Source organism: Peptostreptococcus anaerobius VPI 4330 = DSM 2949, from assembly GCF_000381525.1.
Classification (GTDB): domain Bacteria; phylum Bacillota; class Clostridia; order Peptostreptococcales; family Peptostreptococcaceae; genus Peptostreptococcus; species Peptostreptococcus anaerobius.
Map to the genome: position 1 here is coordinate 1 of NZ_KB906616.1, position 49,761 is coordinate 49,761.

At 34.2% G+C, this 49,761-nt stretch carries 43 protein-coding genes and 2 pseudogenes; 41 read left to right on the plus strand and 4 right to left on the minus strand.

Annotated elements, in window-relative coordinates; all coding sequences use genetic code 11:
* Positions 1-108 precede the first annotated feature (108 nt).
* A pseudogene (locus F823_RS11310) lies at positions 109-244 on the minus strand (relaxase/mobilization nuclease domain-containing protein); the annotation flags it as partial.
* Positions 245-573: 329 nt separating this feature from the next.
* Between F823_RS11310 and F823_RS0104855 the strand changes: the two are divergent.
* The 14 genes from F823_RS0104855 to F823_RS0104920 all read left to right on the plus strand — a co-directional run bounded on the left by F823_RS0104855 (position 574) and on the right by F823_RS0104920 (position 14,948).
* Positions 574-1,731 carry a TlpA family protein disulfide reductase gene (locus tag F823_RS0104855; RefSeq protein ID WP_002843505.1) on the plus strand — a complete coding sequence of 386 codons (1,158 nt, stop codon included), beginning with the start codon at positions 574-576 and terminating at the stop codon, positions 1,729-1,731.
* An 84-nt stretch (positions 1,732-1,815) separates the two neighbouring features.
* The gene (locus tag F823_RS11590; protein ID WP_330360452.1) at positions 1,816-1,905 is read left to right on the plus strand and encodes a CD1871A family CXXC motif-containing protein; all 90 of its coding nucleotides are present in this window, start codon (positions 1,816-1,818) and stop codon (positions 1,903-1,905) included.
* Positions 1,898-2,788, plus strand: coding sequence for a 4Fe-4S binding protein (locus F823_RS0104865; protein ID WP_002846706.1), 891 nt, complete (start codon positions 1,898-1,900; stop codon positions 2,786-2,788). Before F823_RS11590 ends, F823_RS0104865 begins: the two co-directional genes overlap by 8 nt.
* An 18-nt stretch (positions 2,789-2,806) precedes the next feature.
* Positions 2,807-4,084: an ABC transporter permease gene (locus tag F823_RS0104870; RefSeq protein ID WP_019595441.1), complete on the plus strand. Its 1,278-nt coding sequence runs from the start codon at positions 2,807-2,809 to the stop codon at positions 4,082-4,084.
* 9 nt (positions 4,085-4,093) lie between these two features.
* Positions 4,094-4,750, plus strand: a complete 657-nt coding sequence (locus F823_RS0104875; protein WP_002843501.1) for an ABC transporter ATP-binding protein — start codon at positions 4,094-4,096, stop codon at positions 4,748-4,750.
* Positions 4,750-6,126 carry an ABC transporter permease gene (locus F823_RS0104880; RefSeq protein WP_002843495.1) on the plus strand — a complete coding sequence of 459 codons (1,377 nt, stop codon included), beginning with the start codon at positions 4,750-4,752 and terminating at the stop codon, positions 6,124-6,126. The genes F823_RS0104875 and F823_RS0104880 overlap by 1 nt, the downstream gene beginning before the upstream one ends.
* A gap of 105 nt (positions 6,127-6,231) precedes the next feature.
* On the plus strand, positions 6,232-6,885 hold the full coding sequence (locus F823_RS0104885) for a response regulator transcription factor (protein ID WP_002846709.1): 654 nt from the start codon (positions 6,232-6,234) through the stop codon (positions 6,883-6,885).
* Complete coding sequence (locus F823_RS0104890; RefSeq protein WP_002846710.1) at positions 6,882-8,201, plus strand: sensor histidine kinase; 1,320 nt, start codon at positions 6,882-6,884, stop codon at positions 8,199-8,201. The genes F823_RS0104885 and F823_RS0104890 overlap by 4 nt, the downstream gene beginning before the upstream one ends.
* A gap of 241 nt (positions 8,202-8,442) precedes the next feature.
* A complete protein-coding gene (locus F823_RS11315; protein ID WP_002846711.1) occupies positions 8,443-8,826 on the plus strand; it encodes a phospholipase D-like domain-containing protein in 384 nt (127 codons plus the stop codon).
* 36 nt (positions 8,827-8,862) lie between these two features.
* A complete protein-coding gene (locus tag F823_RS11505) occupies positions 8,863-11,499 on the plus strand; it encodes a DUF3427 domain-containing protein (protein ID WP_002846712.1) in 2,637 nt (878 codons plus the stop codon).
* 144 nt (positions 11,500-11,643) lie between these two features.
* Positions 11,644-12,027 carry a (deoxy)nucleoside triphosphate pyrophosphohydrolase gene (locus F823_RS0104905; protein WP_002846713.1) on the plus strand — a complete coding sequence of 128 codons (384 nt, stop codon included), beginning with the start codon at positions 11,644-11,646 and terminating at the stop codon, positions 12,025-12,027.
* Positions 12,028-12,171: 144 nt separating this feature from the next.
* Positions 12,172-13,524 (plus strand): hypothetical protein, encoded by a 1,353-nt coding sequence (locus F823_RS0104910; protein ID WP_002846714.1) that lies wholly within the window; start codon positions 12,172-12,174, stop codon positions 13,522-13,524.
* Positions 13,525-13,766: 242 nt separating this feature from the next.
* On the plus strand, positions 13,767-14,384 hold the full coding sequence (locus F823_RS0104915) for a class I SAM-dependent methyltransferase (RefSeq protein ID WP_019595443.1): 618 nt from the start codon (positions 13,767-13,769) through the stop codon (positions 14,382-14,384).
* A gap of 57 nt (positions 14,385-14,441) precedes the next feature.
* Positions 14,442-14,948, plus strand: a complete 507-nt coding sequence (locus F823_RS0104920) for a hypothetical protein (RefSeq protein WP_019595444.1) — start codon at positions 14,442-14,444, stop codon at positions 14,946-14,948.
* 231 nt (positions 14,949-15,179) lie between these two features.
* Here the strand turns inward: F823_RS0104920 and F823_RS0104925 are convergent, their stop codons facing one another.
* Positions 15,180-15,686 carry a ferritin family protein gene (locus tag F823_RS0104925; protein ID WP_002844255.1) on the minus strand — a complete coding sequence of 169 codons (507 nt, stop codon included), beginning with the start codon at positions 15,684-15,686 and terminating at the stop codon, positions 15,180-15,182.
* Positions 15,687-16,098: 412 nt separating this feature from the next.
* On the opposite strand from F823_RS0104925, the gene F823_RS0104930 reads away from it, so the two are divergent.
* The 8 genes and pseudogenes from F823_RS0104930 (at position 16,099) to F823_RS0104970 (ending at position 25,821) form a co-directional block, all read left to right on the plus strand.
* Positions 16,099-17,286: an ABC transporter ATP-binding protein gene (locus F823_RS0104930; RefSeq protein ID WP_002844258.1), complete on the plus strand. Its 1,188-nt coding sequence runs from the start codon at positions 16,099-16,101 to the stop codon at positions 17,284-17,286.
* Between the two features lie 8 nt (positions 17,287-17,294).
* A complete protein-coding gene (locus F823_RS11410; protein WP_002844265.1) occupies positions 17,295-19,019 on the plus strand; it encodes a glycine betaine ABC transporter substrate-binding protein in 1,725 nt (574 codons plus the stop codon).
* 26 nt (positions 19,020-19,045) lie between these two features.
* The gene (locus F823_RS0104940) at positions 19,046-19,681 is read left to right on the plus strand and encodes an ABC transporter permease (RefSeq protein WP_002844259.1); all 636 of its coding nucleotides are present in this window, start codon (positions 19,046-19,048) and stop codon (positions 19,679-19,681) included.
* 302 nt (positions 19,682-19,983) lie between these two features.
* Positions 19,984-21,459, plus strand: a pseudogene (locus F823_RS0104950) (aldehyde dehydrogenase family protein).
* 289 nt (positions 21,460-21,748) lie between these two features.
* The gene (locus F823_RS0104955; RefSeq protein WP_002844257.1) at positions 21,749-23,131 is read left to right on the plus strand and encodes an NAD(P)/FAD-dependent oxidoreductase; all 1,383 of its coding nucleotides are present in this window, start codon (positions 21,749-21,751) and stop codon (positions 23,129-23,131) included.
* 116 nt (positions 23,132-23,247) lie between these two features.
* Positions 23,248-24,438 carry a coenzyme F420-0:L-glutamate ligase gene (locus F823_RS0104960; RefSeq protein WP_002844254.1) on the plus strand — a complete coding sequence of 397 codons (1,191 nt, stop codon included), beginning with the start codon at positions 23,248-23,250 and terminating at the stop codon, positions 24,436-24,438.
* Positions 24,439-24,521: 83 nt separating this feature from the next.
* The gene (locus F823_RS0104965; protein WP_002844251.1) at positions 24,522-25,622 is read left to right on the plus strand and encodes a glycerol dehydrogenase; all 1,101 of its coding nucleotides are present in this window, start codon (positions 24,522-24,524) and stop codon (positions 25,620-25,622) included.
* Between the two features lie 22 nt (positions 25,623-25,644).
* Positions 25,645-25,821, plus strand: a complete 177-nt coding sequence (locus tag F823_RS0104970) for a rubredoxin (RefSeq protein WP_002844260.1) — start codon at positions 25,645-25,647, stop codon at positions 25,819-25,821.
* A gap of 106 nt (positions 25,822-25,927) precedes the next feature.
* Here the strand turns inward: F823_RS0104970 and nagB are convergent, their stop codons facing one another.
* Complete coding sequence (gene nagB / locus F823_RS0104975; protein ID WP_002842558.1) at positions 25,928-26,659, minus strand: glucosamine-6-phosphate deaminase; 732 nt, start codon at positions 26,657-26,659, stop codon at positions 25,928-25,930.
* Positions 26,660-27,034: 375 nt separating this feature from the next.
* Between nagB and F823_RS0104980 the strand changes: the two genes are divergently transcribed.
* The 7 genes from F823_RS0104980 to nagA all read left to right on the plus strand — a co-directional run bounded on the left by F823_RS0104980 (position 27,035) and on the right by nagA (position 33,846).
* Positions 27,035-27,733 carry an N-acetylmannosamine-6-phosphate 2-epimerase gene (locus tag F823_RS0104980; protein ID WP_002842525.1) on the plus strand — a complete coding sequence of 233 codons (699 nt, stop codon included), beginning with the start codon at positions 27,035-27,037 and terminating at the stop codon, positions 27,731-27,733.
* Positions 27,734-27,839: 106 nt separating this feature from the next.
* Positions 27,840-28,760 carry a dihydrodipicolinate synthase family protein gene (locus tag F823_RS0104985; protein ID WP_002842580.1) on the plus strand — a complete coding sequence of 307 codons (921 nt, stop codon included), beginning with the start codon at positions 27,840-27,842 and terminating at the stop codon, positions 28,758-28,760.
* A 13-nt stretch (positions 28,761-28,773) separates the two neighbouring features.
* Entirely contained in the window at positions 28,774-30,285 is a 1,512-nt protein-coding gene (locus F823_RS0104990) for a sodium:solute symporter family protein (RefSeq protein ID WP_002846721.1), read from the plus strand.
* Positions 30,286-30,298: 13 nt separating this feature from the next.
* On the plus strand, positions 30,299-30,748 hold the full coding sequence (locus F823_RS0104995; RefSeq protein WP_002846722.1) for a NanQ anomerase/TabA/YiaL family protein: 450 nt from the start codon (positions 30,299-30,301) through the stop codon (positions 30,746-30,748).
* Positions 30,749-30,873: 125 nt separating this feature from the next.
* Positions 30,874-31,785, plus strand: a complete 912-nt coding sequence (locus tag F823_RS0105000) for an ROK family protein (RefSeq protein ID WP_002846723.1) — start codon at positions 30,874-30,876, stop codon at positions 31,783-31,785.
* A 10-nt stretch (positions 31,786-31,795) separates the two neighbouring features.
* Positions 31,796-32,632, plus strand: coding sequence for a MurR/RpiR family transcriptional regulator (locus F823_RS0105005; protein WP_002846724.1), 837 nt, complete (start codon positions 31,796-31,798; stop codon positions 32,630-32,632).
* Between the two features lie 65 nt (positions 32,633-32,697).
* The gene (gene nagA / locus F823_RS0105010; RefSeq protein ID WP_002846725.1) at positions 32,698-33,846 is read left to right on the plus strand and encodes an N-acetylglucosamine-6-phosphate deacetylase; all 1,149 of its coding nucleotides are present in this window, start codon (positions 32,698-32,700) and stop codon (positions 33,844-33,846) included.
* 357 nt (positions 33,847-34,203) lie between these two features.
* On the opposite strand, the gene yaaA is transcribed toward nagA, so the two are convergent.
* Entirely contained in the window at positions 34,204-34,974 is a 771-nt protein-coding gene (yaaA, locus tag F823_RS0105015) for a peroxide stress protein YaaA (protein WP_002846726.1), read from the minus strand.
* Between the two features lie 440 nt (positions 34,975-35,414).
* On the opposite strand from yaaA, the gene purE reads away from it, so the two are divergent.
* The 12 genes from purE to F823_RS10840 form a co-directional block, all read left to right on the plus strand.
* Positions 35,415-35,891, plus strand: coding sequence for a 5-(carboxyamino)imidazole ribonucleotide mutase (gene purE, locus F823_RS0105020; protein WP_002846727.1), 477 nt, complete (start codon positions 35,415-35,417; stop codon positions 35,889-35,891).
* 111 nt (positions 35,892-36,002) lie between these two features.
* A complete protein-coding gene (purM, locus tag F823_RS0105025; protein ID WP_002846728.1) occupies positions 36,003-37,079 on the plus strand; it encodes a phosphoribosylformylglycinamidine cyclo-ligase in 1,077 nt (358 codons plus the stop codon).
* Between the two features lie 26 nt (positions 37,080-37,105).
* Entirely contained in the window at positions 37,106-37,699 is a 594-nt protein-coding gene (gene purN, locus F823_RS0105030; protein WP_002846730.1) for a phosphoribosylglycinamide formyltransferase, read from the plus strand.
* A gap of 15 nt (positions 37,700-37,714) precedes the next feature.
* A complete protein-coding gene (purH, locus tag F823_RS0105035; protein WP_002846731.1) occupies positions 37,715-39,244 on the plus strand; it encodes a bifunctional phosphoribosylaminoimidazolecarboxamide formyltransferase/IMP cyclohydrolase in 1,530 nt (509 codons plus the stop codon).
* 68 nt (positions 39,245-39,312) lie between these two features.
* Positions 39,313-40,581, plus strand: coding sequence for a phosphoribosylamine--glycine ligase (gene purD, locus F823_RS0105040; RefSeq protein WP_002842528.1), 1,269 nt, complete (start codon positions 39,313-39,315; stop codon positions 40,579-40,581).
* On the plus strand, positions 40,565-44,347 hold the full coding sequence (locus F823_RS0105045) for a phosphoribosylformylglycinamidine synthase (protein WP_019595446.1): 3,783 nt from the start codon (positions 40,565-40,567) through the stop codon (positions 44,345-44,347). The genes purD and F823_RS0105045 overlap by 17 nt, the downstream gene beginning before the upstream one ends.
* A gap of 255 nt (positions 44,348-44,602) precedes the next feature.
* Positions 44,603-44,887: an ArsR/SmtB family transcription factor gene (locus F823_RS0105050; protein WP_002842538.1), complete on the plus strand. Its 285-nt coding sequence runs from the start codon at positions 44,603-44,605 to the stop codon at positions 44,885-44,887.
* A gap of 36 nt (positions 44,888-44,923) precedes the next feature.
* Positions 44,924-46,672 carry a CoA-disulfide reductase gene (locus F823_RS0105055; protein WP_002846735.1) on the plus strand — a complete coding sequence of 583 codons (1,749 nt, stop codon included), beginning with the start codon at positions 44,924-44,926 and terminating at the stop codon, positions 46,670-46,672.
* Between the two features lie 275 nt (positions 46,673-46,947).
* Complete coding sequence (locus F823_RS0105060) at positions 46,948-48,360, plus strand: sulfurtransferase (protein ID WP_002842503.1); 1,413 nt, start codon at positions 46,948-46,950, stop codon at positions 48,358-48,360.
* A gap of 64 nt (positions 48,361-48,424) precedes the next feature.
* The gene (locus tag F823_RS0105065; protein ID WP_002842543.1) at positions 48,425-48,886 is read left to right on the plus strand and encodes a hypothetical protein; all 462 of its coding nucleotides are present in this window, start codon (positions 48,425-48,427) and stop codon (positions 48,884-48,886) included.
* Between the two features lie 64 nt (positions 48,887-48,950).
* Positions 48,951-49,319 (plus strand): Spx/MgsR family RNA polymerase-binding regulatory protein, encoded by a 369-nt coding sequence (locus tag F823_RS0105070; protein WP_002842563.1) that lies wholly within the window; start codon positions 48,951-48,953, stop codon positions 49,317-49,319.
* Between the two features lie 267 nt (positions 49,320-49,586).
* On the plus strand, positions 49,587-49,761 hold a 175-nt coding region (locus F823_RS10840; protein ID WP_019595447.1), incomplete at its 3' end, for an IS200/IS605 family transposase.

The window sequence follows — 49,761 nt, forward strand, 5'->3', positions numbered from 1 at the left end:
AGAACATTTTTTATTAGTTCCATTTTTTCTTGTACCAATTATAGCTACAATTCAAGCTTTGTTTGTTGGCTTTTTAGGAAGATAAATTTAGAGTTGCTTTATAAATTATTCCCAATACTTAGACTGTTTTATAAGACGATCAATGTCAAATTGAAGTCTGCTTTTCCAAGAAGTAGCTCTCTTAGATTGCTCATTTTCATACCATGACTTGCCATTTGTTTTTGTACTTTCTCTTATAGCTTTCGTTTCTCTTCAAAAAGAGCCTTTTCTTCTTCAGTTAGTTTAATTTCCAGTCTCAAACACTCAAGTGAACTTTCGTGTGCTTAGGTGCGTAAAAAAAGAAGCATATCCCAGAGGGCTGCTTCATCAATTTTTTCGTAAGTGTCCGTACACTTACTGTGCTTGCTCATATACTAGTCGTGTAAGAACAACTTTAAGCATAATATTTATATTATTATACCAGTTTGTAAAAATAAAAAATTATATTTCATCAACGTTTCATAAAAGGTATGTACAATATTATTAAAAGTAGTTATAAACTGCTATTGTGTAAAAATTAAGGAGGAAAAAATTATGAAAAGAACAATATCAAAAGGAGCATTACTATTACTTACCTTATGTTTGGGCTTAAGTGCAGTTGGGTGTAAAAAAAGTAATGAAAGCAATAAAGTTAAACAAGGACAATCTGTAAGTTCTGAAGAGGCAGGTATGTCAACTAATGAGAAGGATAAAAATGAAACCTTTAAGCCATCAGATTATACTTTACAAACAAAAAAAGAATATGTTTATGAATTTTTAGGTCTTAAATTTAAACTTTCAGACAAATTTAAAAAGTATATGGATGATAAAAAGATAGCGATGTTAGATGATCAAAGTCCTATAGATAAGGAACTAAAGTATGCTTTTTTAACTTTCAATAAAATGACTGAAGAGCAAAAAAATGCTGTTATTAATAAAAAGGGTGATGGTTATGAAAAATGGAAGAATGGGCTTGAAAGAGTCGGAACTATTGGTATATTCGAAAAAAATACATCAAAAGAAAAAATATCTAAAATTACAAAATGCGATACTCATACTAAAATAGGAGTTTCAAGTGATGGAAAATACGATTGCTATTTAAGCACAAATAGCGGATCTGAAAGTAATCTTCTGGATGAATTAAAAAGAACTGAGATTCAAATTATAGATAAAAAAGAACGCCCTGAAAATGGTTTTGTTCTATCAGAAAAAACTGATTTAGAAAATACAGAAGCATTTAACAAAGAATCAGTTAAAGATTTACGTAAACTATCAACAAAGGACATAAATGGCAAGGATTTTACAAGTAAAGATTTTGAGAAGTATGATCTTACTATGGTAAATGTATTTGCAACTTGGTGTACAGCTTGTGTAAAGGAAATTCCTGATTTGGTTGAGGTTCAGAAGGAAATGAAAAGCAAGGGTGTAAATATGGTTGGTGTTGTTACAGATACTGTTGATGATAAGGGTGAAAACAAGGAAGCAATTGAAAAGTCAAAGTTAATACAGAAAAAAACAAAGGCTTCATATCCTTTCTTAATGCCAGATAAGACAAACTTTAATGGTAGATTGAATGGTATACAGGCTATGCCAGAGACTTTCTTTGTTGATAAGAATGGAAACATTGTAGGCGATACTTATTCTGGAGCAAAGAGTGCAAAGGAATGGAAGCAGGTAATTGAAAAAGAATTAGCAAAAATAAAAAATAAGTAAATGTAAAGCGGTGAATGGTATATGGTTAAAAAGTTTTTAAAAAGCCGTACCTTATCTTTAGTAATTGTCTTTATTAGTATGGCCATGATTTACTATGGTCATACTAATGGAGAAACTAAAGTTGTCTTGGATAAGGCGATAAGAATTTGTATGGAGTGTATTGGAATTGGATAGAATTAAAAATATTATAAATGGTAGTACAAAAAAAGATAAATATAAAATAAGAGATCGTTTTAGGCATCTATTTCAATCCTTTTGGTTTTTAATTACCAATTCTTACTTTGAAGGGTTTAAGACTGGTAAAATCTACGGTGGGAACTTAAAGAAAGTTTGTGTTCCGGGCATGAATTGTTATTCGTGCCCAGGGGCAAAAGGTTCTTGTCCTATAGGATCGCTACAGGCAGTGATTGGAAACTCGAATTATAAGTTTAGCTATTATATAGTTGGCTTTATGTTCTTTATAGGTGCGCTTATAGGAAGATTTGTATGTGGTTGGCTGTGTCCGTTTGGATTGGTTCAAGATTTGCTACACAAGATTCCCTTTTTTAAAAAAGTTGAAACATTTAAGTTTGATAAACATTTGAGAAAATTGAAATACATAATATTACTTGTATTTGTAATAATACTTCCTCTATTTTTAGTTGATATTTTAGGGCAAGGGTCTCCATATTTTTGTAAGCTTATTTGTCCAGTTGGTATGCTTGAAGGAGGATTACCACTTGTTTTGTTAAATAAAAGTATGAGAAGTGCGATAGGTTTCTTGTATTATTGGAAGGGAGTAATTTTAATACTTACTTTGTTACTTTCTATAATTATATATAGACCTTTTTGTAAATATATATGTCCACTTGGAGCTATTTACTCAATTTTTAACCCTATTTCAATATTTAGATATAGATTGGATAAGGATAAGTGTATTAATTGTGGAAGATGTAAAAAAGTTTGCCAAATGAACATAAATCCGGTTGAGAATTGTAATCATCTGGAGTGTATCAGATGTGGACGATGTAAAAATGCTTGTCCAGTGGATGCAATTAGCTGCGGAGTAAGAAAATAGAGAGGAGTAGTTAGGAAAGTGATAAAAAATGCTATAGCATATATTACAAGAAAGAGAAATAGAACTTTAATAATTTTTATCATATTAACTATAGTTCTTTCTTGCTTATATTCTTGTTTAACAATAATGAAATCAAGCAATAAAATAGAAAAGACTTTATATGAAAGTTCTAATTCTTCAATATCAATAACAAAAAAAGATGGTAAATATTTTAATGTTAATCAATTTAAAGATATTGAAAAATTAAAAGAAATTGAAGAAAAAATATTTCAATATGATGGATTAGCAAAACTAAAAGGCGCTAAAGTAGTTAGCGGAGAACAAAGAATAAATAGAGAAGATTTATCTGACGAATTTAAGAATGTTGTCTCACTCGAAGCTACAAATAATACTAAAAGAAATGTTTTATTTAGTAGTGGAGTATTTACAATTAAAAAAGGCAAAAATATAGGAGGAAATGATAAGAATTCAATTATTGTTCATGAAGAATTTGCTAAACAAAACAATCTAAAATTAGGTGATGAACTTGATCTTGAATTACTAGATACTGAAAAAAGCGGAAAAATAAAAAGTCATAAATTTAAAATTATAGGGATCTTTTCTGGTAAAAAACAGGAAACATATACAGGATTATCTTCTGATTTCAGTGAAAATATGGTGTTTGTAGACTATCCAACAAGCCAAGAGGTATTAAATAAATCAGAAAATAATAAAATCGCAAATAAAATTTTAATGTATTCTGCTAGTGCAGAATCTACAGACTTAGCCTTAAAGAAATTGAAAGAGCTTAAAATTGATGAGTCAAAGTATTCTGTTGAAAAAGATTCTAATGCGTTTGAAGAGTCTTTAGAGTCAGTGAGTGGAATAAAACATATAATAAAAATAATGACTTATTCTATTATGTTAGGTGGGATGGTTGTTCTTTCATTAATCTTGATTCTATGGTTAAGAGAAAGAATATATGAAATAGGTATATTTTTATCTATTGGAAGATCTAAGATACAAATTATAATGCAATTTATATTCGAGTTAATATTCATATCGATACCAAGTATAGTATCCTCCTTATTTTTAGGAAATGTATTACTAAAAGTAATTGTAGATGGATTTATTAACTCAGAGGACTCAATGATTTCCGGTGGAAGTTTAATAAATAATAGTAGTTTTATGTCAAATATAACAACACTAGGACAAACTTATTTAATATTAATAAGTATTATTGTTTTATCAGTTGTATTTGCTTCTTCATTAATATTAATCAAGAAGCCTAAAGAAATATTATCAAAAATAAGTTAGGAGAAAAAAATGGATATATTAGAAATAAAGAATGTAGCATATAGTTATGCAAATTCTAAAGAAAAAGTTTTGTCAGGGGTAAATCAAAAATTTGAACTTGGGAAGTTTTATGCGATAGTAGGAAAGTCAGGAACAGGAAAATCTACACTTCTTTCCTTACTTGCTGGACTTGATAAACCTAAAACAGGAAAAATATTGTTTAAGAATGAAGATATAGAAAAGAAAGGATATAGTAATCATAGAAAAAATAATATATCTTTAGTATTTCAAAACTATAATTTAATAGACTATTTATCACCAATTGAAAATATTAGATTGGTGAATAAATCAGCAGATGAAAGTATCTTGTTTGAACTAGGTTTAGATAAAAAACAAATAAAAAGAAATGTTATGAAATTATCTGGTGGACAGCAACAAAGAGTAGCTATTGCCAGAGCATTGGTATCAGATGCTCCAATAATACTAGCTGATGAGCCTACTGGTAATCTAGACAGTGTTACTGCTGGAGAAATAATTAATATATTAAAGACATTAGCTAAAGATAGAAATAAATGCGTAATAGTTGTAACACATAGTAAGGAAGTAGCAGATTCTGCGGATATCATTTTAGAACTAAGTGGTAAAAAGTTGAAAGAAGTAAATAAAATGAATTTGGAGGTTGAATAATGATAAAAAATGCATTTGCTTATGTAACTAGAAAAAGCTTAAAATCATTAATTATTATATTAGTTATTTTATCTATGTCAACTTTAAGTCTCATTAGTTTATCTATTAAAGATGCTACGGACAGAGCTTCAAAAGAAACATTTGCTAATATAACAAATAGTTTTTCTATGGAGATAAATAGACAAGTAAATCCGGGAACACCTAGAGGTGGGGGAAATGTAAAAGGTGAAGATATTAAAAAGATATCCCAAACAGATAGTATAGAATCCTATGTAAAAAGAATAAACAGTGTTGCAGATTTAGTTGATCATGATATTATCGAAACTCAAGAGACTCTTGCAAATCAATCACCTGAAAGAGCGAAGAATTTTAAAAGAACAGTTATGTTAACTGGAGTTAACGACTCATCAAAAGAAACAAAATTTGTATCAGAAGCATATAAATTAGTAGAAGGAAAGCATTTAGAAAATGGAGATAAAAATAAAATCTTAATGCATAAAGATTTAGCTAAAAAAAATAATCTTAAAGTTGGAGATAAGATAAAAATAAAATCTAATTTATTTGACGCTGATAATGAGAAAGCTGCAAATGAAACAGTAGATGTAGAAATTAAAGGTCTATTCGATGGGCATAATAGCGGTGGAGTAAGTGCTGCACAAGAACTATACGAAAACACATTAATCACTGATCTTAATACAGCTGCTAAAGTTTATGGTAATACAGAAGATACAGCTGTATACCAAGATGCAACATTCTTTGTAAAAGGTGATAAGAATCTTGATAGTGTAATAAAAGATCTTGGGAAATTAGATATAAATTGGAATGAATATAATTTGATTAAAAGTTCATCAAATTTCCCTGCATTACAACAATCTATATCAGGTATCTACTCAATTTCAAATAAATTATTTGTTGGCTCATTAATATTTGCAGGAGTTGTAGTTTCATTATTATTATTATTATGGATGAATGCTAGAAAGAAAGAAATAGCAGTATTACTATCATTAGGTAAATCAAAATTAGAAATTTTTGGTCAATTCCTAATTGAGATGGTATTTATATCAATCCCCGCATTCGTTGGTTCTTATTTCTTAGCTCAATATACAGCTGATAAGCTTGGGAATAATATATTGAATAAGGTTACTGGTGATATAGCTAAACAAATAGCTAGACAATCTGTATCTAGCCAATTAGGTGGTGGGGCAGAAGCTGAAGGATTTAACAAGACATTATCTAGTTTAGATATAAATGTATTACCTAAATTCATAATTTATGTAGTTATATTTATGAGTTTAGTACTTCTTGTATCATTGATTATTTCTTCATTCAATATATTAAGAAGGAATCCAAAAGAATTATTAATCGACAATAATTAAATAATTAAAATTTTTGGTGCTTTTTAGCACCAAAAATTTTTTGGCTTTTAAATATCAAATAATATGCTGTATAATATAAGTGTATAGGCTTAAGTGGAGGTATATATGAAAATATTAACTGTTGAAGATAATAATATGATAAGAGAGGGAATAAGTGAATATCTTTCAGAATTTGGATATACTGTTATTCAAGCTAAAGATGGAAGAGAAGCCTTGTCAAAATTTAATAGCGATATAAATTTGGTTATCTTAGACATTCAGATACCTTTTATAAATGGTTTAGAAGTGTTGAAAGAAATTAGAAAGAAAAGCAATTTACCAATTCTAATCTTGACTGCATTTAGTGATGAAGAATATAAAATTGATGCATTTACTAATTTAGTAGATGGATATGTAGAAAAGCCATTTTCATTGCCGGTCTTAAAGGCTAGAATAGATTCTTTAATTAAGAAGAATTATGGACATTTAGATAAGTTTGAATATAAGGATCTATCGGTTAATTTTAATAGTTATACAGCTAAAATAAATGGTGAAGAAATAGATGTAAATGCAAAAGAACTTGAAGTATTAAAATGTTTATTGGATAATAGTGGACAAGTGTTGACAAGAATGCAAATTATTGATTATGTATGGAAAGATAGCGAAGAAATTCCTTATGATCGAGTAATAGATGTATATATAAAAGAACTTAGAAAAAAATTACAATTAGACTGTATAACTACTATAAGAAATGTAGGATATAGATTGGAGAAAAAATGAAAAAATTAAAGATATTTCCAAAAATGTTCATACAAATATTTTCTGTTCTTGGAATAATAATTATATTAGTTCATTCATTAGTTTTTTTTATCTTTCCTAAAACATATTTGGAGACGAGAAAAGAAAAGATTCATAATATAGCAAATGAAATTTCTAGTAATATGAATGGAAAAGAAATAAAATATATAGAACAAACTTTGAAGCTTTATTCTAAGAATAGTGAAATAAAAGCATTTATAAAAGAAAAAAATAATAAGAATGAAATACAAATCAAAGATAATATAAATATTAATTTAGAAAGTGATAGTAATTCTTTGATAATTGAAGAAAGAGAAATAAAGCTTAATGATGGTAAAAAAACAAATCTACAATTTGTTTCTACAGCTGATATGCAAAAAGATGCGAAAGATCTAAGCCTTAAATTTTTACCATATTCCTTATTAATATCAATTTTATTTTCTGTTATTATTTCTTTAATTTATGCAAAATCAATAAAAAATAATATACAAGAAATAAAAATTGTTACTGATAAAATGATGAAACTTGATAAAAAAACGCATTTAAAAGTTAGCTCTAATGATGAAGTTGGAGAATTAAAACAACAAATTAATGATTTGTATTCTACTTTATTAAGAACAATTGACGATTTGGAATTTAAAAATAAAGAAATTTTAAAATTAGAAAAGTTAAAATATGACTTTTTTAAAGGTGCATCCCATGAACTTAAAACTCCTCTTGCTAGTCTTAAAATAATACTGGAAAACATGAAATACAATATTGGCAAATATAAAGAAAGAGATATTTATATTAATGAATGTATTGAAATCGTTGATAGTCTAACAAAAAATTTTTCTCAAATATTATCAGTTCATTCTATAGAAAATTTGAATAATGATGAAGAATATTTGAAAATAAATGATATATTAGAAGACATATTAAAGAAGTATGAAATATTAGCAAATCAAAAGAAAATAACTGTCAATAATTATATATTAGATGAGAATATTTATATAGGAAAAACAGCTTTAAAGATTGTTCTATCTAATTTGATTAGTAATGCGGTAAAATATACTGATGTAAATGGGGTAATTAATATTGGGACAGTTAATGATTGGTTATATATAGAGAATTCATACGGTAACAATAAAATTTCGAATATGGATAAAATATTTGATGTTAAATTTGATTTAAATAAGGAAAATAGTAATGGATTAGGTTTATATATTGTGAGTAATATTCTGAACAATTACAATATAGAATATAAAGCATTGCAGGATGAAGAATTTTTTATCTTTAAAATTAAAATATTTTCTTAAACAAGATATAATACAGGTATACAAATGAAAAGTGTTCGATATCAATATATCAAGGACAGTAAAGGGAAGAGTGACATATCTTCCCTTTAAAATTTATATCTTTTTACATTACTTATTCAATCAACTCGTTGGGGTTGCTTTTTAATCAATAAAAATTTATTCAATTCATACATATAGATCTTACTAACACTTAAATGCTATAATATACTTATAACAAACATATTCCAAGCGGAGGATACAAATGAACACTGATAAATTACAATCTCTAAAAGCAAGCATGGAAGTATCCTTTGTAGACTCTCATGCTATATGCAGTGAAAAATACAACTCACAGTACAAATCAGACCTTATATACAATGATTATAAAACAGGGAGCAAGGTACTGTGCTCTATAATAGATGAACTTAATGAATGTGACGAATTTTTATTTAGCGTTGCATTTATTACTATGAGCGGAATCACACCCCTACTACAGGTTTTAAAAGACCTAGAAAATAGAGGTGTAAAAGGAAAGATAATAACTACCGATTATTTGGACTTTAGTGAGCCTAGGGCCTTGGAAAAGTTGTCCGAGTTTAAAAATATTGAGCTTAAAATATATTGTTCTCACGATTCAAATATATGATTTCATACCAAGGGATATATATTTAAAAATGATCAGATGTACAGGATAATTGTTGGTAGCGCAAACATGACACAGAACGCTATGACGAAAAATAAAGAGTGGAATTCTAGCATAAAGTCTAATATAGATGGTCAATATACCCAAACAGTTCTGAGCGAGTTTTATTCATTATGGAATGATGAAAATTCTTTTGCATGTGATCAAGTAATCGAAAAATATAGGTTAAAGTATAACCTTATAAAGAAGCAAAAAAAGATTGCTAGAGAAAAAGAGATTCCTAGCCTGTCTGACTATAAATTATATCCAAACTCGATGCAGTTGGATTTTATAAATAATATTAAGGAATTGGTCCTACAAAATGAAAAGCGTGCTCTATTAATATCTGCTACAGGCACTGGTAAGACATATGCATCAGCATTTGCTCTTAGGGAGTTAAATCCTAAAAGAATACTATTCATTGTGCATAGGGAGCAGATAGCCAAGCAAGCTATGGAAACCTACAAAAGAGTATTTAGCCATACAAAGACTATGGGGATTTTATCGGGTAATGAAAAGTGTATGGGTGAAGATTTTATATTTTCAACTATGCAGACTATGTCTAAAGAATATATACATAGCCAATTTTCTAAAGATGAATTCGATATTATAGTAATTGACGAAGTTCATAGGGCGGGTGCCGCCAGCTATGAGAAGATTATGGAATATTTTACTCCAAATACTTTATGGCTAGGGATGACAGCTAGTCCAGACAGAGGTGATGGGTATGATATATATAAATTATTTGACAATAACATTGCTCATGAAATTAGGCTACAAGAAGCCTTAGAAGAAGATTTATTATGTCCATTTCATTACTTTGGTATAACAGATATTGAAGTAGAAGATGGCATCACTTCAAGTGTTCAAGAAACTAGATCAAATATAATAGATAGTGATTTTAAGAGTGGACTTGTTTTAGCTGCAGAAGGCAGGTCGATATACTCAACTAAGGAAAATGACAAAAGTGACTTGAAAAAATTTGCTAACCTTGTTTATGACAAAAAACTGGAATATATTGTAGAAAAAATCGAATTCTTTGGCTATAGTGGAGACAGGGTCAAGGGGCTAGTTTTTTGCAGTAGTAAAGAAGAGGCAAGGTTATTATCTGATGGATTTAATAAGAGGGGTTATAAGACTGTAGCCCTGACTGGTGAAGATATCATTGACTACAGGCTTGAATGTATAGATAGATTAGTTGGAAATAATAGCTATGACTATCTTGATTATATATTTACAGTTGATATATTCAATGAAGGGGTTGATATACCTGAAGTTAACCAGGTTGTTATGCTAAGGCCTACTGAGTCCTCTATCATATTTATTCAGCAGCTGGGCAGGGGCTTGAGAAAATCTGAGGGCAAGGAATATGTTGTAATTATAGATTTTATAGGTAACTACACTACAAACTTTTTAATACCTATAGCCTTGTTTGGAGATAGGACCTTTAACAAGGACAATATAAGAAAGTATATGAGGCAGGGTAACAAGTTGCTACCAGGCTGTTCAACTATAAGTTTTGATGAAATTTCCAAAGAGAGAATATATAGGTCTATTGATAATGCTAATTTCAGTGAAATAAAAAAGATAAAAGAATCATATATACAATTGAAAAATAAACTAGGGAAAATACCTGCAATGATGGATTTTGAAAAGTATGGTTCGATGGATATACAGTGCATAATTGATAATAAGAGTTTGGGATCATACTATGGATTTTTAAAGAAGTATGAAAAAGAGTATATGTATAGATTTAATAAAGATAAGGAGCTTATGATTAAGTTTATTTCTGATAAATTTGTCAATGGAAAGAGAATTCATGAGTTGCTTATAATAAAAGATATATTAAATGGAGAAGATAGCCTATTGGAAAGACTAAAAATTACTTTATCAGAGCGAGGGATTGGATTTGACTCAAATACCAAACTTAATATTTATAATATATTGACAGATAATTTTGCGACTGGATCTAACAAAAAGACATATCAAGGTTGTAAAATACTAGCTTCTAAAGACTACAAATATGAAGACTATGATTATGAAGTATCAGAAAGCTTTGAAAAAATGTTAGAAGATAATGAGTTCAGACGCATAATTACTGAGCTTGTAGATTATGGTATTTATAAAAATGAAAACTACTATAGGCCTAAATATGAGGATACAAACTTTAAATTGTACAGTAAATACACATACTCAGATGTGTGTAGATTGTTGGAGTGGGATAAAGACGAGGTTGCCCTAAATATAGGTGGCTATAAGTATGATAAAAAGACTAAAACCTATCCTGTATTTATAAATTATAATAAGTCTGACGATATTTCTGATACGATAAACTATGAAGATAGGTTTGAAAGCAATATCAGATTAATAGCTATATCTAAATCTGGTAGAACTAAGGATTCTGAAGATGTGCAGAATGCCCTAAAATCTGATGAAAGAGGAATAAAAATGCACCTTTTTGTAAGAAAGAATAAGGATGATAAGACCTCAAAGGAATTTTATTATTTGGGTAAAATAAGGGCACTTGGAATTGAAAAAGAATTTGTAATGCCTAATACAAACAAGACGGCGGTTGAAATTATCTATAAATTAAATACACCTGTTAGAAATGACATATATGACTATATAACAAAATAAAAATTGTATTTGCTTAGATAAGTAGGTAGAGATTTATACTATTAAATAAAAATATGTAAGAATATGTAAAATGACAAATAGTAGCCTAGTAAAAAGGTTTTGTAATAATGCGATTAAAATTAAAACTATAGGGAGGAGATAATAATGAAGAGAATAGAGGTTGTTGCTGCAATTATCAAAAAGAATGGAAAGTACCTAGCAACTCAAAGGGGATATGGAGACCTAAAAGGTGGATGGGAATTTCCAGGTGGAAAAATGGAAGAGGGTGAAGATCGAGAAGAAGCTCTTATAAGGGAGATAAAAGAAGAGTTGGATGCTCAAATAAATATAGAAAAGTATTTTACAACAGTGGAGTATGACTATAAGAGTTTTTATCTTATAATGCATTGTTTTATATGCAACTTAATAGATGAGAATATAAGTCTTCTAGAGCATTCTAACGCAGTATGGCTAGATAAAAATGAACTAGGAAAACTGGATTGGTTGCCTGCTGATATAGAAGTTGTAGAGAGTTTGATCATGGACTAGACAAAGTCTTATATTAGATTTTCCATAAATAACAAAACTTAGTACCAATATTCATAAGATGGTATTTTCAAATTATTTAAAGTATGTTAAAATTAATTAAAAGACTGTATAAATATTCTCATAATAAAAATTATTGGAGGTACCATGAAAAACAAAATTATAGCTTTGATTGTGGCTACATTAGTAGGTATATGTCTTGCTGCCTACTTTGCTATGAAGCCAATGGATACGAAATTAGCAAACGATAACAAGAATGAAGCAAAAAGTCAAATAACAAGTCAAAGGGCTGAAGAAATAATCAATGAGACCGGAGATATAGTCGGTGATGTGGCTAGTCCCCAGGTCATAATAATGAGTGACTCACCAGCTCCGAAAGGTCTAGTATCTTATGCCAAGATACCAAAAGATGATACAAAGGTCATAATATCAAGGCTAGATTCAATCTCTAAGGATAGGTATGAACCAGAGGATATGACACCTCAGATTGAGGCTTTTGAGACAATTGTATATGATTACCAAGGGGACAAAAAGCTAGAAGTTGGCAAGCTTAGACCAAAATACTTAGACGGAATGCCTCTTATTAAAGGCCAGGGCTTTGATTATTATATATACGCCTTTGAGAAAAATGGCAAAAAATACATAATAGAATATGAATTATATAATGACCCTAAAGGTGGAGAAAACGGAAGAGAGACTGTATATGAAGTTTCAGATAAGAAATTAAACAAGGTATTAGTTGTTGAAAAGGCAACAGATAGCACTTACAGAGGCAAAGAAGAACTATACTATATAGATAAAAATGAATCTGACAAAGAATCTGTTGATGCAGCTCTTAAGAAGCTAGGACTTGAAGGAACATTTGATATTGATTGGGTAGAGGGCAAGAACAAGCCTAAGATAGATGCCAGTCAAATATCTGCCTTAAACTGCCATATGGGTAAGTTAACTATAGGCAGGAATATAGATGACCAAGTCAAAGATATGGTTAAGAAAGGTCAGCTGAGTGGAGAAAGTAAGTCTAAAAACAAGGACAAAGTTGATAGCAAAAATAAATCTGATGACAAAAATAAATCATCTCAAACTAAAGCTTCAAATACTGGAGATATAATCAAGTTAGACGATAATATCAGTGTTAAAATACCACCTGATGCTAAAAAGTACTCTAGAGTGGAGATGTTTGAAGACAATAATGGTAAGAGTGTCAGATTTTATTCTAAGGAGCATGATGCCAAGATACCAAGAGATGGCAATATATGTTCGATATGGATGTCAGATGAAGACTATACTGGACATGACGCCATTATAGTACTGGGCAGCGTAAAGACTTCTAAGGGAACTAAGTATATCACAGCAAGTTTTCCTCAGGATTTACCTGTTCAGGACCAATCTGCAGAGTCAGGAGAGATATTCTTTAAGAATTATACAGCTATAAAGAATATTATAAAAAATAATGATATGATAGTACCTGCTAAGGGTGTTGAATATAAAAAGAAATAGTGTAGTTCCTCAGAAAGGGGCGTCAATATGATTTACAGTCATGTAAAAAGATGAAGATATAGAGTAATATGTGTAAATGTGCGTAGCAATTTTTTGCTACGCTGTTTTTTAATAATGATCTAGTGTAAAATATTTGTAGGGAAATTTAGAATAACTTGCAATTAGCTTTCGTCTTTAAGGAATAATGTGAAATGCTAAAAGCGGATAGAGTTTAAAATTTGTTGTTGGAAGGAGTTTTGCTGGTGAGTGATAAGAGTAATAAAAAATTTTGGGATAAATTCGCCAAGCTGTATGCTTCTTTTATGAAGAAGGATAAAGATGTTTATGATAAAGTTTGCGGATACATAAACCCACATCTGAGTAAGGATATGAATGTACTTGAACTTGCTTGTGGTTCAGGTCAATTATCCTTTAACCTTTCAAAATATACGAAAAGTTGGATTGCAACTGATTTTTCTAAACAAATGATTTTTGAAGCAAGAAAACATGGAGAATACGAGAACCTTGTCTTTGAAATAGCTGATGCTACTTCATTGATTTATGCAGATGATAAATTTGATTGCGTAGTAATAGCGAATGCACTTCATATTATGCCCGAACCTGAAAAGGCAATGAAAGAAATATATAGGGTATTAAAACCTAATGGTACTTTGTTTGCTCCCACTTTTTTATGGAAAGAGGGAAAACAAAGTAAAATTATAAAAAGCTTGATGTCTATTGTAGGGTTCAAGATGTATAAAGAATGGGATAAAAAGCAATTTCAAGATTTTACCCATGAATATGGATTTTCAGTAGCTGAAATGAAATTGGTAAATGGAGGTCTTGCACCAGTCGGTGTAATGATTGCATATAAAAAGTAATATTGAATTATTATTTGCAAAGTAATATGAATTTAAAAGCAAAAGGGAGATGATTTTATGGATTTAATACAGGCAATACTTGTCGGAATTGCTATAGCAGCTATTTTTAATGGTACAGTGGCTTCTTTAGTACTTATTAATCCAAGATTCTTTTTTGATTCTTATCCAAAGGCTATCCAGAAAACAGCTCCGAAACAAATGACAAAGCAAGAGAAAAAGATAAATATGACACTTACTATCATTATTGTGGGAGTTTGTTTTATTTATTCAACAATAAGTATTTTACATTCAGGAGTTGTTGGCTTTTGGAATATATTTTGGATGGGATACATTCAGTGGAGTATATTAAATATAGGAGATTTTTTGTTATTGGATTGTCTCTTATTTCAAGGAAAATATAAAGAAAAGATAGTTATTCCGGGAACAGAGGGACACAAAGATTATGAGTTTAATAATTGGATGAAACATTTGGCAATACTAGAACATTTTTTATTAGTTCCATTTTTGTTCATACCAATTATAGCTACAATTCAAGCTTTGTTTGTTGGATTTTTAGGAAGATAAATTTAGAGTTGCATAAACAATTTAATAAATTTAATCATATTAGGAAAATAAGTTCTAAAAGCGTATTTATTACTGGGAAGGTTAGATGGTATGGCAATAACTCTTACAGATATTGATCAATTTGTGTCTATGTATGTTCAAAAAGAGGCTGGTGAAAATCCAACTTCCCTTTAATTTATAATATTACTTAATTTTTTACATAGACTCACACAAAATATTTATTTGATATTTTTAGAATGGGGCAAAGCTGTTAGTAAACCATGAGTTTTCTGTAGCTAGCTTGATTTCCTGATCAAAGGAATCTCTATGCTGGATTTCCCATTTAGCCAATACTTCCAATAATTTTTTTGCATTTGGGTCTTCAACGTTTTCCGCTGCTTTTTCATAAAATGTAGCAAAATCATTCTCCATAGCATATGCCATTCTTAGGATAGGCAAGTCCTCAACTGTAGAATCAAAGTTCATGTCCTTGATATCTCTTTCGTTGATCTTAAATATGTCTTCTCCACCCTTAAGGTCTAAACTTTCAAAGTCGTCAAATTCTTTACCATCCTGTATTTTCTTTAGTTCTTTTTCTAGGATTTCATAGTGATCATCTTCCATCTCTGCTAATTGAGTAAATATTTCCTTGTTTGATTCTGCCTTCACCTTAGACATATATGTCTTATAAAATTCTTCAGCAGTTTTTTCCATGTTCATTGCGTACTTTAGTATTTCTTCGTATTTTGTAGCCTGCATAGTTAATTACCTCCTATATATAAATTATTACTATATTAGTCTTATACCCTATGAATACGTTTTTAACAAGTATTTTAGACAGGTAGAATTATCATGAGAATACTATATTGGTATTATAAGGTAAAGTGATGAAGTATATTCAAACATTGTACCTTTTATATTGATATGCTTATAAAAACACTGAAAATTTAAGAAAAAACCTTATTTTATAATTTTACAGTTTAAAATCAACTATATATGGGTATTATATTAATATTATTTATTTCAATTTAAAAGTTTTAATTTGTTTTAGTGGTGTTTACCAACATAGCGTTTAAAGTGAGATTTACCAATGTAGTTTTTAGTTTAAGAATTTTAAATCAAGATTTAAATATCATTGTGGAATATAAAATAATTTTTTAGGAGGCCAAAGATGATAGAATATAAGAATATTTCAAAAAAGTATCCAAACGGGAAGATGGCAGTTAGAGATGTTAATATAAAATTTGACAAGGGAGAATTTGTTTGTTTTATAGGTACATCAGGTAGTGGTAAGACTACGCTTATGAGAATGATAAATCGTATGTTAGATCCAACGAGTGGCGAACTGACTATAGATGGTAAGAATGTAAAAGATTTCAATGAGGTAGAACTTAGGAGAAAGATTGGATATGTAATTCAGCAGATAGGTCTGATGCCGCATATGACAATCTATGAAAATATAACTATGGTTCCAAAGCTTTTGAAATGGTCAAATGAAAAGAGAAGAGAGGTAGCAGAGAAACTGATTAAGATGGTTGAATTACCAGAGAGTTTCTTAGATAGGTACCCTTCAGAACTGTCTGGTGGTCAGCAGCAGAGAATAGGTGTAATTAGGGCTCTTGCAGCAGATCAGGATATAGTACTAATGGATGAGCCTTTTGGTGCCTTGGACCCATTGACTAGGGAGTCACTTCAGTCCGTAGTAAAAAATCTACAGAAGAAGATGGGTAAGACATTTGTATTTGTAACACATGACATGGATGAGGCTATAAAGCTAGCAGACAAGATAGCCATAATGGATAAAGGAGAGTTAGTTCAGTTTGACACTGTTGAAAATATACTTCTTAATCCTGCTAATGATTTCGTAAAAAATATGATCGGTGAAGAGAGATTGTCTGAAGCGCAGTTTGATATGAATACTGTTGAAAGTATAATGCTGAAGAATCCAATAAAGATTAATATTAATTCAAATCTTAGAACAGCTATAAATATGATGCACAACAACAGGGTAGATACCCTATTCGTTGTTGATGATAATGAGGTTTTACTAGGAGCCCTAGATGCATTTGCCCTAAGAAATGTGGATTACAAGTTGGGTGTATCTATAAGTGACAGGATTAAAAGAGCAGATGCCATACCGGTAGATACAAAGATCAAGGCAGCCCTTTACTATATAAATGACCTACAGCATAGGAACCTTCCTGTAATAGATGATGAGGGAAGACTAGTTGGTCTGATAACAAGAGCTGCTATGGTGGATTGTTTATACCACAACTTCTGGAGCGACTATGAGCCGGAGGATTCAGGTGTTGTTGTTACAGATGGGTATGTAGCAGAAGATAATGATGAAGTTAGGTAGGTGGTAGTATGTTACAGTTTTTAAGCGAAAATGGAACTAACCTGCTTATAAAAATAGGTGAACATCTTACTATATCTATGGTAGCCCTAGTGCTTGGAGTATTGGTTGCAGTTCCCCTAGGTGTAGTTATAACTAAGAATAAGATGGTTGCAAAGATTGTAATGTCAATAGCTTCAGTTCTACAGACAATACCATCACTTGCCCTACTAGCTATAATGGTGCCCCTATTTGGTGTAGGAAAGGTACCAGCTATAATAGCTATTTTTATCTATTCATTACTACCTATACTTAGGAATACAGTTTTAGGTATGATGAGTGTAGATGATAATGTCCTAGATGCAGCTAAGGGAATGGGTATGACTTTCTTCCAGATTATTAAAGACATACAGATTAAGCTTGCAGCCCCAGTGATAATGTCTGGTGTTAGGTTATCGGCTGTATATGTAATAGCATGGACGACTCTAGCCTCATATGTAGGAGCAGGTGGACTAGGAGACTTTATATTTACAGGTCTTACCCTATTTAATGTTCCTATGATAATATTGGGGGCAGTGCCTGTTACTATTATGGCACTTATCATGGACCTTGTCCTTAGTAGACTTGAAAAGGCAGTGAAGCCTAGGACTGAGTCAAAGAGCAAAAAAGATAATGATAGCGACGATAAAGATAAAATAGAAAATGGAAATGGTATTAAAAATAAAAATGGACAAAAAAATAAGAGTGAAAATAAAATTGTAAGTAGGTCTAATACAAAAAAGGCTATTATAGCATTCTTGGCAATATTTTCATCACTTACTCTTACAGCTTGCTCATTGCCAGGTCTTGGTGGAGAGGCGAGTAAGGGTGATATAGTGATTGCTGGTGGAAGTACAGCCGAAAGACAGATTATTACAGAAATTCAAAAGCAGATGATTGAGCATTACAATCCAAAACAGAAGGTAAGTGTAATAAACAATCTTTCATCAGCTATGTTGGTATTCCAGACTTTAAACGGTGGATATGCTAATATAGGATCAGCCATGTATACAGGAACAACTCTTACTGGTGAGCTTGGTATGAAACCTACAACAGATCCCGAAGAGGCACTAGAGAAGGTAATAAAGGGGTATAATGACAAGTTCAATCTTATCTGGATGCCTACATATGGGTTTGAAAATACATATGCCTTTATGGTTAAAAAAGAATTTGCTGAAAAGCATAATCTAAATAAGGTCAGCGATCTAAAACCAATTGCCAAAGATTTAAAGGCAGGTGTAGATACGAGTTGGATCCAGAGAAAGGGAGACGGCTATCAGGCATTTAAGGACAAGTATAAGTTTGATTTTGATTCAGTATTACCAATGGATGTAGGCTTGGTATACAGTGCTGTAAATAGCGGGAAGATGGATGTGGTACTTGGTTACTCTACAGATGGTAGGATAAATTCATACGGTCTAAAAGTACTAGAAGATGATATGAGGATATTCCCACCATATGATGCCAGTCCAATAATCAGCAAAAAGACAGTAGATGAGCATCCTGAAGTAGTAGACGTTCTCTTAAAGTTAGAGGGCAGTATCACTAGTGAAACTATGCAGAAACTAAATGCTCAATGTGATGGAGAAAAGATTGAGGCTAAATTAGTAGCCAAGAAATTCTTGCAGGACAATAATTACTTTGAGTACAAAAAGGTGAATCCACTAAAGAAGAGACCAATTTACAAGGATATGTTTGAAGATAGTTCTAAAAAGTAAGTTGAAAACGAATAGGATGTGATTTTATGAAAGAACTAATACAGTATTACCAGGTCAATGGATCAATAGTGTTTGAACAGTTTATCAGGCACTTTTTGATATCTATATATGGAGTATTATATGCCTGCTTGGTTGCAATACCTCTGGGCATGTATATAACAAGGAGTAGGAGGTTATCTGCCTTGACTATAGGTATAGCCAATGTGATACAAACGATACCATCTCTTGCCCTACTGTCTATATTGATGGTAGCCATGGGACTTGGTACTAACACAGTTGTAGCAACGGTATTTCTTTATTCCTTGCTACCGATATTAAAGAATACTTGTACAGGACTTAGCAATATAAACGAAAATCTACTCGATGTTGCTAAGGGAATGGGTATGACTAACTTTCAGGTAATGATGAAGGTCAAGATGCCACTGGCCTTGTCAGTTATAATGGGTGGCATTAGAAATGCCCTAGTCCTAGCAGTTGGTATAGCGACTATAGGTACCTTTATAGGTGCTGGTGGGCTTGGAGATATAATATCGAGAGGTATATCAGTCAGCGATGGTAGTGCTATTATATGGGCAGGTACAATACCTACAGCTCTTATGGCAGTTATATTTGATATAGCTCTTGCAGGACTGGAAAAGAAGTTTACAAATTATTCTTCTTAATTTAATAATATACTAGTATCGACCACCAAACTTAGGTGATATATTAAATCGACCTCCCAAGTTAGATCATGAATCTAATGAAAGGGAGGTTGTTTTTTGTGTTTATTTCTATAATCATAAATCATGGATAAGATCAATAATAATATATCATATTTGGAAAATAAAGAAAAATTGAATAAGATATTAAGTCATGGGTAAAATACTAGTGAGTGAAAGATAATAATTATAAAATGATAATTATTATCAAATGCATTTTCGAATACAGGTGGACGAAAAATTATTATTTAAGGAGGACAAGAGATATGTCAATATTAACAGAAAAGAGATATAAATTATTTATAGATGGTCAGTGGCTTGATTCATCAGACAATACTACACTTAGGACAACAAATCCTGCAAATGGAGAATTTTTGGCAGAGATAGCAGATGCAACAAATGAAGATGTAGATAGGGCTGTTAAGGCAGCTAGGAAAGCGTTTGAGACATAGTCACAGACTACTACAGCTCAAAGGGCTGACATATTGGACAGGATAGCAGCTAGGATAGAAGAGAATGCAGAATTTTTGGCTACAGTTGAAACGATGGATAACGGAAAACCTATTCGTGAGACAAAGAATGTTGATATACCACTTGCAGCAGATCACTTCAAGTATTTTGCTGGCGTAATCAGGTCAGAAGAGGGTTCAGCCAACGTGCTTGATGGCAATAAGTTGAGTATAGTACTTAGAGAGCCTATAGGGGTTGTTGGTCAGATAGTACCATGGAATTTCCCATTCTTGATGGCGGCTTGGAAACTAGCTCCAGTAATAGCAGCAGGAGATACAACAATACTTAAGCCGTCTAGTTCTACATCTCTTTCAATACTTGAGCTTATGAAGATAATAGAAGATTTGATACCAGCTGGCGTAATAAATATAGTCACAGGTAAGGGATCTAGGTCAGGTGACTACCTGGTCCAGCATGAGGGAATAGACAAGCTTGCATTTACAGGCTCTACAGAAGTAGGTAGAAATATAGGTATAGAGGCAGCCAAGAGAATAATACCTGCTACATTAGAGCTTGGTGGAAAGTCTGCCAACATATTCTTCGACGATTGTGATATAGAGCAGGCCCTTGATGGTGTGCAGTTAGGTATCCTATTCAATCAGGGACAGGTTTGCTGTGCTGGATCTAGAATATTTGTTCAAGAAGGAATATATGACGAATTCGTTGAGAAGGCTATAGAGAGATTTAAAAATGTCAAGGTTGGAGACCCACTTGACGAATCAACTCAGATGGGCGCCCAGGTCAATGTTAGACAGGCAGAAAAAATCCTTGGCTACGTAGAAAATGGTAAGAAAGAAGGAGCTAGGGTTGCAGTTGGTGGACAGAGAGCTTGCAAGACCCAGTATTCAGGAGGAGCCTTTGTTGAACCGACATTGCTTGTAGATGTTACAAACGATATGGCTATAGCCCAGGAGGAAATATTTGGACCAGTTGGCGTAGTTATAAAGTTTAAGGATGCTGATGATGTTGTTAGGATGGCAAACCAGTCAGTATATGGTCTAGGCGGTGGTGTCTACACTAAGAATATAGATACAGCCCTTGATGTTGCTAGAAGGGTCAAGACTGGTAGAATTTGGGTCAATACATACAACCAGATACCAGCAGGAGCTCCATTTGGTGGAATCAAGCAGTCTGGTATAGGCAGAGAGACTCACAAGATGATACTAGACAGTTACACTCAGGCAAAGAATATAATGATAGATCTTACAGGTAAGGGAAGTGGATTCTATTAAGAATTTCTAGTTAAATAAAATATATAGAGGCATTCGAATTGATATTTAGGCTACTTGGAAAATGAGTACAAAAAAGCCATGGATATACACGAATAATATTTTATACTTGGAGGAGAATATATTGTATTTTCCTCCTTATATTTTAAAATAATAAAAAAATACCCTTGTAACTTACAAAAAAAGTGATATAATGTTATTTGGTCATGATTAATTGCTAATGATTGGCTGAAAACACGAACAAAAATATAGTGAGTTCTATCCATCAAACTGATGGGGAAAAGGGGTATTTATGAAAAAGTATGATATTATTATTGCAGGAGCTGGTGCTGGTGGAGTCTTTATGGCCTATGAACTATCAAAGGCTAATGTTGACGCCAAGATTTTGATGATCGATAAGGGGGCCAAGCTTGAAAGAAGAGTCTGTCCTATTAAGGCTGGCAAGACTCAAACGTGTGTGAAATGTTCACCATGTCATATCATGAACGGTTACGGTGGTGCAGGAACACTTTCTGACGGTAAATATAATATAACTACTCAATTTGGTGGAGATTTACACAAGTATGTTGGTGAAAAAGAGGCCATGGACCTTATGGAGTATGTTGATGAAGTTCTTTGCTCAATGGGTGGAGCTGATGCAAAGCTATACTCAACTGCAAGCTCAGATTTAAAGACGAAGTGTCTACAGAATGATCTTCACTTACTGGAAGCCAAGGTAAGACATCTTGGAACAGACAGGAATGTAAGGATACTAGGAAAGATATTTGATTATATAGAAGAAAAAATAGATATGGATTACCTAACTACAATTGAGGAAGTAGACAGGTTAGAAGATGGTAGATTCAAAGTTATAACAAACAAGGGTGAGTACGAGTGTAAGGACCTAGTGTTGGCAACTGGACGTTCTGGATCTAAGTGGATGTCTACTATATGTGATAAATTCCATATCAACCAAACAAAAAACAGGGTGGATATAGGTGTAAGAGTTGAGTTGCCTGCAGAGGTGTTCAAGCATATAACAGATGATGTATATGAGGGTAAGATAGTATACAAGACAAAACAGTACAATGACCTTGTTAGAACATTCTGTATGAACCCATACGGAGAAGTCGTATCTGAAAACACAAATGGAATAGTAACTGTAAATGGTCATTCATATTCAGACCCAGCACTTCACACAGAAAATACAAACTTTGCCCTATTGGTTTCAAACCAGTTTACGGAGCCATTTAGAGATTCAAACGAATATGGTGAGTCTATAGCAAGGTTGTCTAATATGCTAGGCGGTGGAGTTCTTCTTCAGAGATTTGGAGACCTTGTAAAAGGTAGAAGGTCTAGTGAGAGAAGGATGGAAAAATGTTTTACAAGGCAGACATTAAATGCAACTGCTGGTGATTTAAGTCTTGTAATACCAAAGAGACAGTTGGACTCAATAATAGAAATGATATACGCCTTGGACAAGATAGCTCCAGGTACAGCTAATGAAGATACATTACTATATGGTGTAGAGGTCAAGTTCTACAATTCAAAGGTTGAGGTAGACAAAAACCTAGAGACATCAGTTCCAGGCCTATATGCTATAGGTGATGGTTCAGGAGTGACTCATTCCCTATCTCAGGCATCCGCATCTGGTGTATATGTAGCTAGGATATTGGCTAACAGGTATTCTAAGTAGATACTCATGGCTAGAAATATCCTAATAGTACTTTTTAAATTAGCGAAAATATAGTATCATTATATTAGAGGTTAGACATTAATTTAAATTTTAAATGTATTGAAAGAGAGAATAATATGACAAGAAATATTGGTACAGTAGCTCGTGGTGTTCGTTGCCCGATTATTCGTCAGGGAGATGACTTATCTGAAATGGTAGTAAATTCAGTTATAGAGGCAGCAAAAACTGATGGATTTGAACTAGGTGATAGGGATGTAATAGGTATAACAGAATCAATAGTTGCAAGAAGCCAGGGAAACTATGCTTCTATATCAGCTATTGGTCAGGATGTTAAAAACAAATTAGGTGGAGAAACAGTTGGAGTAATATTCCCAATTTTATCTCGTAATAGATTTGCAATATGCCTAAAGGGTATAGCTCTTGGTGCAAAGAAGGTAGTATTGATGCTTTCATATCCTAGAGACGAGGTTGGTAACCAGTTATTGACTGAAGATCAGCTGGAAGAAAAGGGAGTAGATCCATATTCAACAGTTCTTTCACTTGAAGAATATAGGAATCTTTTTGGAGAAAATATTCACCCATTTACTGGTGTAGACTATGTGGATTATTACTCAGAAGTTGTAAGATCAGCTGGAGCTGAGGTAGAGATAGTATTTGCCAACCATGCAGTTGAAATATTGAACTACACAACTAATGTAATAAACTGTGATATCCATACTAGGAGAAGAACAAGCAGAATCCTTAAGGACAAGGGTGCTAAGGTATATGGAATGGATGAAATCTTAAATGAATCAGTAGATGGAAGTGGATTTAACACTAAGTATGGTCTACTTGGATCAAACAAGTCTACAGAGGACAGTGTAAAGTTGTTCCCAAATGACTGTATGGACCTAGTATACGATATACAGAAGAAGCTATTAGAAAAGACAGGCAAGCATATAGAAGTCATGGTATACGGAGATGGAGCCTTCAAGGATCCAGTTGGACAGATTTGGGAGCTTGCTGACCCAGTTGTATCACCAGCCTACACAGATGGACTTGAGGGCACACCAAACGAATTGAAGTTAAAGTATCTAGCAGACAATGACTTCAACGATTTGTCAGGCCAGGCCTTAAAGGATGCTATATCTGATAGGATAAAGGCAAAGGATGAATCATTAGTTGGTAAGATGGAGTCAGAGGGTACTACACCAAGAAGACTAACTGACCTTATTGGATCACTTTGTGACCTAACAAGTGGATCAGGAGACAAGGGTACTCCAATAGTTCTTGTTCAGGGATATTTTGATAACTATACAAATAACTAATAAAAGTTGAGTGCACTTAAGTATGTGTACTAGCAAATAAAGAATTTAGTATTAAAGCAACAAGTATTTAGGAGGGTAAGTAAATGGCAAAAATATTGATAAGTCCGAGCAAGTATATACAGGGTCCTGGAGAATTAAGCAATCTAGGTACCTATGCTGAAAATCTAGGTAAAAAAGCCTTGGTTATAATCAGTGAATCAGGCTACAAAAGAGTTGGAAAGGGTATAGAGTCAGGCTTTGAGAAATCGTCTGCAGATGTAGAGTTTTGCTACTTCAATGGTGAATGTTCATCTCAGGAAGTTGATAGGATAATAGAAAAGTATATCAATAATGGAGAGTGTGACATGATATTTGGTGTAGGTGGTGGAAAGATAGCCGATACAGCCAAGGCAGTTGGTTACTATACTAAAAAACCAGTTGGTGTATGTCCAACAGTTGCATCTTCAGATGCTCCATGTAGTGCTCTTTCTGTTTTATATACTGAAGATGGAGTATTTGATAAGTACCTATTTTTACCTAAGAATCCAGACATAGTAATGATGGATACAGATGTAATATCAAAATCACCTGTAAGACTTACTGTTTCTGGTATTGGAGACGCTCTTGCAACATACTTTGAAGCTAGAGCATGTAAGGCTAGTGGGGCTGTATCATGTGCAGGTGGTACTATAACACAGGCTGCTATGGCTCTTGCTGAATTGTGCCTAAATACACTACTATCTGAAGGTTTTAAGGCAAAAGTCGCTCTTGAGGCAGGAGTTGTGACTGAATCTGTCGAAAAGTTAATAGAGGCCAATACATTACTAAGTGGTCTAGGATTTGAGTCAGGTGGACTTGCTGGAGCTCATGCTATCCATAACGGTCTTACTGCTCTTGAAGAGGCCCACAATATGTATCACGGTGAGAAGGTTGCCTTTGGAACTTGTGTACAGCTTATATTAGAAGATGCTCCTTTGGAAGAAATAGAAGAAATATATAATTTCTGTATAGAGATGGGACTACCTGTAACTCTAGAAGAATTGGGTGTTACAGACTTATCTGAGGATAGGTTGATGGAAGTTGCTAGACTTGCATGTTCTCCTGATGACACTATACACAATATGCCATTCGAAGTTAACGAAAAGAAGGTATACAGTGCAATTATCGCTGCTGATAATATGGGAAGGAAGTATTTAGGCAAATAATCGAGAATTAGGAGGTAATAAAATGTCAAATGTAGAGTCAACAAAATACAGGTGTAGACCATGTGGTTACGTTTACGATCCAGAAAAGGGTGTGCCTGAATATGGGATTGAACCAGGAATCAAGTTTGAAGATCTTCCGGATGACTGGGTATGTCCTAAGTGTGCTGCCAGTAGGTGGATGTTTGAAAAAGTTGAATAGAATAGATTTTTTATTAAAGACTATATAAAACAAAAAAGTGGACTTGTGTCCACTTTTTTTGTTTTTGAATCTAAATTTTGTAATATATATGAAAAGTATTGGCCTCTTATTTTGACCACTTTGAAAGTGCAGCCTTATCTGCTACAACAATTACATCGTTATGTAACTGTAGTATACTGGCTGGAAGTTCAGGAGTGATTGGTCCATTTAGGGCCTTGTCTAGTATTTCTGCCTTGTCTTGACCAGATACTATAAGTACGATCTTTTTTGCCTGCATTATTGACTTGATACCCATTGTATAGGCCTGCTTTGGAACATCATCCTCAGAATCAAAAAATCTCCTGTTGGCCTCTATTGTAGTCTGTGCTAGATCAACACAGTGAGTTTCCTTTTCAAATTGTTCGCCCGGTTCGTTAAAGCCTATATGACCATTGTGGCCAAGTCCTAGTAACTGTAGGTCAACTCCACCTGTGTTTCTGATAATTTCGTTGTATTTTGAGGTAGCTTTTTCAGTATCCATTTCAAGTCCGTCTGGTACGAAAGTTTTCTTCTTATCTATATTGATATGATCAAAGAAGTTTGTGTTCATAAAGTAACGGTAACTCTGTTTGTTATTTGGATCTAGTCCCTTGTATTCATCTAAGTTAACACTTGTAACATTAGAAAAATCTATGTCTCCCTTTTCATACCATTCTATAAGCTGCTTGTAAGTACCAAGTGGTGAAGATCCTGTAGCAAGTCCTAGCACACAGTTTGGTTTCATTATTACTTGGGCAGAAAGTATGTTTGCTGCCTTTCTACTCATATCTTTATAGTCTTGAGCCTTATAAATTATCATAAATATGTCCTCCTATTGATTGTTTTTATATTTATAGTACTGAATTATATTATTTGCATTTTTTAATTGTGTCATTTTCCTTATTTAATATCAAAATGTATTATTTTCCTGACTTAATATCAAAAATAGATTTTTTAATAAATCCACTTCTTAGATACTAGTATAAATGAGAAAAAAATTATTTCAAGGATAAGTAGAATATTTGAAGGAACTTTCAAGAATATATATAATTAGGACTGGGAAAATTGGAAAATGGTATCATTGTTAAAGGTAATATGAAATATATTTCAGAATGAATAATATATATTGAAATATAATTCACGCTGGTATATACTTAGTGGCATAGGAAGACAAAGGAAAATAAGGAGGTTGATCATGACTGATAAAAGTAAGATAAAGTCTATTGAAGGCAAATTAATAGTATCTTGTCAGGCTCTAGAAAATGAACCGCTTCATTCTTCTTTTATTATGGGAAGGATGGCAAGGGCAGCTAAAGAAGGTGGAGCTGTCGGCATAAGAGCCAATACAAGAGAAGATATAGAAGAGATTCAAAAACAAGTAGACCTGCCAATTATTGGTATAGTAAAAAAGGATTACGAAGGATCTAAGGTATATATAACACCTACTATGGATGAGGTTGATGATTTGATGAAAGCTAGACCAGAGATAATAGCCATGGATGCAACTAGCGACCTTAGACCAAACAATAAGAGCCTAGATGATTTCTTTAAAGAAGTAAAGGCCAAGTATCCAGACCAATTATTTATGGCAGACTGTTCTACAGTTGAGGAGGCAGTACACGCAGATGAATTAGGTTTTGATTTTATAGGCACTACAATGGTTGGTTATACAGACCAGTCAAGAGGAGACAAGATTGAAGCCAATGATTTTGAAATTCTTAGAAAGATTGTAGAAAAGGTGAGTAACAAGGTGATCGCTGAAGGAAATATAAACACACCTGAGAAGGCAAAGAGAGTGATTGAACTTGGGGCCTACAGTGTAGTAGTTGGTTCTATAATTACAAGACCACAGTTGATTACAAAGTCTTTTGTAGAAAAGATGGAAGAAAAATAATATATAAAAACAGTAAAAAAAACAAGATATATACTACTAGTATTTGATAAATTAAAAAATGAAATTATAATATTAAATTATTTGTGATAGGGAGGAAAACGTAACTATGAAAAATCTTGAAAAGTACAAGGGAGTAATACCAGCATTTTATGCATGCTATGATGAAGAGGGTAATGTAAGTCCTGAAAGAGTAAGAGAACTTACAAAATACTTTATAGGAAAGGGAGTTAAGGGTCTATATGTAAATGGTTCTTCTGGAGAGTGTATCTACCAGAGCGTGGAAGATAAAAAGGTTATTCTTGAAAATGTAATGAAAGAAGCAAAGGGTAAATTAACTATAATTGCCCATGTTGCTTGCAACAATACTAAGGACTCACAGGAATTAGCAGCTCATGCAGAAAGCCTAGGAGTAGATGCTATAGCAGCTATACCACCTATATACTTTAGACTACCAGAATATGCAATAGCCCAGTACTGGAATGATATATCAGATGCAGCTCCAAACACTGATTTTGTAATATACAACATACCTCAGTTAGCAGGTGTTGCCCTAACAGATAGCCTATTTGCTGAGATGAGAAAGAACCCAAGAGTTATCGGTGTTAAGAACTCATCAATGCCTGTTCAGGATATACAGATGTTCAAGAAGGCTGCTGGAGAAGACTACATAATATTCAATGGTCCAGATGAACAGTTTATCTCAGGTAGAGTAATCGGTGCAGAAGGTGGAATAGGTGGTACATATGGTGTTATGCCTGACTTATTCCTAAAGATGGATGAGTATGTAAGAGCTGGTAAGTTCGATATAGCAAGAGAAATCCAGTATGATGTAAACGAAGTAATATACAAGATGTGTTCAGCTCATGGCAATATGTATGCTGTGATAAAGGCAATTCTTAAGATAAATGAAGGTCTTGAAGCTGGTAGCGTAAGAAAGCCACTAGCAGCTCTAATAGAATCAGATATGGCAATAGTTGAAGAGGCTGCCAAGATGGTTAGGGATGCAAGAGCTAAGTACATAGGATAATCGGGAGGACTATATGCAGGGATTTACTAAGATTGATTTAATAATATTAATTGCCTACCTATCAGCAGTTTTATTTGCTGGTCTTCACTTCTCAAAAAGGGAGATGAAGGGAAAAGAATACTTTAAGGGTGATGGAACAGTACCTTGGTGGGTAACATCAGTATCAATATTCGCAACACTACTTAGTCCAATTTCATTCTTGTCATTGGCAGGTAACTCATATGCGGGAACATGGATCATGTGGTTTGCTCAGTTGGGTATGCTAGTTGCGATACCTTTTACAATAAGATTTTTCTTACCTATATACAGTAAGTTAGGTATAGATACAGCCTACCATTACCTTGAAATAAGATTTAAGAGTAAGGGACTTAGAATACTTGGAGCAGTGATGTTCATAATATACCAGGTTGGACGTATGTCTATCATAATGTACCTACCATGTATGGTACTTTCTAAGTTAATGGGTGTAAATGTAAACATATTAATCATAATAATGGGTGTTATAGCAATTATTTACTCATATACAGGTGGTTTAAAGTCAGTACTATGGACAGACTTTATCCAGGGAGCTGTCTTACTTGTAGGTGTTACTTTTGGTCTTATATACCTTCTTGTCAACATAAATGGAGGTATGGGAGCTGTTATGGAACAGTTGGCCAACAACCACAAGTTCTTAGCTGTTGATCAGCCATTATTCGATGCCAATATATTTAGGGATAGTATCTTCCTATTAATAGTAGGTGCTGGTCTAAATACAATGGGATCATATGTATCAAGTCAGGATATAGTTCAGAGATTTACAACTACAACTGATACTAAGCAGTTAAACAAGATGATGGTAGCAAATGGATGCCTATCAATATTCATAGCTACAGTATTCTACCTAATAGGTACAGGACTATATGTATTCTATCAGGTACAGGGTAATATGTTACCACCAGCTGCCCAGCAGGACCAGATATTTGCATCATGGATAGCATTTGAGCTACCAGTAGGTGTAACAGGTATACTTCTTGCCGCTATATATGCAGCTGCCCAGTCAACACTTTCTACTGGACTTAACTCAGTAGCATCAAGTTGGACTCTAGATATACAGGCTCGTATAAACAAGAAAGAATTGAGTTTTGAAAAGCAGACTAAGATAGGTCAGAATGTATCTCTAATAGTAGGTATATTTGCAATAGTAGTAGCTATAGTACTTGCTCATGGAGGAGTAAAGTCAGCATATGAATGGTTCAATGGATTTATGGGACTAGTTCTAGGTATACTAGTAGGTACATTTGTACTAGGTGCCTTCACTAAGGTTGCCAACAAGTTTGGCGCTACACTTGCCTTTATAGCTGCATCATGTGTAATGGTATATATTAAGTACTTTGTTGACCCAGCTAAGATTTCTTTCTGGTCATACTCAATTATATCAATAGCAGTTTCTTTGGTTGTCGGTCTTGTAGCCTCAATAGCTTGGGCAAAAATCAAGGGCATAAAAGAAGAACCACCAGCAAATACAACTATATACGGAGACTAGCAGGAGGTACAAAATGATATTTGGAAATGTAAAAAATTTAAGTGAATACTCATATCTTGAAGAACAAATAAAAGAGTGTTTTGACTACTATAAAAACAATGATTTAAAATCTTTTGAAAAGGGATCACACGAAATAGATGGTCAGAGGTTATTTGTTAATATAGTTGAGTATACAACTACTAAGCCAGAAAATAGGTTTTGGGAAGCACATAAGAACTATTTAGACCTACATTTGATGTTGGATGGTTGTGAGCAGATAGACCTAAACTTTATAAACAATATGAAGCTAGGTGAATTTGTTGAAAAGGATGATTTCCTACCAATGGAAGGCCCTAAGAACTCTTCTGTAGTCTTAAGAGATGGAGATTTCTTGATATGTTATCCTGCAGATGCTCATATGACAGCAGTAGCAGTTGATGAGCCTCAAAAAATAAAAAAAGCTATTTTTAAGATTCAGATATAATCTTGAGTTATAATAAAGAGGCAGGATGCAAATAAGCATATGCCTCTTTGTCATGTACATATATAAATTGTATGTAACTAATAAAATTATTTAACCAATAAAGAGGACTACTAAGGAGTAATATTATGAAAAAGTATATCAGTATAGATATAGGTGGTACAGCAATTAAGTATGGTCTAATAGATGAAAATGACCAAATATTAGAAAGCCACCAGATGTATACAGAAGCATCCAAGGGGGGACCACAGATATTGACTAAGGCCATATCAATTGTGGAATCATATCTTGGACAAGGAAAAGAAAATAAGGACGATATAGTCGGCATATGTATATCTACAGCAGGGGTAGTAGATACTAAAAAGGGTATGATATATCACTCAGCTCCACTTATACCAAACTACACAGGTGTTAATTTCAAGCAGACTATGGAAGAAAGATTTGGAATAAATTGTGAGGTAGAAAATGATGTCAATTGTGCCGGTATAGCCGAATATATGTCAGGATCATCAAAGGATAGCAAACTTGCCCTTATGCTCACAATTGGTACAGGTATAGGTGGTTGTGCTATATTAAATGGTCAGGTTCTTCATGGAGTGTCTGGCTCAGCTTGTGAAGTTGGCTATATGAAGATGGGGGATAGCGACTTTCAGACACTTGGTTCAGCCAAGACCCTTGTTGAAAGTGTAGCCAATATGAAGGGGGACGATGTTGGTGAATGGAACGGAATAAGAGTATTTGAAGAAGCTAAGAAAAATGATAAAATATGTATGAGGGCAATAGACAATATGTGTGATGTTCTAGGTCAGGGAATAGCAAATATATGCTACATCCTAAATCCTGATACAGTTGTATTAGGTGGGGGCATCATGGCTCAGGGAGACTATCTTAGAGACAAGATAGAAAATAGTTTAAGAAAAAATTTGGAGGACGGTATATCTAGACATACTAGTTTGAAGTTTGCAAGCCATAAAAATTCAGCTGGTATGTTAGGCGCCTACTACAATTTTAGGAATATAGAAAAAATGAGCCTTAGATAGGAGGTAAAAAGTGGGATATTATATTAAGTCTGTGGTTGCTGTAATAGAATCCAACTATGAAAACTTTACTACAGTAGAGAAGAACATAGCTGACTTTTTCATTCACAATGACAAAAGACAGGATTTTTCTGGCAAAAAGCTGGCACAAAAATTATTTGTATCTGAAGCATCACTTTCAAGATTTGCTCAAAAGTGTGGTTTTAGAGGTTATAGGGAATTTATTTACCAGTATAGCGAGAATTTTGTTGAGAAACAGGAGGATATGGCAGACAATGTCAGTCAGGTACTGAGCACTTATCAAGAATTGCTTAATAAGACCTATAGTCTTGTAGATGAAAACCAGTTAAAAAGAGTAGTTGACTACCTAAACACATCTGAAAAAGTATTTGTATGTGGCAAGGGATCATCAGGACTAGCTGCAAATGAAATGGAGCTTAGGTTTATGAGAATAGGTGTTAATATAGACTCTATTATAGATTCAGACCAGATGAAGATGAGGGCTGTGTTCCAGAATGAAAACAACCTTGTTTTTGGAGTGAGTATAAGCGGTGAGACTCAAGAAGTCTTATACTTTTTAAAAGAAGCCCACAAGAAAAATGCAAATACTGTATTGATTACTTCACAGACTAGGGATTCTTACCAAGAATATTGTTCAGAGGTTGTCCTAATACCATCTCTTAGACATTTAAACCACGGTAATGTCATATCACCACAGTTCCCCATATCTATCATGGTTGATATAATGTATTCTCACTTTGTACAAAATGACAAGAACAAGAGAGCTAGAATGCATGGAGATACAATCAAGGCCTTGGGAGACGGTTTTAAAAGGGAAGATGATAACTAACTAGACTGGATAAGAGTATATTAATTTATGATGTTAGTTAAAATTTAAGCTTTAAGGAGGCTAATATGATATTAAAAGCAAAATACATAGTATTAAAAGATAGGATGCTGGAAGATTCAGCTATATTGATAGAAGACAAGAAGATTAAAAAAATCCTAAGTTCTGATAAACTTGAAGGCAAGGAAGTAATTGACTATAAGGACTCTATTATTTGTCCTGGATTTGTAGATACACACGTTCACGGATTTTGTGGGCATGACTTTATGGACAAGTCTGATGAAGGGCTAAGGTCTATATGTAGGGATATACTAAAGGCGGGTGTTACTTCAATCCTACCTACGACACTTACAGCATCAGAAGACGACATAATGGAGGTTGTAAGAATAGTCAAGGACAACAAGGATGCCTACGGTGCCAAAATCCAGGGAATCTTTCTTGAAGGACCATTCTTTACTGAAAAGCACAAGGGGGCCCAAAACCCAAGTTATTTCCTAAAGCCTGAAATAGAAAAATTGAGAAAGTGGCAGGGAATAGCTGGTGGCATGATTAAGAAGGTAGCACTTGCACCTGAACTTGAAGGCAGTGAAGAATTTGTACAAAAGGCAAGAGAGATGGGTATATATGTAGCCCTTGGTCACAGCGATGCTAGCTATGACGAGGCCAAGTCAGCAGTAGATGCAGGAGCTAATATATTTGTTCATACTTATAACGGAATGAGTGGACTTCACCACAGAAATCCTGGAATGGTAGGTGCTGCTATGACATTGGAGGATGTTTTTGCTGAACTTATATGTGATGGCCACCATGTACATCCAGTGGCAGCTGATGTCTTGATAAGGTCTAGGGGTTACCAAAGTGTTGCCCTAATCAGTGACTGCATGATGGCAGGTGGAATGCCAGTAGGTAAGTACAAGCTTGGAGACTATGATGTTGTCCTAGATGGAGAGACTGTTAGATTAGAAGAAGGCAACCTAGCTGGATCTGTCTTAAAGATGAGAGATGCTGTCAAGAATCTAGTTAAGTGGGGAATTGCAAGTCCCTTTGAGGCTATACAGATGGGAACACAAGTACCTGCAAAATCAGTAGGCATAGATAATGTCTGCGGTGTTATAGAGGAAGGAAGAGCAGCGGATATACTTGTATTAGATGATGAATTTTCAATAGTAGATGTTTATCTTAATGGAGAAAAGGTAGACTTTGGCAAGGAAAATTAATAGACTATAAATTTTGGTAAGTAGATTTATCACAAAGAAAGTTTTGTTTGGTGAGTAGACTTATTACAGAGGATATTTTAAAACTATAAAAGTCTTCTAGAATACTATTTTGCGAGTGTTCTAGAAGACTTTTTATTGTATATATGCTAGTCTGGATTATTTTTACTTGCCAGACTTACTTGTTGTTAAATTTATCTATATCCATAGTGGATTCCCAACGGTCTATCACAACCGCTATCCCTATTGAACACAAGAAGGAAGTGTTCCAACACTTGACCTAGATGACTTTAGGCTAGTAATATACCCTAAAAAGGTACCAATAAAGTAAAAATAGGAATTTATACAGTTTTTTTGTTTTTATAGGGTGTTTTTAGTAAATATTAATTCAATTTCATTTCCTTCTGTTTTTGACAGTTCTCTTCTAAACTCGTACCCATCTTCAGTGAAGTTCATCAGATATCTATAGTCATTTATTTTATTTTTTGCTATATATCTAAGCATCTTGCCCCTTGCTGACTTTGAGGCGGTAGATTCAATCTTTAACTTATCTTTTTTAATAACTTTGAATATACAAGTCACAAATATAATATCTTTTTTGACGTATTTTTTTATGACCTTAGAGTATTCATTTGATGCTAAATTTACAATTACACCCTCGCTGTTTTCTTCCAGGTCCTTATATATGGAGTCAGACCAGAAATCGTATAAATTTTTATGTAAGGTATTTCCATATTTCAGAGGTAACTTTGTCAGCATCTCAAGCCTATATGGGTATATTGAATCGCTTGGTTTTAGACAACCGTACAATCCACTTATTATACGCAAGTGCTTGTCCATATAGTCTAAGTCATCCTTGCTAAGACTAGTTGGGTCAATATTTTTATATTGGATTCCGCTATATGCAAAGAGAGCTGATAGGCCATTTTGATCAAATTTAAAGTCTTTGAACCTTTCTATATTAAGACTTGCCAAATCTTCCTTTATTTTCATTAGTTTTGATAATTCTTCAAGACACATATTTCTGAGTGAATCAATAATTATTTTAGATTTTTCAATTTGACTAGGTATTTGTTTGGACGAAGGGCTTGTTTCATTAAATCCCTTTGCCGGTGATATAAATGTTATCATAAATTTTCATCTCCATACTATATTTTTATTTGTTACTTATTATCTATATTACGATCTTAGATATATAGTATACCATATCTTGTATAATTGAAAGTAAAATTTGACTTTAATTTAGGATATATGAAAAGTTTAATTTAGTTATTATTTACGTAGACTATTATAGGCCTTTTTAGTAAAAGTACGTGATTTTTTTGTGGTGTAAAATAAAAATTGAACATTTAAATACATAAAAAGCCTTAAAGTTCGGAAAAAAGCCTTAAATTTTTGATTTTACGGAAAAAATGCTTGAAAAAATCTGTATATTGAGTTATTATTTTATTATAAAGTTCGTATATTATTCGTATATCAATAGATATATATTCGTGTATAGCTACTATCTAAGTATGTAGAAAGCTTTATGATATTAGTTAATGTAAATAATTTAAGAAGGAGAGTTTATAATGAAAATAGCAGTAGTAATGGGATCAAAGTCAGATCTACCAAAGTTGGAGTCTGGAATAGCTTTAATAAAGGAGTTTGGTGTTGAGGTTGCAGTAAGAGTTCTATCAGCCCACAGAACACCGGTTGAACTAACTAAGTTCCTAGAAGATATAAAGGATGATACAGATGTAATCATTGCAGCTGCAGGAAAGGCAGCACATCTACCAGGTGTTGTAGCTGCTCAGACAGTAACTCCAGTGGTAGGACTACCTATCAAGTCATCTACAATGGACGGTTTGGATTCCCTACTTTCAATGGTTCAGATGCCTGGTGGAATACCAGTTGCAACTGTAACTATAGATTCAGGACTAAATGCTGCTCTTATGGCACTTGAGATCATAGGTATCAAGTACCCTAAGATAGCAGAAAAGTTAGTTGACTACAGACAGAAGATGGCTGACAAGGTTCTAGCTGACGACGCATCTTTGGAAATATAATTTTATATAGTGATTTAAAAAGTTATCATATGTAGGGGATATATATCCCCTCATTTGCTTGAAATATAGAATAAAAAATATATTATAAAATAAATTTAAAAGGAGAAAAATATGTTAACTTATAAGGCTTCAGGTGTTGATATTGACGAAGGTAATAGAGCGGTTGATCTAATAAAAGGAAAGATAAAAGAAACTTATGATTCAAATGTAATAGGAGACTTGGGTAACTTTTCAGGTCTATATTCATTAAAAGACTTTATGGGTATGGAGGAGCCAGTTCTTCTTGCTTCGACAGATGGTGTAGGAACAAAGTTAAAGATAGCCCAGCTTATGGACAAGCATGACACAGTAGGTATAGACTTAGTCGCTATGTGTGTAAATGACTTGATATGTCAGGGAGCTAGACCTATGTTCTTCCTAGATTATATAGCCCTTGGAAAACTAGTACCTGAACACATAGAGAAGGTAGTTGGTGGTATAGCTGACGGATGTAAGATGTCTGGATGTGCACTAATAGGTGGTGAAACTGCTGAAATGCCAGGTATGTATGCTGATGATGACTATGATTTAGCTGGTTTTTCAATAGGTATAGCTGATAAGAAGAAGATAGTAAGCGGTAAGGATGTTAAATCTTCAGATGTGCTTGTAGGTGTATCATCAAGTGGTATCCACTCAAATGGTTTCTCATTTATAAGAAAGATATTCCTAGAAGAGTACAAGTATGACCTAAGCACTCAAATAGAAGAGCTAGGTATGACACTTGGTCAGGCTCTTCTTACTCCAACAAAGATATATGTTAAGCTAGCACTTGATATACTAGCAAAGCACAATATAAAGGCAATTGCCCACATAACAGGTGGTGGACTTGTGGAAAATGTAGTAAGGGTTATACCTAAGGGACTAGGATTAGATATAGATACAAAGTCTTGGGACAAGGACCCTATATTCAAGATGATTGAAGGTTTTGATGCTATTGAAAAGAGAGAATTACACAAGTCATTTAACATGGGAGTTGGTCTAGTGTTTATTGTAGACAAGGAAGACGCAGATGCCCTTGTTAAGTTTATAAATGAAAGACCAAATGACAATGCCCAGTATGTTGATCCAATATACAAGGACCTTATGGAAGATAAGGCCTATATAATTGGTTCAGTTACAGATTCACACGAAGGTGTAGAACTTTTATAAAAACAATTAATATATGAGGAGTTAACATGAAGAATATAGGGGTATTGGTTTCAGGTGGTGGTACCAACCTCCAGTCAGTGATAGACAATATAGAGTCTGGCAAAATAAATGGTCAAATAAAGGTAGTAATATCAAATAAGGAATCAGCTTATGGTCTTGAAAGAGCTAGAAAGCATGGGATAAAGGCTATTTACTTAAATGATGAAAAAGAAATAATCGAAGAATTAAAAAATAATGATGTAGACCTAGTAGTTTTGGCAGGTTTCTTGAAGATACTTAGCCACGATTTTACAAGGGCATTTGAAAATAAGATAATAAATATTCATCCATCTTTAATACCGTCATTCTGTGGCAAGGGTTACTATGGCTTAAAGGTTCATGAGGCTGCTGTAGAATATGGTGTTAAGGTAAGTGGAGCGACAGTACATTTTGTAGATGAAAATACAGATACTGGTGCAATCATCATGCAAAAGACTGTAGATGTCTTACCTGATGATTCTGCTCAAGACCTTCAGAAGAGGGTTCTATGTGTAGAACATGAGATACTTAGTCAAGTGATTGCTAAGTTCTGCGAGGATAAGATTAAGTTAGTAGGTAGAAGGGTTTATATAGAAGACTAGAGGAGGTCATTTAGAATGAAGAGAGCTTTAATTAGCGTTACAGATAAGACAGGTGTTGTAGGGTTTGCAAAGAAGCTAAACGACCTTGGTTATGAAGTAATATCAACAGGAAATACTTTTATGAAATTAGATGAAAATGGTGTAAAGGTAATCCAGGTAGAAGAAGTAACAAACTTTCCAGAAATATTGGATGGTAGAGTTAAGACTTTAAATCCATACATCCATGGTGGTATACTATATAGAAGAGACCTTGAAAGTCATGTTGAAACTGTTAAGGAACACAATATAGGGTCTATAGATATAGTTGTAGTCAGCCTATATGATTTTGAGGGGGCTGTAAAGAGCAAAAAGTCACATGAAGACATAATTGAAAATATAGATATAGGTGGACCATCAATGATTAGGTCTGCATCAAAGAACTACAAGGATGTAGCAGTTGTTGTAGATATAGCTGACTATGATATGATAATAGAAAAGTTAGAAAATGGTGGGCTTACAGAAGAAGATAGAAGAAACCTAGCCTATAAGGCATTTGCAACAACAGCTAGATATGATGCCTTGATATCTTCATATTTTGCAGGTGTTGTAGGAGATACATATCCAGATATGATGACGCTTACATTTGAAAAGGATACAGAACTTAGATATGGCGAAAATGGCCACCAGAGAGGATTCTTATATTCTCAGCCAAATGCCAAGAACCCAATCCTTAATTATGAACAGCTAAATGGCAAGGCATTGTCTTTTAACAATATAAATGACCTACATGGTTGCCTAGAGTTTATGAGGGAATTCAAGGATGATGACCAGGTAGTTGCTGTTGCCATCAAGCACGCTAATGCTTGTGGTGTTGGTCTTGGTAAGGACAGTCTGCAAGCATACACAAAGTGTTTTGAATCAGACAAGATATCAATATTTGGTGGTATAGTAGGTATAACATCTACAGTGGACGTAGCTACAGCAAAGATGTTAAAAGAGATATTCCTTGAAATAGTTGTAGCATATGATTTTGAAGATGAAGCCCTAGAAATACTAAAGACTAAGAAGAACCTAAGAGTCCTAAAGTTGGCTAAGATTGAAAAAAGCAAGCAAGTGCTTGATATGAAGTATCTTGACGGAAAATTGCTTGTTCAGGACAAGGATGTAATAAGAAATGAAAAGAGAGATGTAGTGACTAAGATTGCTCCATCTGAAGACCAGTTAAGAGACATGGACTTTGGAATGAAGGTAGTCAAGAACCTAAAGTCTAATGCAATAGTGATAGTAAAGGATGGTCAGACTTTGGCTTCTGGCTGTGGTCAGACATCTAGAATATGGGCCCTATCTAATGCCCTAGTAAACAATAAAGATAAGAACTTTGAAGGTTCAGTACTTGCATCTGATGCCTTTTTCCCATTTGATGACTGCGTAAGACTTGCTGCTGAATACGGCATCAAGGCTATAGTGCAGCCAGGTGGATCTATAAGGGATGAAGATTCTATCAAGGCTTGTGATGAACTTGGATTATCGATGGTATTCACAGGTGCTAGACATTTTAAACACTAATTAAAAATACAGTGCTAGTCTCAAGTGGGCTAGCACTATAATGGACTAATCGCGTATGGGAGGTTTGTATGAAGATTTTAGTAGTAGGTGGCGGTGGTAGAGAACACGCTATCTGTTGGAAGTTAAGTCAGGAAAAGAATGTTGAAAAAATCTATTGTGCACCAGGTAATGCGGGAATATCTAATGTGGCTGAATGCCTTGATATCAAGGATACAGAACTAGATAAGTTAGCTGATTTTGCATATGATAATAAGATTGACCTTACAATAGTAGGACCAGAAGTTCCGCTAGTGATGGGTATAACTGATATATTTAAAGAGAGAGGTCTAAGGGTATTTGGACCTGATAAGTCTTGTTCTAGGTTAGAGGGTAGCAAGTTATTCTCTAAGGAGTTTATGGTAAGACATGATATTCCAACTGCAAAGTACAAAGAATACACTGATATAGAAAAGGCTAAGGCTGAAATAGATAGCTTTGGGTATCCGGTCGTAATAAAGGCTGATGGTCTTGCAGCGGGTAAGGGGGTTGTGATACCTACTACAAGAGAAGAAGCCCTTGAAACTCTTGATATAATAATGAAGGACAAGAAGTTTGGAGAGGCTGGTGACCTAGTAGTTGTAGAAGAATTCTTAACAGGCGTTGAGACATCAATCCTTGCCTTTGTTGATAAGAATACTATAATACCTATGGAATCTGCTAAGGACCACAAGAAGATATTTGAATTAGAAACTGGACCTAATACTGGTGGTATGGGTACTTTCTCACCATCAACTATATATACAGACGAACTTGCAAAGAAGGTATATGATGAAGTATTGATAAAGTCTTTAGAGGGATTCCAGAAAGATGGCTTAGAATTTAGAGGTATCCTATTTGTAGGTCTAATGCTTACTCCAAATGGAGAAAAGGTACTTGAGTACAACTGTAGGTTTGGAGACCCTGAAACTCAGTCAGTACTTATGAGACTGGAAACTGACCTATCTGAAATTATGATGGCTGTTACAGAGGACAGACTAGAAGATGTACATATCAAATACACTGATGAGGCTGCAGCTTGTGTAGTACTTGCATCTGGTGGATACCCTGAAAGCTATGAAAAGGGCAAGGTAATAAAGGGACTTGATAATGTAGATGACTCTATAGTGGTATTCCACTCAGGAACAAAGTTTGTAGACCAAGATATAGTTACAAATGGCGGTAGAGTACTAGGTGTATGCTCTAGAGGTAAGACTGTAGAAGATGCCGCTAATAATGTATATGCTAATATAGATAAGATAAGCTTTGAAAAAATGCACTATAGAAGGGACATAGGAGTTAAATATGAGCAGAGTAAATAGAGTTTTTGTTGAAAAAAAGGACGGATTTGACCTAGAGTCAAAAGCAATGCAAAGTGACATACTTGATAGTCTTCATATATCAGTTGAAGGACTAAGAGTTATAAATAGATATGATATAGAGGGTATAGGACAAGATGTCTATAAGAAGGTCGCTGAAACTATTTTATCAGAGCCAAACCTAGACAATGTATACTACGAAGAAGTGCCAACAAGAGGTCATGAAAGGATGTTTGCTATCGAATACCTACCAGGCCAGTATGACCAGAGGGCTGACTGGGCTGCTATGTGTGCAGAAATAGTGAATGATGGTAATAGACCTATAATCAACTCATCTAAGCTTATAATAATAGGATCTAGCATCAGTGATGAAGAATTTGCCAAGATAAAGGACTTCTCAATAAATGCAGTGGATTCAAGAGAGGCATCTTTAGATAAGCCTGAAACTCTTGAAATGGTATATGACTTACCAGAGTCAGTTGCAACTATGGATGGATTTATAGACCTTGACCAGGCTGGGCTTGAAAGTTTTCTTGCTGAACTAGGACTTGCTATGACAATAGATGACCTAAAGATGGTTCAGGAATACTTTAGGGATGATGAAAAGAGAAACCCAACTATAACAGAAATCAAGGTCCTAGATACTTACTGGTCAGACCACTGTAGACATACTACATTTATGACTAGACTAGCAAATATAGATATACCAGAGGGAAGATTTACCAACATAGTAAAGGAAACATACGATAGATACCTAGAAGATAGAAAGTTTGTATACGGTGATAAGGAAAAAGACATATGTCTAATGGATATGGCAACTGTTGCTATGAAGAAGCTAAAGAAGGAAGGCAAGCTGGCTGACCTTGATGAATCAGAAGAAATAAATGCTTGTTCAATAAATATAGACGTTGAAATAGACGGCAAGAAGGAAGAGTACCTTCTAATGTTCAAGAACGAAACACACAACCACCCAACTGAAATAGAGCCATTTGGTGGTGCAGCTACTTGTCTAGGTGGAGCTATAAGAGATCCATTGTCAGGTAGATCATATGTATATCAGGCCATGAGAGTTACAGGTTCTGCAGATCCAAGAACTTCTCTAGAAGATACACTTGCAGGTAAGCTAATGCAAAAGAAGATAACTACTGGTGCTGCTAACGGATATTCTTCATATGGTAACCAGATAGGTCTATCAACTGGGCAGGTATCAGAAGTGTACGATGAAGATTTCGTTGCTAAGAGGATGGAAGTTGGCGCAGTAATAGCAGCGGCTCCAAAGGAAAATGTAATAAGAAAGAGACCAGATGCTGGTGATGTAATCATCCTACTAGGTGGTAAGACTGGTAGAGATGGTTGCGGAGGTGCTACTGGTTCATCTAAGGAACATTCAGAAGAGTCTATATCTACTTGTTCAGCAGAAGTACAGAAGGGTGATGCTCCTAACGAGAGAAAAATCCAGAGATTCTTCAGAAATGCTGAAGCAGTAAAGATGATAAAGAGATGTAATGACTTTGGTGCAGGTGGAGTATCTGTTGCCATAGGTGAAATAGCAGACTCACTAGACATCAATCTTGACCTAGTTCCTAAGAAGTACGATGGTTTAGATGGTACAGAGCTTGCTATATCTGAATCTCAGGAAAGAATGGCAGTTGCTATCGAGCCACAGAACATGGCTAGGTTTATAGAACTTGCCAACCTTGAAAACCTTGAAGCAACTCATGTTGCTACAGTAACAGATTCAGGATATATGAGAATGAACTGGAAGGGCAAGGATATAGTAAATATCAAGAGAGCCTTCCTAGACAAGAATGGTTGTAAGCAGGATGCAGATATCAAGGTAGAAAAAATAGACGACCAATCTAGCTATACAGACCTAAGAGAAGTTACTAAGTCTGAAACAGGTATCAAGGACAAGTATATGGCAGCCTTCAAGGACCTAAATGTTTGTTCACAGAGGGGTCTTGTAGAGAAGTTTGACAATACTATAGGTGCATCCACTGTAATTCTACCATTTGGCGGTAAGTACCAGGCAACACCAGCCAATGGTATGGTTGCCAAGATACCTCTATTAAAGGGTACAACTAATACTTCATCAATAATGACATATGGATATAATCCAAAGATAGGTAAGTGGTCAACATTCCACGGGGCTATGAACGCAGTTGTAGAATCAGTTGCCAAGCTAGTTGCCCTAGGTGGTGAATATTCATCAGCTAGACTTACATTCCAGGAATACTTTGAAAGACTAGGAAAGAACCCTTCATCTTGGGGTAAGCCATTTGCAGCCCTACTAGGAGCTTATTATGCCCAGACAGAATTTGAGATACCAGCAATAGGTGGTAAGGACTCAATGTCAGGTACTTTCAAGGATATCAATGTACCACCAACACTTGTATCATTTGCAGTTAATACTCAGGATGCAGGCAAGGTAGTATCTCAGGAAATAAAGAAGGCAGGATCAAAGTTAGTCCTAGTTGAAGCAGTAGAAAAAGACTATGCCTTCCCAGATTTTGACCAGATGAAGAAGAATTTTGATATTATAACTAAGGCTATCATGGAAGAAAAGGTACTTACAACTTATGCCCTAGGATTTGGTGGACTAGGTGAAGCCCTTGCCAAGATGGCATTTGGTAACAAGATAGGTCTAGAACTTTCAGCTGATTTTGAAGCTTCAATGGAAAGTGCAGACGACTTATTTAGACCAAGCTATGGCTCAATAGTTCTAGAAATGGCAGAAGAAGACCTTGGATTACTTGAAGGTGCTACATATAAGGTTATTGGACAGACTATTGAAGTTTCATCAATTAAGGCCTTTGGTGAATCTATCAGCCTAAATGAATTATTAAAGGTATCTGAGGGTGTACTTGAATCAACATTCCCAACTAAGGCTTCAAAGATATTAACTGACGATATAAGAAATATAAGCTTTGAAAGAACGGGAGAGCTTAAGAAGGCATCTATATCAATAGCCAAGCCAAGAGTATTTATACCAGCCTTCCCAGGAACTAACTGTGAATATGATTCGGCTAGAGCCTTTGAAAGGGCAGGAGCAGAAGCTAAGATAGGCGTATTTAGAAATATGACTTACAAGGATATAGAATCATCAATAGATATGATGGTTGATGAGATAAATAATAGCCAGATAATAATGATACCAGGCGGTTTCTCAGCAGGTGATGAGCCAGATGGTTCAGCCAAGTTTATAGCTACAGTATTCAGAAATCCTAAGATAGAAGAGGCTGTAATGAAGCTATTAAACGAAAGAGATGGTCTAATGATAGGTATCTGTAATGGATTCCAGGCCCTAATCAAGCTAGGTCTTGTTCCATACGGTGAAATCATGACTCCATCAGATCATATGCCAACACTTACTTACAACAATATAGGTCGTCACCAGGCCAAGATGGTAAGGACTAGAGTTGCATCTAACAAGTCACCATGGCTTGCTGGAACAAAGGTTGGAGACGTTCACTCAATAGCCATATCTCATGGTGAAGGTAAGTTCGTCGCATCTGAAGAAGTGATGAAGAGCCTGATCGAAAATGGCCAGATAGCAACCCAGTATGTTGACTTTGACGGAAACGCTACATATGATATAGACTTCAACCCTAATGGTTCATACTATGCAGTTGAAGGTATCACATCAGCTGATGGTAGGGTCCTAGGAAAGATGGGTCACTCTGAGAGAATCGGTGAAAACGTGGTAAAGAATATAGTTGGAGCAAAAGACCAGCACTTATTCGAATCAGGAGTTAAGTACTTTAAATAGGAAATATATTAGTATGAGCCGCTCCCCAAGAGCTTAGAAATAAAATCTAAGGCTAGGGGGCGGTTTTTATATAGTTAATATGTTACTATTATGTTTTTATACTGGTCAAACTTGAAATTTCACAAGCTAGGTATAAAATCGATGGAATTTTCTGTTGACTTATATATAGCAATATTATAATATTAGAATATAATGATTAAGCGATACTTTTTTGGAATATATAAAATATAAGAAAGTAAAAATAGAGGTGATTTAATGGAATTAAAAACTAAGAGCGAAGAACTAACAGAGTATGCTGATCTCTTAAAGGCTATAGCACATCCTGTTAGGTTGTGTATTGTAAAGGGACTTATTGAAAATGGACCCCACAATGTGTCGGATATGCATTCATGTCTTGAGATGGCTCAGTCAACAGTTTCCCAGCATCTTGCAAAATTAAAGTCAGCAGGAATATTGACAAGTGAAAGAGTAGGAACTGAGATAATATATTCAGTAGATAACAAGTTTATAGAGGAAATAATAAAAAAAATTGAGATATAAATATTTTGTCGCTTTGACAAGAAAGGTGGTAAGAAAATGAAAAAGATATTAATAGTTGGTGGTGTTGCTGGTGGTGCTACAGCAGCTGCAAGGTTGAGAAGACTGGACGAAACTAGTCAGATTATAATGTTTGAACGTGGCGAATATATATCATTTGCCAATTGCGGTCTTCCATATTATATAGGTGGAGTGATTGAAAATAGGGAAGCCCTACTAGTTCAGACAGTTGAAGGTATGTCTAAGAGATTCAACCTAGACATCAGAAATTTCAGTGAGGTAGTGAGCATTGACCCAGAAAATAAGACTATAAGCGTCAAGAACTTAAAAACTAATGAAGAATACAAAGAATCATATGATGAATTAATCTTATCACCAGGTGCTAGCCCAACCAAGCCACCTATTCCAGGTTTGGATAAGGCAGACAATGTATTTACTTTGAGAAATATACCTGATACAGACAGGATAAAGGCCTATGTAGATGACAATAGACCAAAGGAAGCAGTAGTAATTGGTGGTGGTTTCATAGGTGTTGAAATGGCAGAAAACTTGGTTGAAAGAGGAGTAAAGGTTCACCTAATAGAAATGCTAGAGCAGGTCATGGCTCCATTTGATTATGAAATGGCTCAAATCCTACATGGACATATGGAAGACAATGGAGTTGACCTAATACTTGGAGATGGTGTTGATTCCTTCAAAAACGATGGAAATACAATTGTCTTAAAGGGCGGTAAGCAAATAAGTACTGACATGACTATTCTATCTATAGGTGTTAGACCAGAAAACCAGCTGGCAAAGGATGCGGGTCTAGACCTAGGACCTAGGGGACACATATTAGTAGATGAAAATATGATGACTTCAAAAGACCATATATATGCAGTAGGTGATGCTATACAGACAAAGGACCTAATATTCCAGGAAGGCGCAAGTATTGCCCTGGCGTCTCCAGCCAATAGACAGGCCAGAATAGTTGCAGACAGGATAAATGGTATAGATTCTAAGTACAAGGGTGTTCTTGGTACATCAGTAGCTAAGGTATTTGATATGACTGCTTCTTCAACAGGAAACAACGAAAAGAAGTTAAAGCAGATGGGAATAGAAAACTACGAAACAGTCCACCTACACCCACTATCAAATGCAGGTTACTATCCAACTGCTAACCCAATGGATTTAAAACTTATATTTGAAGTTCCAAGTGGTAAGGTCTTAGGAGCGCAGGCAATAGGATATACAGGTGTAGAAAAGAGAATAGATGTAATAGCTACTGCAATAGCTGCAGGTATGACAGTTAGAGAACTTCAGGATATAGAGCTAGCATATGCACCACCATTCTCTTCTGCCAAGGACCCAGTTAATATGGCAGGATACGCAGCCAGTAATATACTAGACGGATTAGTTAAGAAGGTTGATGTCATGGAAATTGACCAGTTAGTTGAGGATGGAGAATACCTACTAGACATAAGAACTGGAGAAGAGTATTCACTAGGCAACATCAATGGATCTGTAAATATACCGCTTGATGAATTAAGAGACAGGATGGATGAAATACCAAAGGATAGAATTATATACGTTAACTGCCAGGTTGGACTAAGAGGTTACCTAGGTTGTAGAATACTAAACCAGAATGGATTTAACACTTATAATTTAGATGGTGGTTATTCATTGTATTCAAACTACAAGAGGGTGATCAAAAAAGACACTTCATGCATCCAGGGCAAGGGTATAGCTTGTACAGATAATTCCGATGCTTTGCCAAAAAAAGTAATTAATGATGAGAACATAATATAGAGGACTACAGTGCCAAGGTCCAATAGTCAAGATATTCACTGCTTTATATAGGGCTCGACAATAGATTAATGATAAAGTAATAAATAAACTATATAGATATAGATTTTTTAAATAGTAATTATTTTCAAGATATAAAATATCTATTTATAAAAAAGTTTATTTTATGCTTACATCTTATTTGTTATGGTATAATTACGATGTATGCAAAAATCCAAAGTATAAACGTAAATTGTTTGGATTTTTTATAGCATTAATTAATTTATTTGGAGGTTATTATGAAATTAAAGAAAAAAGCTCTACTTACATTGAGTGCTTTCTTGATGCTATCTTCTCTAAGTGCTTGTGCACCTAAAAAGACAGAAGATACTTCTAAGAAGGAAGAAACAAAGATCGAGACAGCTAAAACAGAAGATGTAGAAGCAGCACTTAAGGATGGAAAGACAATAGTTCTTGATGCGAGAAGCAACGATGCCTATAATGGTTGGGCTCTTGATGGCGCCAAGAGAGGTGGTCATATCAAGGGTGCATCAGATTTTTCTGCAAAATGGTTAAGTAGTGACTATGATGAAAAGGGTAACCTAGAAGCATACTCAAGAGAGCAGGTTCTTAAAGACGCTATGAAGAATAAGAACTTGACTAAGGATTCAAAGGTTATAGTATATGACACAAATGACAAGGATGCTATGGCAGTTGCCCAGTACCTATCTGGAAAGGGCATCAAGGATATAAAAACATACAATGCCAAGGAATGGATAGATGGTGAAAAGGAACTTGCATCATACAAGAACTACCATCTTTTAGTTGCTCCAAGCATTGTAAAGTCAATTGTTGATGGTAAGACTCCAGAAGGTTTTACAACAGCTAAGGATATTAAGGTTGTAGATGTAAGATGGGGAGGCAACAAGGAATCAGGATATTTGCAGGGCCATGTACCAACAGCAATACATATAAATACAGATGATATTGAGCCACCTAAGAAGAATAAGAAAGGTGACACAGAATGGAAGCTTGCAGATGACAAGGCTTTAGTTAAGTTGTTACTAGACAATGGCATAACTTCTAGTGACTGTGTTATAGCAACAAGTCCAGAACCAATGGCAGCAGCTAGATTTGCAGTTGTATGCAAGTATCTTGGTGTTAAGGATGTTAGAATAATGAATGGTGGTCTAGTTGGATGGTCATCAAATGGTTATGAACTAGCTACTAAGGAAGAAACTCCAAAGAAGGCAAGTGATTTTGGTGTTACTGCTCCACAGAATCCTGCTTTAATTGATACAATGGAAGAAGCTAAGGCTATGCTTGAAAACAAGGATAAGAATGTACTTGTTGACAATAGAACTATAGGCGAGTACCAGGGTAAGGTAACAGGTTATTCATACCATAAGAAAAAGGGTAGAATACCAGGTGCAGTATATGGTCATGCTGGAATTAAGAATTCAAGCTCAATGTACTACTATAGAAATATAGATAAGACTATGAGAAATGCCCAGGAAATAGAAGAATTATGGAAGAAGGATGGAATTGATACTTCTAAGCACCTATCATTTATGTGTGGTAGTGGTTGGAGAGCATCTGAAATACTATGGTACTCAATGGTAATGGGTATGGAAAATACATCTTTATACAGTGATGGATGGATAGGATGGTCAAATTCAGGCCTACCTACTGAAGCTGGGGATAACAAGTAGTAAATATAAATTAATATATAAAAAATGTAAATTTTAGAGTATATTAGTAGAAATTTGGAGTAATATGTTTGAAAGAATTAAAAAAATATTAATTGTATTATTATGGTTTGTGCAATTTGCATTATGTCTAGCAATAAAATACCTGGAGAAACTTTCAAGAGTTAAAGCAGGTGTTAACCATCACTTGTATTTCAAAAAAGAAGAGTATATGCAGATGTTTTTTACAGATGAAAAGATAAGGATTATGTTTATCTGTGCTCTGGTATTATTGGCTATTGCCCTACTACTTATGATGGTTGCAAAGAATAAAAAAAATATTTGGATGGGACTTGGAACTATTAACCAATGTCTCTGGTCATCTGTATTTATATATGACCTAATTGCAAAATCAGCACTTGAAAGCATTGTTTATCCTTATGCTATGTTTGTACTTTCTATTAATATAGTCATAGCCGTTGTCATGATTTTATTGGGAGCAAGCTTACAAACAAAAGTCAAAATACAAGAAAATATTAATAACAAATAATAAATCACGGCATCATAAGGTTATGGTGCCGTTTTCAAAAATAAATATTTTTAAGGAGGGTTTAATGAATACTTTAATATGCTACAAAAAATGTACTACTTGCAAGGCAGTAGAAAAATTGATGAAAGACCAGGCTATTGATTATGGAATAAGGGAAATAGACAAGGACAATCCAACAAAAGATGAATTAAAGAAATGGAAGGAAATGTCAGGTCTAGATTTAAAGAGATTTTTCAATACTAGTGGTAAAATATACAAGGAAATGGGCCTATCTAAAAAGCTAAAGGATATACCAGAGGATGAACAGTTTGATATGCTTGCTAGTGATGGTATGCTAGTTAAAAGACCCATATTATTGTTAGATGATAGTAGAATATTTGTAGGACCTGATGTTAAAAAATACCTTTTAGGAGAGCTTGATGAAGATAAATAAGTAAATGGACTTGGTAGACTATACGATGTAGTAAATGGCCTATATCTTGATTAAAAATATATAAAGGTAGACAAATAATAAATCCCCAGAAATTACATTATCTGGGGATTTTAATTATAGGGACGTGTCCCTGTTGAGCTCGCAAAGCGTGCGAAACAATAAACCACCCGCTATGCGGGTGCGCGACAGATGTTATACAAAAAAATCACCATTCCATAGTATAATTGAATTGTTCAAGCTCAATAATACGAATAGGAAGGTGATTTTATGGCAAACAAAGCGAACAGCTTGTCTCATACAAAATGGATGTGTAAATATCACATTGTGTTTACTCCAAAATACAGGAGAAAAATAATATACAATCAATACAGAAATAGTATTGGTAAGATATTGAGACAACTATGTTCATACAGAGGTGTTGAAATACTCGAAGGTCATCTGA

What these genes read in the sequence shown, in the direction of transcription:
- F823_RS11315 (WP_002846711.1), top strand. Translation starts at nt 8,443, where the DNA reads ATGAACACTGATAAATTACAATCTCTAAAAGCAAGCATGGAAGTATCC.
- F823_RS0104970 (WP_002844260.1), top strand. Translation starts at nt 25,645, where the DNA reads ATGTCAAATGTAGAGTCAACAAAATACAGGTGTAGACCATGTGGTTAC.
- F823_RS0104875 (WP_002843501.1), top strand. Translation starts at nt 4,094, where the DNA reads ATGGATATATTAGAAATAAAGAATGTAGCATATAGTTATGCAAATTCT.
- F823_RS0105055 (WP_002846735.1), top strand. Translation starts at nt 44,924, where the DNA reads ATGAAAAAGATATTAATAGTTGGTGGTGTTGCTGGTGGTGCTACAGCA.
- F823_RS0104880 (WP_002843495.1), top strand. Translation starts at nt 4,750, where the DNA reads ATGATAAAAAATGCATTTGCTTATGTAACTAGAAAAAGCTTAAAATCA.
- F823_RS0104940 (WP_002844259.1), top strand. Translation starts at nt 19,046, where the DNA reads ATGAAAGAACTAATACAGTATTACCAGGTCAATGGATCAATAGTGTTT.
- purD (WP_002842528.1), top strand. Translation starts at nt 39,313, where the DNA reads ATGAAGATTTTAGTAGTAGGTGGCGGTGGTAGAGAACACGCTATCTGT.
- F823_RS0105000 (WP_002846723.1), top strand. Translation starts at nt 30,874, where the DNA reads ATGAAAAAGTATATCAGTATAGATATAGGTGGTACAGCAATTAAGTAT.
- F823_RS0104855 (WP_002843505.1), top strand. Translation starts at nt 574, where the DNA reads ATGAAAAGAACAATATCAAAAGGAGCATTACTATTACTTACCTTATGT.
- F823_RS0105070 (WP_002842563.1), top strand. Translation starts at nt 48,951, where the DNA reads ATGAATACTTTAATATGCTACAAAAAATGTACTACTTGCAAGGCAGTA.
- F823_RS0104990 (WP_002846721.1), top strand. Translation starts at nt 28,774, where the DNA reads ATGCAGGGATTTACTAAGATTGATTTAATAATATTAATTGCCTACCTA.
- F823_RS0104890 (WP_002846710.1), top strand. Translation starts at nt 6,882, where the DNA reads ATGAAAAAATTAAAGATATTTCCAAAAATGTTCATACAAATATTTTCT.
- F823_RS11410 (WP_002844265.1), top strand. Translation starts at nt 17,295, where the DNA reads ATGTTACAGTTTTTAAGCGAAAATGGAACTAACCTGCTTATAAAAATA.
- F823_RS0104930 (WP_002844258.1), top strand. Translation starts at nt 16,099, where the DNA reads ATGATAGAATATAAGAATATTTCAAAAAAGTATCCAAACGGGAAGATG.
- F823_RS0104925 (WP_002844255.1), bottom strand. Translation starts at nt 15,686, where the DNA reads ATGCAGGCTACAAAATACGAAGAAATACTAAAGTACGCAATGAACATG.
- yaaA (WP_002846726.1), bottom strand. Translation starts at nt 34,974, where the DNA reads ATGATAACATTTATATCACCGGCAAAGGGATTTAATGAAACAAGCCCT.
- F823_RS11590 (WP_330360452.1), top strand. Translation starts at nt 1,816, where the DNA reads ATGATTTACTATGGTCATACTAATGGAGAAACTAAAGTTGTCTTGGAT.
- F823_RS0104965 (WP_002844251.1), top strand. Translation starts at nt 24,522, where the DNA reads ATGGCAAAAATATTGATAAGTCCGAGCAAGTATATACAGGGTCCTGGA.
- purM (WP_002846728.1), top strand. Translation starts at nt 36,003, where the DNA reads ATGTTAACTTATAAGGCTTCAGGTGTTGATATTGACGAAGGTAATAGA.
- F823_RS0105065 (WP_002842543.1), top strand. Translation starts at nt 48,425, where the DNA reads ATGTTTGAAAGAATTAAAAAAATATTAATTGTATTATTATGGTTTGTG.
- F823_RS0104910 (WP_002846714.1), top strand. Translation starts at nt 12,172, where the DNA reads ATGAAAAACAAAATTATAGCTTTGATTGTGGCTACATTAGTAGGTATA.
- purN (WP_002846730.1), top strand. Translation starts at nt 37,106, where the DNA reads ATGAAGAATATAGGGGTATTGGTTTCAGGTGGTGGTACCAACCTCCAG.
- F823_RS0104905 (WP_002846713.1), top strand. Translation starts at nt 11,644, where the DNA reads ATGAAGAGAATAGAGGTTGTTGCTGCAATTATCAAAAAGAATGGAAAG.
- purH (WP_002846731.1), top strand. Translation starts at nt 37,715, where the DNA reads ATGAAGAGAGCTTTAATTAGCGTTACAGATAAGACAGGTGTTGTAGGG.
- F823_RS0104885 (WP_002846709.1), top strand. Translation starts at nt 6,232, where the DNA reads ATGAAAATATTAACTGTTGAAGATAATAATATGATAAGAGAGGGAATA.
- F823_RS0104955 (WP_002844257.1), top strand. Translation starts at nt 21,749, where the DNA reads ATGAAAAAGTATGATATTATTATTGCAGGAGCTGGTGCTGGTGGAGTC.
- F823_RS11505 (WP_002846712.1), top strand. Translation starts at nt 8,863, where the DNA reads ATGTACAGGATAATTGTTGGTAGCGCAAACATGACACAGAACGCTATG.
- purE (WP_002846727.1), top strand. Translation starts at nt 35,415, where the DNA reads ATGAAAATAGCAGTAGTAATGGGATCAAAGTCAGATCTACCAAAGTTG.
- F823_RS0104980 (WP_002842525.1), top strand. Translation starts at nt 27,035, where the DNA reads ATGACTGATAAAAGTAAGATAAAGTCTATTGAAGGCAAATTAATAGTA.
- F823_RS0104985 (WP_002842580.1), top strand. Translation starts at nt 27,840, where the DNA reads ATGAAAAATCTTGAAAAGTACAAGGGAGTAATACCAGCATTTTATGCA.
- F823_RS0104995 (WP_002846722.1), top strand. Translation starts at nt 30,299, where the DNA reads ATGATATTTGGAAATGTAAAAAATTTAAGTGAATACTCATATCTTGAA.
- F823_RS0105060 (WP_002842503.1), top strand. Translation starts at nt 46,948, where the DNA reads ATGAAATTAAAGAAAAAAGCTCTACTTACATTGAGTGCTTTCTTGATG.
- F823_RS0104920 (WP_019595444.1), top strand. Translation starts at nt 14,442, where the DNA reads ATGGATTTAATACAGGCAATACTTGTCGGAATTGCTATAGCAGCTATT.
- F823_RS0104960 (WP_002844254.1), top strand. Translation starts at nt 23,248, where the DNA reads ATGACAAGAAATATTGGTACAGTAGCTCGTGGTGTTCGTTGCCCGATT.
- F823_RS0105050 (WP_002842538.1), top strand. Translation starts at nt 44,603, where the DNA reads ATGGAATTAAAAACTAAGAGCGAAGAACTAACAGAGTATGCTGATCTC.
- nagB (WP_002842558.1), bottom strand. Translation starts at nt 26,659, where the DNA reads ATGATAATTTATAAGGCTCAAGACTATAAAGATATGAGTAGAAAGGCA.
- nagA (WP_002846725.1), top strand. Translation starts at nt 32,698, where the DNA reads ATGATATTAAAAGCAAAATACATAGTATTAAAAGATAGGATGCTGGAA.
- F823_RS0105045 (WP_019595446.1), top strand. Translation starts at nt 40,565, where the DNA reads ATGAGCAGAGTAAATAGAGTTTTTGTTGAAAAAAAGGACGGATTTGAC.